The sequence below is a fragment of the Stenotrophomonas sp. GD03819 genome, assembly GCF_029841665.1.
Classification (GTDB): domain Bacteria; phylum Pseudomonadota; class Gammaproteobacteria; order Xanthomonadales; family Xanthomonadaceae; genus Stenotrophomonas; species Stenotrophomonas geniculata.
In genome coordinates, this window is record NZ_JAOCEW010000035.1 from 1 (window position 1) to 49,494 (window position 49,494).

Genomic DNA, 49,494 nt, shown 5'->3' on the forward strand with positions numbered 1-49,494 from the left:
CGCCGTTGGCCGTATCCCCGCCGGAGGCGCGATAATGACCGGATGGAAACCGTCCGCATCGCCACCCGCAAGAGCCCGCTCGCCCTCTGGCAGAGCGAACACGTCGCCGACCGCCTGCGCCAGGCCCACCCCGGCCTGCATGTGGAACTGGTGCCGATGAGCACCCGCGGCGACGAGGTGCTCGACCGTTCGCTGGCCGCGATTGGTGGCAAGGGCCTGTTCCTGAAGGAACTGGAGCTGGCCATGCTGCGTGGCGAGGCCGACTGCGCCGTGCATTCGCTGAAGGATGTGCCGATGGAACTGGACGCGCCGTTCGCGTTGCCGGCAATGCTGACCCGCCACGATCCCGCCGATGGCTTCGTCTCCAATCTGTACGCCTCGCTGGACGCGCTGCCGATCGGCGCGCGGGTCGGTACCTCGTCGCTGCGTCGTCAGGCCCAGCTGCGCGCGCTGCGCCCGGACCTGGAGCTGCTGGACCTGCGCGGCAACGTCAACACCCGCCTGGCCAAGCTCGACAACGGCGGCTACGACGCCATCGTGCTGGCCGTGGCCGGCCTGGAGCGTCTGGGCCTGGGCGGGCGCATCGTCGCGCGCCTGCAACCGCCGCAGTGGCTGCCGGCCCCGGCGCAGGGCGCGGTGGCAGTGGAGTGCGATGGCGGCGATGCGCGCCTGATGGCGTTGTTCGCCCCGCTTGATGACACGGCCACGCGTGCCTGCGTGGAAGCCGAGCGGGCGATGAACCGTGCGTTGCATGGCAGTTGCCATGTACCGGTTGCGGCCATCGCGCAGTGGCAGGGCGACGACCTGCACCTGCAGGGGCTGGTTGGCAGCGCCAGCGATGGCCGTGCGGTGCGTGCCGAGGCGGTGGGCCCGGCCAATGCCCCGGAAGCGCTGGGCCGGCGCGTGGCGAACATGCTGCTGGATGCCGGTGCCGGCGAACTGCTGAACGTCTAAACCATCGCAGGTAGTGCCGGCCGCTGGCCGGCAACCTCTTGCCCTGATTGAATGCGGTTGCCGGCCAGCGGCCGGCACTACCGAAAGAGAACGGGCGCCCTCGGCGCCCGTTCTGCTTATTTGAACTTGTAGACCACGTTCATCGTGGTCAGCGTATCGGTCTTGCGCTTGTCCTCGGCCACGTCACTGTTGTAACGCGCCTGCCAGCCGGCCTTCAGCGCCAGATGCTCGTTCATGCTCACCGAAACCCCGAAGTCGTTCTGGCCGAAGGTGTTGTAGGAACCCGATTCGACCAGCAGGGTGTTGACCAGGTCGGTGTTGTCGGTCAGTGAGTACTTCATGTCGAACAGGCCGCGGCCGATCATGCCGGTGCGGGTGCGGTCGTCCTCGGTGCTGTGGGTGCGGCGCACACCGGGGCCGATCTGTGCGTCGAACGAGAAACGCTCGGTGTTCCACAGGCGGGTGCCGTAACCCAGACCGAACGAGCTCTGGCGGTCGTAGGTGGCGAAGTCATCGCGCTCGGTACGCACCGTGGCCGTCAGCTGGCGGTGCTCGCCCAGCTGCAGCGCGCTGCCGGCACTGCCGGTGTAGCGGTTGGCGGTGGTGTTGTTGCGGCGGCTGGTGGAGCCGTCGTCGCGGGTCTCGATCACCTTGGAGCTGGAACGCAGGCCGGCCAGGTCCATGCTGTGCACCCAGTCGCCATCGGTGTAGCGCAGGCGCAGGCGGCCGTTGAAGCTCTCGGTGCTGCTGTTGCCGCGTGCCGAAGCGAAGCCGAGCTCGCCGCCACTGCCGCTCCACGGCGAGGACATCGCCGCCAGTTCGGAGGCATCCTGCGCATACGCAAGCGGTGCGCACAGCAGCAGGGGGATCAGCAGGGACACGCGCAGGGACATCGGGGCTTCTCCGAAGCGGTTGACAGCCGGTGATGATACTGGAAGCGTGATGGCGGTCCGAATCGATCCAAACGGTTTCTTCAGCAGACGTTGCCGCGATCGCCTATTCAGGGCAGATCGACGCGCAATGCCGGGTCGTTGAAGCGCGAATAGCGCAGGCGCAGCTGGAAGCTGCGGCCATTGCTGCTGCCGCTGCGGACGATCTGCCGCGGCAGGCCCTGCGCGTCCACCCAGTACTCCAGGCGTTCGCCGGGCTGCGCGCCACGCAGGCGGTAGTTACGCGTCTCGACCCCGTCCAGCGACTGGCTGCCCAGGTCTTCGGCCTGCAGATCGGCGGGCAGGGCATCGGCCGGCAGCGGGTTGCGCCATTGCTCGAGCAGGCCCGGTGGGGTCGGCACCTGCCGGATCGCGTCGTCGGCCTGCAGGAACATGGTGTCGCCGATGATCGTCTGCGGACCGGCCGGGGTCTGCACCCGGAAGCGGTCGGGGGCGACGAAGTCCATGGCGCTGCGCACCGGCTGCGGTGCACCCAGCACCTCCAGTTCGGCGTGGAAGCTGCGCAGGGCCGAGAAGCGCTGGCTGGCGCCCAGTACCGCCTGCGCCGGATCCGCCGCAGGCACGGGCGCGTCGGTGCTGGCCGGCGCGGGCGCGCGATCACAGGCGGCCAGCAGCAGGCAGGCCAGCAGGGACAGGGCAGGCAACCGGCGCATCGGGTGTTCCAGAGGGGTGGGGGCGACCACGATAGCCCAAACGTCCCACACAAGACCCGCGACTCGGACATAATCGGGGGTATGGACCGATACGAACGCATCACCGCCCTGCATCGTCTGCTCAAGTCCGCACGCTATCCGGTGACGGTGGCGACCCTGCAGGACAAGCTCGGTTGCTCCCGTGCCACCGTCTACCGCGATCTGGCCTTCCTGCGCGACGCGCTGATGGCACCGATCGAGGGCGACGGCGAGGCCGGCTTCCGTTACCAGGCCGACGAGAGCGACCGCTTCGAGCTGCCCGGCCTGTGGCTGAGCTCGGAGGAACTGCATGCCCTGCTGGCCTCGCAGCACCTGCTGGCGCGGACCGGCGGCGGCGTGCTGTCCTCGGTGCTGGCACCTCTGCAGCAGCGCATCGAGAGCCTGCTGGCAGCCCAGGCTGGTGTTTCCAGCTGGCCGGTGGACCGCGTGCGGGTAATTCCGCACCGTGGCCGCAAGTTCGATGAAGGCAGCTTCCGCAGCGTGGCTTCGGCGGTGCTGGAGCGCCGCCAGCTGGCGTTCGAGTACCGCGCCCGCTCCACCGACGAGCCGACCAAGCGCACCGTTTCGCCGCAGCGCCTGACCCACTACCGCGACAACTGGTACCTGGATGCCTGGGACCATGACCGCGAGGCGCTGCGCAGCTTTGCCGTGGATCGCATCCACAAGGCGCGGGTGATCGACAGCACCGCCCGCGACGTGGCCGACAGCGAACTGGACGAGCAGCTGGGGGCCAGCTACGGCATCTTCTCCGGCGCGCCGAAGGGCTGGGCGACCATCCTGTTCAGCGCCAAGGCCGCGCGCTGGGTGGCCGACGAGCACTGGCATTCCAAGCAGCAGGGCCGCTTCCTGGCCGACGGCCGCTATGAACTGAAGGTGCCGTACAGTGTCTCGCGCGAGCTGCTGATGGACGTGCTGCACTACGGCTCGGATGCCGAGATCGTCGAACCGGTGATGCTGCGCGAGCAGGCCAAGGCGCTGCTTGAGCTCGCCCTGAGCAACTACGACAACTCCTGACACTCCCCCCGAGAACCCTCCCGCCCATGAAGAAGACCCTGTTGCTGCCCCTGCTCGCCGCTGCGCTGGCCCTGACCGCCTGCGGCACGTCCGGCGAGCCCTCGCAGAAGCTGGTGGTGGCCGCCACGGCCGTGCCGCATGCCGAGATCCTTGAAGTGGTCAAGCCGATCCTCAAGCAGGAAGGCGTGGATCTGGACGTGCGCGTATTCAACGACTACGTGCAGCCCAACGACCAGCTGGTGCAGAAGCAGGTGGACGCCAACTACTTCCAGACCGAGCCTTACCTGGACGCCTACAACCGCGACCGCAAGACCGATCTGGTGAAGGTGATCGGCGTGCACATCGAGCCGTTCGGTGCGTACTCGCGCAAGATCAAGTCGCTGGCCGAGCTGCGCGAAGGCGCCGACGTGGTGATCCCGAACGACCCGAGCAACAACAGCCGTGCGCTGATCCTGCTGCACAAGGCCGGCGTGATCGAGCTGAAGGATCCGACCAACGCGCTGTCGACCCTGCGTGACATCACCGCCAATCCGAAGAACCTGAAGTTCCGCGAGCTGGACTCGGCGATGCTGCCGCGCGTGCTGGACCAGGTCGACCTGGCCCTGATCAACACCAACTACGCGCTGGACGCCGGCCTCAACCCGACCAAGGATGCACTGGCGATCGAAAGCAAGGACTCGCCGTACGTGAACTTCCTGGTCGCGCGCCCGGACAACAAGGACGACGCCCGCGTGCAGAAGCTGGCCAAGGCCCTGACCAGCCCGCAGGTGAAGGCCTTCATCGAGACCAAGTACAAGGGCGCGGTGCTGCCGGCGTTCTGATTGCCGGCGCCAATGTCCCTGTAGAGCCGAGCCCATGCTCGGCTCTGCTTTTTTGCGGCGCCCCACCAACGGCAGCCGAGCATGGCTCGGCTCTACAAAGTCAGTCGACGTGGAAGGCGAGGGTGGCGGCAACGGCCTGCTGCCATCCTGCATACAGTTTTTCACGCCGGGCCACGTCCATCTGTGGCTCGAAGCGCCGGTCCAGGCCCCATTGCGCGGCGATCTGTTCGCGGCTGGACCAGAAGCCCACTGCCAGACCGGCCAGGTAGGCCGCGCCCAGCGCGGTGGTCTCGGTCAACCGCGGCCGCAGCAGTGGCACGCCGAGGATGTCGGCCTGGAAGCCGGCCAGGAAGTCGTTGCCGATCGCGCCGCCATCGGCGCGCAGTTCGGTCAGCGCGATACCGGCATCGGACTGCATCGCATCGAGCACGTCGCGGGTCTGGTAGGCCATCGCTTCCAGCGCCGCGCGCACGAAGTGCGCCTTGCGGGTGCCACGGGTCAGGCCGAACATCGCACCGCGCACATCACTGCGCCAGTACGGCGCCCCCAGGCCGACGAAGGCGGGAACCAGATAGACGCCGCTGCTGTCGGGCACCTGCGCGGCCAGCGCCTGGCTGTCACTGGCGCGCTCGATCATCCGCAGGCCGTCGCGCAGCCACTGCACCACCGAGCCGGCGATGAAGATCGAACCTTCCAGCGCATATTCCACGCGGCCATCCAGGCCCCAGGCGATGGTGGTCAGCAGGCCGTTGCGCGAACGCACCGCCTGCGTGCCGGTGTGCATCAGCATGAAGCAGCCGGTGCCATAGGTGTTCTTGACCATGCCCGGCTGGAAGCAGGCCTGGCCGAACAACGCCGCCTGCTGGTCACCGGCGATGCCGGCGATCGGGATCGGGTGGTCGAAGAAGAACTGCGGCCGGGTGTGCGCATACACCGAACTGGAATCGCGCACCTGAGGCAGCATCGCGCGCGGGATGTCCAGCAGCGCCAGCAGGTCGTCATCCCAGTCCAGCGTGTGGATGTTGAACAGCAGGGTGCGCGCGGCATTGCTGTAATCGGTCACGTGCGCCTGGCCGCCACTGAGGTTCCACACCAGCCAGCTGTCGATGGTGCCGAACAGCAGCTCGCCGCGTTCGGCGCGCTGCTGCGCGCCCTCCACATGGTCAAGTATCCAACGCACCTTGGTGGCGGAGAAATAGGCGTCGATCAGTAGACCGGTACGCTCGCGGATCAGCGCTTCATGCCCGTCGGACTTCAGCCGCTCGCAGATGGCGTGGCTCTGCCGCGACTGCCAGACGATGGCATTGTGGATCGGCTGGCCGGTGGCACGGTCCCAGACCACGGTGGTTTCGCGCTGGTTGGTGATGCCCAGTGCGGCGATATGGCGCGGGTCGATCTGCCCGCGGCTGAGCAGTTCGGTCAGCGTGGCATAGACGCTCGTGAGGATCTCGCGCGGGTCATGCTCGACCCAGCCGGGCTGCGGGAAGATCTGCGCGAACTCGCGCTGCGCACTGCCGACGATGTCGCCGGCACGGTCGAACAGGATCGCGCGCGAACTGGTGGTGCCCTGGTCGATGGCCAGCACGTAGCGGGGCGTCATGCAGCGTCTCCGGTAGCGATGGGGAGATCCTAATGCATCGATCGCGTCGCGCGCGGACGCCCTGGTAGCTGCCAACCCTGGTTGGCACACGTGGCAACACGGGGGGTCAGAGCCCGTTCCGTGGGAAAGGGATCCGCCCCCCCATCCACGCCTGCAGCCGCGCCGCCTGCGCCGCATCCAGCCGCAACCCCAGCTTGCTCCGCCGCCACAGCACGTCCTCGGCATCCAGGGCCCATTCGTGCTCACGCAGGAAGGCGACTTCCCGCGCATGCAGGCCGCCGCCAAAGTCCTCGCCAAGATCGTTCACACCCTGCAGGCCATGCAGCAGCTCCGCGCTGCGGCTGCCGTAGGCGCCGGCCCAGCGGCGTGCGATTTCCTCGGGCAACCACGGTGCCAGCGCCTGCAGGCGGGAGCGCGCCTGTGCGGCGTCACCCCAGTCGCTGCCCGGCAGCGGGTCTCCACCTGCCGTCCAGGCCGGTCCCATCTGTGGCAGAGCTGGCCGCAGCAGGTTCAGCGCTTCTTCGGCCAGCACCCGGTAGGTGGTCAGCTTGCCGCCCAGCACATGCAGCGCCGGCGCCGGGTCGGACTGCAGCTGAAGGCGGTAGTCTCGGCTCAGCTTTGTCGCACGCGGGTCCGGGTCGGCCAGTAGTGGGCGCACACCGGCGAACTGCCAGACCACGTCTTGCGCAGTGATCGGCTCGCGCAGATAACGGTTGGCGGCCGCGCACAGGTAGCTCACCTCGGAGGGCAGTACGCCGCAGCGCGCCGGGTCACCGCGGTAGTCGGTGTCGGTGGTGCCGACCAGCAGATGATCGTGGGCGAACGGCAGCAGGAACACCACGCGGCCATCGGGCTGCTGCAGCAGGCAGGCACTGTCATCGGGCCAGGGACGGCGCAGCACGATGTGGCTGCCTTGTACCAGCCGCAGTGACGGGCCGCCGCTGCGTGCCTCCATCTGCTCCAGCAGGCCGCCGGCCCATGGACCGGCCGCATTGGCGACGGCGCGCGCGGTCACATGATGCTGTCCATCGGCGGATTCCAGCATGGCCTGCCAATGGCCCTGTACAGGGCGCAGCTCGATGCAGCGGCTGCGCACATGTACCTGCGCGCCACGTTGGGCAGCGTCCAGGGCGTTGAGCAGCACCAGGCGCGCGTCATCGACCTGCGCGTCGGCGTAGCTGAAGGCCTGCCGCAGGTCCGGAGAGAGCCAAGGGCCGAGCGGATCACGCTGAAGGTCCAGGACGTGCGAGGCGGGAAATGCCGGGCTGCGCCGGCCCAGGTGGTCGTACAGCCACAGTCCCATGCGCAGCATCCAGCGTGGGCGCAGGTGGGGTTCCCACGGCAGTACGAAGCGCAATGGATGGACCAGATGGGGCGCCTGCCGGCGTACCACCTCGCGTTCGCCCAGCGCCTTGCGCACCAGGCCCAGCTCGCCCTGTTCCAGGTAACGCAGGCCGCCGTGGACCAGTTTGCTGCTGGCACTGGAGGTATGCGCGGCCAGGTCGTGCTGTTCGCACAGCAGCACGCGCAGGCCGCGGCCGCTGGCATCACGGGCGATGCCGGCGCCGTTGATGCCGCCACCGATCACCAGCAGGTCGACGTCGTGCATCGTGCCTCCGCATCCTGTTTATGTAGAGCCGAGCCGCGCCACCATTTACCGTGGGCGCCATTGAACGTAACGCATCGCAATGCGCGCGGAGCCCGCCGCTCGACTCGGGATAGGGGCTTGGCTCGACTCTACATAAAAGCAGCCGAGCATGGGCTCGGCTCTACAGGTGGAACGCGGGTGACAGAAACGACGACGGGCCCCGAAGGGCCCGTCGCGTTACATCAGTGAAGCAGGTGCAGCCTGGATCAGAAGCGGGCGCCGATGCCGAAGCCGACGGTCCACGGATCCATCTTGGCTTCGCCGATCTTCTCGCCGCCCACCTTTACGTCCGGGCGCGAACGCATGTAGCGGGCGTCAGCACGGGCGAACCAGGTGGAGTTGATGTTCATGTCCACACCGACGGTGCCGATCACGCCCTTGGCATCCTTGAAGCGGATGTCGGTGTCAGCGCCGTTGCCCAGCTTCTCGTTGCTGAAGCTCGACTGGTAGTAGCCCACGCCCACGAACGGGCGGAACACGTTGTCAGCCTGGCCGAAGTGGTACTGGCCGCTCAGCGCGATCGGCTGCTGCTCGACCGAGCCCAGGCGGGCGTTGTCCGGGCCCTTGAACTTGTTGTCGAACTTGTCGGCAGCGCCCCACAGCTCAACGGCCCAGTTGTCGTTGATGTAGTAGCTGAAGCTGACGGTCGGCGCCGGGCCACCATCGGTCTTCTTCACGCCGGTGATCGGGTCGTTCTTCGGTTCCAGCAGCGAGATGCCGCCGACAACGGCAAAATGCTTGCCCGAAGCGGTGTCGGTGCTGCTGCTGTCCTGGGCGAAAGCGGCCGGCGCGAAGGCGGCGGAGGTCAGCAGGGCGAGACTCAGGATACGGATGGAGCGCATGGGGGTATCTCCTAATGTTTCTTGTTTTGGGCCCCCGGTTGTGGGGCGAGCACACCGTAGTCGCCCCAACATGAATCGAATCCGACGCACGTTAAAAAATAGTTTTCCTTGTTCAGCGACCGGAGCGAAAAGCCTGTTTTCATGGGCTTTTCGGCCTTCGGCGACATTCATGCAGTTGGAGAAGATGTGAGCGAAGCAACGGTGTGCGTCGGCCTGCAAGCGCAGGTGAACATGAAGTGCCGGGTGCTGCTGCTGGGTTCGATGCCCGGCGTTGCGTCATTGCAGGAGCAGCGCTACTACGCGCATCCGCGCAATCGCTTCTGGCCTGTGCTGGCCGATATCTGTGGCTTCGACGCGGGTCTGCCCTATGCGCAGCGACTGCAGGCACTACAGGCGGCAGGTATCGGCCTGTGGGATGTGATCGGCCAGTGCGAGCGGCGTGGCAGTCTGGATGCCGACATCGTGCGTGGCACGGAAGTGCCCAATGCGCTGCCGGCATTGATCGCTTCGCTTCCTGAGCTGGAGCTGATCGGCTGCAACGGTGCCGCTTCGCTGAAGGCATTCCAGCGTTGGGTGCTGCCCTGCCTGGAGACTCCGCCAAGGCTGCTGGCACTGCCGTCCACCAGCCCGGCCAACGCGGCCTGGTCGCTGCCGCGGCTGCGCCAGGCCTGGCAGCCGGTAGCCGACGCACTGGCGACATGAAGCGGACATCGTCCGGACAATACGCTACCGACTGGTCGCGGCCGCAACCCATGAGCAACAGCGTGTCCCGGCTGCGTGAGTACTGAAAACACCTGTAACGGTTGGCGCTGGCCCCCGCTGGCCGCACAATAGACGTTTCCCTACACCAGATTGCCGGAGTTATCCCCATGGCCGAAATCAAGGAAGCACTTGTCCCCGATATCGGTGACTACAGCGATATCCCGGTAATCGAGGTGCTTGTCGCCGTCGGCGACACGGTCAAGAAGGACCAGGGCCTGGTGACGCTGGAAAGTGACAAGGCGACCATGGAAGTGCCGTCGTCGGTGGCTGGCGTGGTCAAGGAACTGAAGGTCAAGGTCGGCGACAGCCTGTCCGAAGGCAAGGTCGTGGCGCTGATCGAAGTGGCCGAAGGCGAAGCCGCCAAGCCGGCCGCTGCTGCTCCGGCACCGGCCAAGGCCGCTGCCCCGGCTGCCGCTACCCAGAGCGCGCCGGCTCCGGCCGCTGCTGCCCCGGCTGCCCCGGCCGCCAGCGGTGGCGCGGTGGAGGCGCTGGTGCCGGATATCGGCGATTACTCCGGCATCCCGGTCATCGAAGTGCTGGTCGCCGTCGGCGACACGGTCAAGAAGGACCAGGGCCTGGTCACGCTGGAAAGCGACAAGGCCACCATGGAAGTGCCGTCGTCGGTGGCCGGTGTGGTCAAGGAGATCAAGGTCAAGGTTGGCGACAATCTGTCGCAGGGCAATGTGGTCGCCATCATCGAAGCCGAGGGCGCTGGCGCACCGGCGCCGACCAAGGCTGCCGCAGCCGCCGCTCCGGCTGCCGCCGAGACCGCCACCAAGGTCGAGCCGGTCGCTGTGCCGGCGCAGCCGGACAAGCTGGCGGCCCGCGAGATCGCCTCGGCCGGTACCCCGTCCAGCCCGCCGGTGCAGTTCAACGCCGATGGCGTGCTGCCGGCCAAGGTGCCGTATGCCACCCCGGCGGTGCGTGTGTTCGCCCGCGAACTGGGCGTGGACCTGCTGCAGATCAACGGCACTGAGAAGGGTGGCCGCATCACCAAGGGTGACGTGCAGAAGTTCGTCAAGGCCGCACTCAGCGGTGGCGTGCCGGCTGCCGGCGGTGCTGCTGTCGCTGCCGGTGGTGGCCTGAACCTGCTGCCGTGGCCGAAGGTCGACTTCAGCAAGTTCGGCGAGACCGAAGTCCAGCCGCTGTCGCGCATCAAGAAGATCTCGGGTGCGAACCTGGCCCGCAACTGGGCCATGATCCCGCACGTCACACAGTTCGAGCAGGCTGACATCACCGATCTGGAAGGCCTGCGCGTGGCGCTGAACAAGGAAAACGAGAAGGCCGGCATCAAGCTGACCATGCTCGCCTTCCTGATCAAGGCCAGCGCCGCGGCGCTGAAGAAGTTCCCGGAGTTCAACGCCTCGCTCGATGCCAGCGGTGAAAACCTGACCCTGAAGAAGTACTTCCACATCGGCTTTGCCGCCGATACGCCGAACGGCCTGGTCGTGCCGGTCATCCGCGACGTGGACAAGAAGGGCGTGGTGCAGATCGCGCAGGAAACCGGCGAACTGGCCAAGAAGGCGCGCGACGGCAAGCTGGGCCCGGCCGACATGAGCGGCGGCTGCTTCTCGATCAGCTCGCTGGGTGGCATCGGTGGCACCGCGTTCACCCCGATCGTCAATGCACCGGAAGTGGCCATCCTGGGCGTGTCCAAGTCGTCCATCCAGCCGGTCTGGAACGGCAAGGAGTTCGCACCGAAGCTGATGCTGCCGCTGTCGCTGAGCTACGACCACCGCGTCATCGACGGCGCTCTGGCCGCACGCTTCACCACGTACCTGTCGCAGGTACTGGCCGACATGCGCCGCGTGCTGCTGTAAGGCACCGCTTCGCCCCCACCGTGCGGCCGCAGCCCCTGGCGCGGCCGCGTGAACAGATGCAGTGACAGCCCGCCGGCCATGCCGGGCGGGCACGAGGAAAACCACCATGGCCACGATTGAAGTCAAGGTTCCCGACATCGGCGATTACAGCGATGTGCCGGTGATCGAAGTATTGGTCGCCGTTGGCGACACGGTGAAGAAGGATCAGGGTCTGGTGACCCTGGAATCGGACAAGGCCACTCTGGAAGTGCCGTCCTCGGCTGCTGGCGTGGTCAAGGAAATCAAGGTCAAGCTGGGCGACACCCTGTCCGAGGGTGCCGTGGTCGTGGTGCTGGACGCTGAAGGCGCCGCCGAAGCCCCGGCCAAGGCCGCTGCGCCGGCTCCGGCAGCAGCTGCTCCGGCCAGCAAGCCGCCGGTGACCCCGTCGCACCGCGCCCCGGCCGAACCGGCCGCACCGAAGCCGGCGTTGTCCAGTGGCAAGCCGGCCGACATCGAATGCGAGATGGTTGTGCTGGGCTCCGGTCCGGGCGGCTACACGGCGGCGTTCCGCGCCGCAGACGTCGGCCTGGATACGGTGCTGGTCGAGCGCTACGCCAGCCTCGGCGGCGTCTGCCTCAATGTTGGCTGCATTCCGTCCAAGGCACTGCTGCATGCTGCTGCGGTGATCGACGAGGTCGCCCACGCCGGTGATTTCGGCGTCGAGTTCGGCAAGCCGACCATCACCCTGGACAAGCTGCGCCAGTACAAGGAAAAGGTCGTCAACCAGCTGACCAAGGGCCTGGCCGGCATGGCCAAGCAGCGCAAGGTCCGCAACGTGCAGGGCGTCGGCAAGTTCGTTTCCGCCAACGAACTGGAAATCACCGCAGCTGACGGCAGCACCCAGCTGCTGCGCTTCCAGAAGTGCATCATCGCCGCCGGTTCGCAGGCAGTGAAGCTGCCGAACTTCCCGTGGGACGACAAGCGCGTGATGGATTCCACCGACGCGCTGGAGCTGGCCGAAGTGCCGGGCTCGCTGCTGGTCGTCGGCGGCGGCATCATCGGCCTGGAAATGGCCACCGTGTACGGTGCGCTGGGCAGCAAGGTCACCGTGGTCGAGTTCATGGACCAGCTGATGCCGGGCGCCGACAAGGATCTGGTCAAGCCGCTGGCCGACCGCCTGAAGAAGCAGGGCATCGAAGTGCACCTGAAGACCAAGGCCTCGGGCGTCACCGCCGATGCCAAGGGCATCACCGTGACCTTCGAAGCTGCCGAGGAAGGCCAGGCGCCTGCGCTGGCGCAGGGCACCTTCGACCGCGTGCTGGTGGCCGTGGGCCGCTCGCCGAACGGCAGGAAGATCGATGCCGAGAAGGCCGGCGTGCAGGTCACCGAGCGTGGCTTCATCCCGGTGGATCGCCAGATGCGCACCAACGTGCCGCACATCTTTGCCATCGGCGACATCGTCGGCAACCCGATGCTGGCCCACAAGGCCACGCACGAAGGCAAGCTGGCCGCCGAAGTGGCTGCCGGCCACAAGAAGGAGTGGGTGGCCCGCGTGATTCCGTCGGTGGCCTACACCAATCCGGAAATCGCCTGGGTCGGCGTGACCGAGACCGAAGCCAAGGCCAAGGGCCTGAAGGTGGGCGTGGCCAAGTTCCCGTGGGCCGCCAGTGGCCGCGCGATCGGCATCGGCCGTACCGAGGGCTTCACCAAGCTGATCTTCGACGAAGAGACCCACCGCATCATCGGTGGTGCGATCGTTGGCGTGCATGCCGGTGACCTGCTGGCCGAGATCGGCCTGGCCATCGAGATGGGTGCGGAAGCCGAAGATATCGGCCACACCATCCACGCGCACCCGACGCTGAGCGAGTCGGTGGCGATGGCCTCGGAAATCTACGACGGCACGATCACCGATCTGTACATGCCGAAGAAGAAGTAAGGCGTCAGCGCCGCTCCACACGAAAAGCCCCGGTTTCTGCCGGGGTTTTTTGTTGGCTGCAGGAATATCTTCGGCTGTTGTCATCGCGAGGGTCCGGGCCACTGCGCGGGTGGCAGGCATTTCGACAAATGTCCCCCGTCGCCCGCCTGCGGCGGTCGCCTCCTCCTTTACTTTGTCCAAACGCCTGCCACCCGCGCAGCGGCTCGGCTTGCGGATAGTCGAGAGCCAAGCCTGGCCCGCCTGGATGCCTGACACGCGGGGGAAGAGGGGCTTGTGTGCGAAGTAAAGGAGGAGGTGACGGCCGTAGGCCGGCGCCGGGGGACATTCGCACGCAAGCCCCTCTTCCCTCAGCGCTCGACCAGCCTGCGTCTACGGGAACTGCCACCCACGCAGCGGCTCGGCTTGCGGACAGTCGAGAGCCACTGCCTGGGCCGCCTGGATGCCTGATACGCGGAGGGAGAGGGGGCTGGGTGCGAAGTAAAGGAGGAGGTGACGGCCGCAGGCCGGCGCCGGGGGACATTCGCACCCAGCCCCCTCTCCCTCAAGCGCTCCACCCAGCTGCTCTTGCTCCTGCACGCAGGGAAAAACAGCACAAAAAAGCGCGGCCCCGATGTTCCGGAGGCCGCGCCAGGAGAGAGAGCGTGTGGAAGGAGCGGGGGATCAGAACACGAAGCTGACGCCGGCCACCGGGCCCTTGAATTCCTGCTTCAGGCCGATGGTGCCGTCGCTGCCCTTCTTGTCCGCGTCCAGCTTGAACCAGTCATAACCGGCGAACACGCCGAAGTTCTTCGTGAAGCGGTAATCGACGATGGCGTTGGCGCGGCTCAGGTCGCCCTTGTAGTCATCAAAGCTGCCCCAGCGCGTGTTGAGGTACTGGCCCTGCAGCGTGATCATCCACTTCTCGGACGGGGTGAAACTCAGCCGCGCACCGACCACCGGCGCCACGCCGTCGGTCTTCTCGTTGAGGAACTGGCCTTCGTAGACGGTGCCCAGATCGGCGTAGGCCTTGGTGCTCACCTTGGCGTACTCGGCACCCAGCTGCAGGCCGAGGTCGAAGGTGTCGGTGTCCACCACCGAGTAGTCATAGACCAGGCTGGCGACCTGGTACTTCAGCTCGCCCTTGACGAAACTGCCCGACGGCACGTTGACGTCACCGAAGGAAATGTCCTGGCCGAGAGTCTCGCGGCGGTCCTTGTCGTACTTGAAGTAGTTGAACAGCAGGCGCTGGCGGTTGCTGATGCGGAACATGCCGTCGATGCGCGGCTCCCACTCCTTGCCACCCAGCTTGAAGTCCTCGGAGAAACCGATGTCCTGGCCGGCCACGTTGGTCTTGCCGCGGAGGGTATTGTCCGAGTCGATGTTCATCGCACCCAGGCGCAGGGCGAAGCGGTCGTCGCCTTCAGCGGCGTGGGCGGCAGTGGCGAACGAGGCGCCGGCGGCGAGCAGGGAGAGGGCGAGCAGGGTGGGTACAGGGCGCATCGAAGAGTCCTTGCAGTGGTTCATCAGAATGAAGACCACTGTGCCGGACAGGCCCGTCCACCATCCGTGAACGTATGGTCCACGGCGTGTGCACGGTTCAGCGCTGTCGCGACGATGCAAAAAGATGGCCCCGGAGCCGGGCTTCGGGGCCATCGTGGGACCTGCGGGGCGGAGCGTCGACGAGGTTGCTGCAGGCAGGTCGAAAGATCGGACCGGCGCATTCGGCGAAAGTTCCGCCGGATGCGACCAAAGTTCAATATTGCGCCGCAGCATCATACGGACGTCATTGTCCCCCGGGTGGCACGCAAAAATGTAACCGTTACCGCAACTTGCGGCTTCCCGGGATGAACAGGCAGCGGTTGTCTCGCAAATTGTCCCATTGCTATAATTTGGCGGCTCGATGAGGCCCCCCTGCTGTAGCCGCCTCAGCCCTCCACTTGCAACCACGCGGGACGTCCTGTGCTGAACTCCGTTGATGCGGGTCGGCGACTGATGCTGCGCGCCGCGGTCTACCCGCTGGCCGCAGTGGCTGTCCTGGCCCTGGCCTTCCTGCTGGTAGGTCCGAAATATGCCCTCGGCGCGCTGGCGTCCGGTGTGGCCATTTCGGCCGGTGGCTGGGTGGCGGCACGGATGGCACTGGGTGGTGGGGCACTGGCCGCAGGATCGGCGATGGCTCGCCTGATCATTGCGATCGTGGCCAAGTGGGTGGTGGTTTTCGGCGTCCTGCTGGTGGGGTTCCTGGTCTTCAAGCTGCCTGCATTGGCGCTGTTGGCCGGTATCGCCGTCGGCTTGATGTTCCAGGTCCTGGCCATGGCCAGGCGTTGACAGAATTCAATTAACTGAAGGTTCCGGACACATGGCGGGCGAGGCTCTAACCCCTACCAGCTACATCCAGCATCACCTGCACAACCTGACCGCACCGGTCGGCAAGGGTGAGGGTATGTTCTGGCATATCCACGTCGATACCTTCCTCACTGCGGTCCTGATGGGCCTGGTGATCGTTGTCGCGTTCTGGCTGGGGACCCGCAAGGCCACCGCCGGCGTGCCGGGCAAGTGGCAGGCCTTCGTCGAGATCTGCCTGGAGTTCGTCGACCGCCAGGCCAAGGACACCTACCACGGCAAGAGCAAGCTGGTCACGCCGATCGCCATCACCATCTTCTTCTGGATTCTGCTGATGAATCTGCTGAAGATGATCCCGGCCGATTTCATCGCCAAGCCGCTGGAGTGGGTGGGCGTGCACTACTGGAAGCCGGTCCCGACCGCTGACGTCAATGCCACCCTGGGCATGGCCATCAGCGTGTTCTTCCTGATGCTGTTCTTCGCACTGAAGTCGAAGGGCCTGGGTGGCTTCATCAAGGAATTCCTGACGGCGCCGTTCGGCAAGTGGATGATGCCGTTCAACCTGATCCTCAACATCGTCGAGTGGCTGAGCAAGCCGATCTCGCTGGCGATGCGACTGTTCGGCAACATGTTCGGCGGCGAAATCGTGTTCCTGCTGATCTGGGTGCTGGGTGGTGCCGGTTTCTTCGGTGCCATTGCCGGTGGTGTGTTCGGCCTCGGCTGGATGCTGTTCCACCTGCTGGTGATCCCGCTGCAGGCCTTCATCTTCATGATGCTGTCGATCGTGTACCTGAGCCTGTCGGAAGACGCTCACTGAGTTTCAAGCTTCAACGCGTTTCAACCTTCATCCGTTTCATCACCCTTAGCAACTTAAGTTCCTGGAGATAACCATGTACTTCGCCGTCCTGACCAACTTCGCGCAGATTCAGAGCTCCACCGCCCTTGCCGTCGGCATCATGATCGGCCTGGCCGCGCTGGGCGCCGGTCTGGGTCTGGCCATCATGGCTGGTAAGTTCCTGGAGTCGGCCGCCCGCCAGCCGGAACTGATCCCGGTCCTGCAGGTCCGTATGTTCATCACCGCCGGCCTGATCGACGCCGCGTTCATCATCTCGGTCGCCGTCGGCCTGCTGCTGGCCTTCGCCAACCCGCTGTCGGCTGCCTTCGCTGGCGCCGTCACCAAGGCTCTGGCCGGCTGATACAGCGGTTTGAGACGACCGGGTGCTGATGCACCCGGTTTCGGATGAAGGCCGGATGCGCCGCTACGGCGGCGCGTCCACCCCGAAACCAGCGATCGAGCTAACCATGAATATCAATTTCACCCTTCTTGCGCAGGCGCTGGCCTTCGCTGGTCTGATCTGGATCATCGCGACCAAGATCTGGCCGCCGCTGATGAACGCGATCGAAGAGCGCCAGCAGAAGATTGCTGAAGGCCTCGCTGCTGCCGACCGCAGCCAGAAAGATCTGGCCCAGGCGCAGGAGAAGGTCAACGAAGCGCTGAAGGAAGCACGCACCAAGGCCAACGAGATCATCGATCAGGCCCACGCACGTGCCAACCAGATCGTTGATGCTGCCCGTAACGAAGCGATCACCGAAGCCACCCGTCAGAAGGAACTGGCCCAGGCTGAAATCGACGCCGCCGCCAACCGTGCCCGTGAAGATCTGCGCAAGCAGGTGTCCGCGCTGGCCGTGACCGGTGCCGAAAAGCTGCTCAAGCGCGAAATCGACGCCAACGCCCACAAGGCGCTGCTCGACGAGCTGGCCTCGGAGATCTAAGGATGAGCCAGGCCCTCACGCTTGCCCGCCCGTACGCCCGCGCCGCGTTCGCGACCGCGCGCGACGAAGGCGCGTTCGCGCCGTGGTCGGACGCCCTGGCGTTCTCCGCCCACGTCGCCGCCGACCCGCGCGTGGCGGCCCTGCTCGCCAACCCGGAGCTGGGTCGTGACGACGCCGTCGCCCTGCTGGCGCCGGTGTCGCACGGCGAGACCTACTCGCGCTTCCTGGCCATCCTGGCCGAATCGCATCGTCTGCCGCTGCTGCCGGAAATCTCCGGCATGTTCGACGCCCTGCGCGCCGAAGCCGAGCACGTGGTCAAGGCCACCGTCACCTCGGCCGCCGAACTGTCGGCCAGTGAGCTGGACGCGATCAAGGTCGCGCTGCGCAAGCGCTTCAACCGCGAGGTCGATGTGACCACCGCGGTCGATGCCTCGCTGATCGGCGGCGCCGTGATCGACGCCGGCGACGTGGTCATCGATGGTTCGCTGAAGGGCAAGCTGGCCCGTCTGCAGACCGCGCTCGCTAACTGAATTCATTTAACGTCCGGCCCCGCTGCCGGCACTAGGACTTGACGATGGCAACCACGCTCAACCCCTCCGAAATCAGCGAACTGATCAAGAACCGCATCGAGAAGGTCAAGCTGGCCGCGGAATCGCGCAACGAAGGCACCGTGACCAGCGTGTCCGACGGCATCGTGCGCATCTTCGGTCTGGCCGACGTGATGCAGGGCGAAATGATCGAACTGCCGAACAACACCTTCGCCCTGGCCCTGAACCTGGAGCGCGACTCGGTCGGCGCCGTGGTGCTGGGTGACTACGAGCACCTGCGCGAAGGCGACGTCGCCAAGACCACCGGCCGCATCCTGGAAGTGCCGGTTGGTCCGGAGCTGCTGGGCCGCGTCGTGAACGCGCTGGGCGAACCGATCGACGGCAAGGGCCCGCTGGGCACCGACCTGACCGCTCCGGTGGAGCGTGTTGCTCCGGGCGTGATCTGGCGCAAGTCGGTCGACCAGCCGGTGCAGACCGGTTACAAGTCGGTCGACTCGATGATCCCGATCGGCCGTGGCCAGCGCGAGCTGATCATCGGTGACCGCCAGACCGGCAAGACCGCGATGGCGATCGATGCGGTGATCAACCAGAAGGGCACCGGCATCAAGTGCGTGTACGTTGCGATCGGCCAGAAGGCTTCGACCATCGCCAACATCGTGCGCAAGCTGGAAGAGAACGGCGCGCTGGCCCACACCATCGTGGTGGCCGCGACCGCTTCCGAATCGGCTGCCATGCAGTACATCAGCGCCTACTCGGGCTGCACCATGGGTGAGTACTTCATGGACCGCGGCGAAGACGCGCTGATCGTGTACGACGATCTGTCCAAGCAGGCCGTTGCCTACCGCCAGATCTCGCTGCTGCTGAAGCGCCCGCCGGGCCGTGAAGCCTACCCGGGTGACGTGTTCTACCTGCACTCCCGCCTGCTCGAGCGCGCTGCCCGCGTGTCCGAGGAATACGTCGAGAAGTTCACCGAAGGCAAGGTCACCGGCAAGACCGGTTCGCTGACCGCGCTGCCGATCATCGAAACCCAGGCCGGCGACGTGTCCGCCTTCGTTCCGACCAACGTGATCTCGATCACCGACGGCCAGATCTTCCTGGAAACCGACCTGTTCAACGCCGGCATCCGCCCGGCCGTGAACGCCGGTATCTCGGTGTCGCGCGTCGGTGGCTCGGCCCAGACCAAGATCATCAAGAAGCTGTCGGGCGGCATCCGTATCTCGCTGGCCCAGTACCGCGAGCTGGCTGCGTTCGCGCAGTTCGCCTCGGATCTGGACGAGGCGACCCGCAAGCAGCTGGAGCGTGGCCAGCGCGTCACCGAGCTGATGAAGCAGAAGCAGTACGCGCCGATGTCGATCGCCAACCAGGCGCTGTCGATCTACGCCGTCAACGAGGGTTACCTCGACGACGTGCCGGTCAACAAGCTGCTGGCGTTCGAAGAAGGCCTGCACGCCCACTTCGCCAACACCCAGGGCGAACTGGTCAGCAAGGTCAACGCCACCGGCGGTTGGGACAACGACATCGAAGGTGCCTTCAAGAAGGGCATCGCCGAGTTCAAGACCACCGGCAGCTGGTAATCCAGCGCTCGTAGAGCGGGGCTCGCCCCGCTCAAACGGTTGAACAACGCGGGGCATCAGCCCCGCGCCACGGGAAACAAGAGATGGCAAGCGGACGCGAAATCAAAACCAAGATCAAGAGCGTGCAGAACACCCGCAAGGTGACGCGCGCCCTGGAAATGGTCTCGGCCTCCAAGATCCGCAAGGCGCAGGATCGGATGAAGACCTCGCGTCCGTACGCGCAGGCGATGAAGCAGGTGATCGGCCACCTGGCCCAGGCCAGCACCGACTACCAGCATCCGTTCCTGGTCGAGCGCGAGCAGGTCAAGCGGGTCGGGTTCATCGTGATCTCCTCCGATCGCGGCCTGGCCGGCGGCCTGAACAACAACCTGTTCCGCAAGATGCTGGGCGAAGCCAAGGCATGGCAGGACAAGGGTGCGGAAGTGGACCTGGTGACCATCGGCCAGAAGGCATCGACCTTCTTCCGCCGCGTGAAGGTCAACATGGTCGGCAGCGTGACCCACATCGGCGACGTGCCGAAGCTGGAATCGCTGATCGGTGTGATCAAGGTCATGCTCGACGCCTTCACCGAAGGCAAGGTCGACCGCGTGTACCTGGTCTACAACCGCTTCGTGAATACCATGGTGCAGAAGGCCAGCTTCGATCAGCTGCTGCCGCTGCCGCCGGCTGAGAAGCAGGTCGCTCACCACGACTGGGATTACCTGTACGAACCCGATGCCGCGACCGTGCTGGAGCACGTGATGACGCGTTACATCGAGTCGCTGGTGTACCAGGCACTGCTGGAAAACGTCGCCTCCGAGCATGCCGCACGCATGGTTGCGATGAAGGCGGCGAGCGACAACGCCAACAAGCTGATCGGCACCCTCCAGCTCGTCTACAACAAGGCGCGCCAGGCAGCGATCACCCAGGAAATCTCCGAAATCGTCGGCGGCGCGGCAGCAGTCTGACCGCGTTCGTTCAAAGCACACATTTAGAGGATGCAGCAATGAGTCAGGGCAAGATCGTTCAGATCATCGGCGCGGTCGTCGACGTCGAATTCCCGCGTGAGTCGGTGCCGAAGGTGTACGACGCACTGAAGGTCGACAACACCGAAATCACCCTCGAAGTCCAGCAGCAGCTGGGTGACGGCGTGGTGCGTACCATCGCCCTCGGTTCCACCGACGGCCTGAAGCGCAACCTGGTTGCCACCAACACCAACCGCGGCATCTCCGTGCCGGTCGGCGCCGGCACCCTGGGCCGCATCATGGACGTGCTCGGCCGTCCGATTGACGAAGCCGGCCCGGTGGCCGCCAGCGACAGCTGGGAAATCCACCGTGCGGCCCCGTCGTACGAAGACCAGTCCCCGGCCACCGAACTGCTGGAAACCGGCATCAAGGTCATTGACCTGATGTGCCCGTTCGCCAAGGGCGGCAAGGTCGGCCTGTTCGGCGGCGCCGGCGTCGGCAAGACCGTCAACATGATGGAACTGATCAACAACATCGCCAAGGCGCACAGCGGTCTGTCCGTGTTCGCCGGCGTGGGTGAGCGTACCCGTGAGGGCAACGACTTCTACCACGAAATGAAGGACTCCAACGTCCTCGACAAGGTGGCGATGGTGTACGGCCAGATGAACGAGCCGCCGGGCAACCGTCTGCGCGTCGCCCTGACCGGCCTGACCATGGCCGAGTACTTCCGCGACGAGAAGGACGAAAACGGCAAGGGTAAGGACGTCCTGCTGTTCGTCGACAACATCTACCGCTACACCCTGGCTGGTACCGAAGTGTCGGCACTGCTGGGCCGTATGCCGTCGGCCGTGGGTTACCAGCCGACCCTGGCCGAGGAAATGGGCGTCCTGCAGGAGCGCATCACCTCGACCAAGAACGGTTCGATCACTTCGATCCAGGCCGTCTACGTTCCCGCGGACGACCTGACCGACCCGTCGCCGGCGACCACCTTCGCCCACCTGGACTCGACTGTCACCCTGTCGCGTTCGATCGCCTCGCTGGGTATCTACCCGGCCGTCGATCCGCTGGACTCCACCAGCCGCCAGATGGACCCGCTGGTCATCGGCCACGAGCATTACGACACCGCCCAGCGCGTCCAGCAGACCCTGCAGAAGTACAAGGAACTGAAGGACATCATCGCGATCCTGGGCATGGACGAGCTGTCCGAAGAGGACAAGCAGGCCGTGTCGCGCGCCCGTAAGATCGAGCGCTTCTTCAGCCAGCCGTTCCACGTGGCCGAAGTGTTCACCGGTTCGCCGGGCAAGTACGTGCCGCTGAAGGACACCATCCGTGGCTTCAAGGCCATCGTCGATGGCGAGTACGACCACCTGCCGGAGCAGGCGTTCTACATGGTCGGCGGCATCGAAGAAGCGGTCGAGAAGGCCAAGAAGATGGCCGAGAAGGCCTGATCCGGGACGGGCGGGAGCGATCCTGCCCGACCTGACGCCGGCGCCGGGCAACCGCCCGCGCCGGTGGACCCCCACGGTGGCATTGCGCCGCCGCGAACAGCGAAGAGATTTGCATGAGCACGATCCGTTGCGACATCGTCAGCGCCGAGCAGGAAATCTTCCGTGGCGAAGCGACCCTGGTCGTGGCCACCGGTGAGCTGGGCGAACTGGGCATCGCGCCCAAGCACGCGCCGCTGATCACCCGCCTGAAGCCGGGCAAGGTGGTGGTGACCACGCCGAACGGCGAGCAGCTGGATTTCGCCATTTCCGGCGGCATCCTGGAAGTGCAGCCGCAGGTGGTGACCGTGCTGGCCGACACCGCGATCCGCGCGCAGGACATCGACGAAGCCTCGGTCCGCAAGGCCAAGGAAGAAGCCGAGCGCATCCTGGCCAACCGCGGCGAGGCGATGGAAGTGGCTGAGGCCCAGCAGAAGCTGGCTGAAGCCGTTGTCCAGCTGCAGGCGCTGGAGCGCCTGCGCAAGAACCTCAAGCACTGAGGTTCGCGCTGCACCCACGAGAACGCCGGCCCTGTGCCGGCGTTTTTGTTTGGGCGGCGGGTCGAGTCGACTGTCGCGCGCAGCGAGGGATTTCCGCGGTCTGATGGAAGGGCAGTCGATTGACCGTCGACGCTACCGATCCCGATCCTGACGTCGTATCAGCGGTACACCACGTGCCGCAGCAGCAGGAAGGAAATCACGGCCAGGCCGCCCTCCACCAGTGGCTTGGCCAACCAGGCGTACTGCAGGCCCAATGCATGGTCGGCGCTCGAGACCAGCAGCGTGCTGGCGGTGGTGAGCAGCAACCACAGCGGCAGGAAGCGTGCGAAGCGTCGCCAGCCCAGCCGTTGCTCGCCGTCGGCAGTGGCGAAGGTGATTCGCCCGTTCAACCAGAACCCCAGCAGCATGCCGGCCACACGCCCGGCCAGGTTGCCCTGCACCACGGGCAGGCCGGCGGCCGTGACCAGCACGAACACCGCCCAGTCGAGCAGCAGTTGCAGCACGCCGATGATGAGGTAGGCGCTTCCCTGGCGGAGCAGGCTCATGGTCGGAGTGTGGGCGGGCAGATCCCCATGTTAACGGCCCACGCTCTAGAATCACCGGCAACGAACTACGGACTGCTGCTTCCATGACCCAAGCCCTGCACGTCATCATCCTCGCCGCTGGCGCGGGCAAGCGCATGAAGTCGGTGCTGCCGAAGGTGCTGCAGCCGATCGCTGGGCAGCCGATGCTGGCGCATGTGATCGATGCCGCCCGCGAGCTGCAGCCGGCCGCGATCCACGTGGTCTACGGCCATGGTGGTGAAGCGGTGCGCCAGCACTTTGCCGACCAGCCCGATCTACAATGGGCCGAGCAGGCACAGCAACTCGGTACCGGGCACGCCGTCGCGCAGGCGATGCCGCAGGTGCCCGACGCCGCGCAGGTGCTGGTGCTGTACGGCGACGTGCCGCTGATCCGCGCGCAGACCCTGCGCGACCTGCTGGCACAGCCGGGTCGACTGGCGGTGCTGGTCGCCGATGTCGATGACCCGACCGGTTACGGCCGCGTGCTGCGCGATGCCGAAGGCAAGGTCGGCTCGATTGTCGAACAGAAGGACGCCACCGACGACCAGCTGCGTGTGCGCACGATCAACACCGGCATCATTGCCGCCGAGTCGACCGCGCTGCGGCGCTGGCTGTCGCAGCTGTCCAACAGCAACGCGCAGGGCGAGTACTACCTGACCGACGTGTTCGCCTTTGCCGCGCACGAGTACACCCCGGCCGAGATGGCGCTGGTGGCCGACGCGCAGGAAGCCGAAGGGGCAAATGATCCCTGGCAGCTTTCGCAGCTGGAGCGTGCCTGGCAGCGCCGTGCGGTTCGGGCCCTGTGCGCGCAGGGCGCGCGCGTGCGTGACCCGGCACGCCTGGATATCCGTGGCACCGTCACCGTGGGCAGCGACGTGCTGATCGATGTCGACGTCGTTCTGGAAGGCAATATCGTGCTCGGCGACGGCGTCACCGTGGGCCCGTTCAACCGGCTGAAGGACGTCAATCTTGGCCCGGGCACCGAAGTGCGCGCGCATTGTGACCTGGAAGGCGTGGTCACCGAAGGTGCTGCATTGGTGGGGCCGTTCGCACGGCTGCGCCCGGGTACAGTGCTCGCCGATGGCGTGCATGTCGGCAACTTCGTCGAGACCAAGAAGGTCACCCTCGGTGTTGGCAGCAAGGCCAATCACCTGACCTACTTGGGCGACGCGGTGATCGGCAGCAAGGTGAACATCGGTGCCGGCACCATCACCTGCAACTACGACGGCGTGAACAAGTCGACCACCACCATCGGCGACAACGCCTTCATCGGTTCCAACAGCGCATTGGTGGCACCGGTGCTGATCGGTGAGGGCGCCACCATCGCTGCCGGTTCGGTCATCACCCGCAACGCCCCGGATGGCAAGCTGACGCTGGCACGTGCACGACAGGAAACCATCGATGGCTGGAAGCGCCCGCTCAAGAAGTCCTGAGCCACGCATCCCGCACGCCGACGAACTCGGCATGCTGCCGGCAATTGAGCAACGTGCCGGTGAACTGCTGAAGGGGCACCAGGCCCACCCGGTATTTGCCGGGCATGGCCTGGACCTGCCGACGCTGCAGGATGGCCTTCAACGTGGCCAGTTGTGGGTGCTGGATGCGGCTGACGGTGGCATCGCGGGCTACCTGCTGGCCGGTGAGCTGTGCGGTGACTTCCATGTGCTGCAGATGGACGTGGATCCCGCGCACGCGCGCCGCGGTCATGGTCGCGTGTTGTTACGCCATGCGTTGGCACAGGCCAGGGCTGGCGGCTACGCGGCAGCGGTGCTGACCACGTTGTCCGACGTGCCCTGGAATGCGGCCTTCTATGCCAGTGAAGGGTTCGAGATAGTGCCCGAGGCGCAGTGGAACGATGGCCTGCGTGCGGTGATGGCCGAAGAAGCCGCGCTTGGGTTCCCGATGCACCTGCGGGTGGCGATGCGGCAGGCCTGGTAGGTGCAGACCTTGGTCGGCACGTCCACGCATGGCGTGGATCTGCCCGCTCAGCCCACCGGCAACAGAATCGACACGCACAGCCCGCCATCGCCGCGGTTCTGCAACGACACCCGACCACCGTGGGCCTCCACGATCTCGCGGGTCAGGGCCAGCCCCAGCCCGGTGCCATTGCGCTTGGTCGAATAGAACGGCATCAGTGCGTTCTGCAGCACCTGCTCGTTCATGCCCTTGCCACGATCCAGCACGTCCAGCCGCAGCCACTGCGGCAGCCGCGTCAGCTGCACCTGCACGTCATCGTTTGGGGGCTCTGCTTCGGCGCAGGCTTCGTGCGCGTTCTTCAACAGGTTCAGCAGCGCCTGCCCGAACTGCGCGATGTCGATGCGGCTGCTCAGTTCTTCGTCCGGCTCGCGCTCCATGGTAAACGGGATCTGCTGACGCAGGCTGGACAGGAAGGGGGCCCAGTGCACGGTCTGCAGTTGCGGCTGCGGCAACTTGGCAAAGCGTGCGTAGCCACGGATGAAGCCTTCCAGGTGACGCGCCCGGTCCTCGATGGTGGTGAAGATCTCGGGCAGCCGGTCAAAGCGCTCACGCTGCACCAGCACGCCGCCGGAATGGGCGAGCGAAGCGATCGGCGCCAGCGAGTTGTTGAGCTCGTGGCTGATCACCCGGATCACCTTCTTCCAGGTCTGCACTTCCTGGCGGCGCAGTTCGGCGGTCAGCAGCCGCACCAGCAACAGGTCGTGCGGGCGGCCGTTGAGCTGGAACGCGCGGCGCGAGAGGTGGTAGACCTGCTCGTCATCCTCGTCGCCGTCCTCGCCCTCGGCATGCACCGCGAACAGGCTGTCACCGCCACGGGCGATGGCATCGCGCAGTTCCACCGGCACCTGTTCCAGCACGTCCTCCAGGCGCTGGCCTTCCAGCTTCCAGCCGCCATGCAGCAGCTTGCGTGCCGCCAGATTGGAGAACACCACGCGGGCGATGCCATCACCGCCCGAGGCGATCAGCAGCATCGCCACCGGCGTGTTCTGCACCATCGTGTCCAGCAGCAGTTCACGCTGCACCAGGCCCTGCCGCTGCTCACGCAGTACATCGCCCAGTTCGCGGTGGGCCTGCACCAGGTCGCCCAGCTCGTCGCTCCCCGGCCAGTGCACGCCGAAGTTGTACTCGCCGTCGCGATAGCTGCTGGTGGTACCCGCCAGGGCCCGCATCAGAGATCGCACCGGGGCGGTCGCCCGGCGCAGGGTCCACCACATCAATGACAGCAGGATCAACGCCGACACCGTGGTCACCACCCAGCCATGGTCCATCCAGTAGGCCAGCAGCCACGGCAGTGCCGCCGCCAGTGCCAATACCGGCAGCAGGCGCAGGAACAGGCGGAAAGTGAACGAGCGCCGTTTCATTCGCGGGGAATACCGTGGCGGTCCATGCGCCGGTACAGCGCCTGGCGGCTCAGGCCGAGTTCTGCGGCGGCCTGGGCGATGACGCCATGGTTGCGCGCCAGCACATCCTCGATGCGTGCACGGTCGGGATCATTGCCCGCACTGGGGGCCGGGCGCGGTGTGGCGGCTGCGCGCGGCAGGTTGAGATCGGCCACTTCGATGCGGTTGCCGGTGGCCAGCAGCTCGGCGCGCTGGATCACGTTGCGCAGCTCGCGCACGTTGCCCGGCCAGGGGTGCCGCTGCAAGGCCGCGGTGGCCGCAGTGGACAACGGCTTGCCAGCGGTCAGGAAGCGCTCGGCCAGCGGCACGATGTCGCCCGGTCGTTCGGCCAGCGGCGGCAGCACCAGTTCTACCGTGTTGAGGCGGTAATAGAGGTCTTCGCGGAAGGTACCGTCGCGGATCATCGCCGGCAGGTCGGCATTGGTCGCGCTGACCACGCGGACCTTGACCTGGCGCTCGCGGTTGGAGCCCAGGCGCTCGAAGCGGCCGGTTTCCAGCACGCGCAGCAGCTTCATCTGCCCGCCCAGTGACAGGTTGCCGATCTCATCCAGGAACAGGGTGCCGCCATCGGCGGCCTCGAACTTGCCTTCGCGGGCCTTGTTGGCGCCGGTATACGCACCGGCTTCGGCACCGAACAGTTCGGCTTCGATCAGTTCCGAGGGCAGCGCGCCGCAGTTGACTGCCACGAACGGCCCTTTGGCCACCAGGGAATTGGCCTGGATGATCTGCGCGATCTTTTCCTTGCCGGCACCGTTCGCGCCGGTGATCAGTACCGGCAGTTCCGAGCGTGCGACCTGGCAGGCCAGCGCGATCACGCGCTCGCTGGCGGGGTCGGCGAAGACCGCACCGCACAGGTCGTACTTCTCTTCCAGTGCGTTGCGCTGGTGCAGTTCACGGCTGCGGCGCCGGTCCAGTTCGCGGCGCGCCTCGGACAGTTCCAGCAGGTTGTTGACCGTGGTCATCAGCTTGCGGTCGTCCCAGGGCTTGGCCAGGTAGTCGGCGGCGCCGGCCTTGACCAGGTCCACGGCGCTGCTCAGATGGGTCCACGCCGTGAGCAGGATCACCGGCAGGTCCGGATGGCGCGCGCGGATCTGCGCGAACAGGGCCTCGCCTTCCTCGCCGGAGGTGGTGTCCTCGCTGAAGTTCATGTCCTGGATGACCAGGTCGACCGGCTGAGATTCGAGCAGCGCCAGCCCGTCGGCGGGCGTCTGCGCCTGCAGGGTGTCGATGTCGTGCAGGGAGAACAGTACGTCCAGCGCGGTACCCACGCTGGCGTTGTCGTCGATGATCAGGATCGCAGGCATCAAACGGTTCTGCAGAAAGGGATGGGCGGCGCCGTTGGAGCCGTTCGTGTCCACGCACCGGGAGAGCCCGGCGCCACCCATCAAGCATAGCCAAACCCGTGGCTGTGCAGGAGCGGCCCCTGCTCAGCGCCGGGGAGGCGCCGGGGGCGCTGGCGGCGCAGGTGGCGGCGGCACTTCCAGTGCCTGGCGCCAGGCTGCGGCGTCGACCGCCACCGTCAGTTCGCGTCTGTCGCGGCGCAGCAACAGATAGGCGGTGGCGGCGTGGGAATGGCGCAGTGCCTCGGCCAGATGTTCGACCCGGCGCACCGCCGTGTCGTCCACGCGGAGGATGCGATCACCGCTGCGCACGCCGAATCGTGCTTCCGGGCTGGCAGCCTCCACGCGCACCTGGCCCTCGGTCGAGCGCAGTGACAGCCGCGCGGCATCCTGGCGCCATTCCAGTGTCTGCGCGTTGCCACCGCCGGCCAGCGCCGGCAGCGGCAGGAGCAGCATCAGGCACATCGCGCAGGCACGCATCTCAGGCGCCCCGCGTGGCGACCGCAGGCGGTACCGCCGCCGCACGCCGTGCCGGACCGAACACCGCGATCTGGCCCAGCACCCACAGCAGCAGCGCACCCAGCGGCAGGTAGTACAGCGGCATGCGCGGCAGCTCGTACAGGTTCATCAGCGCCAGGTTGATCGCGTAGGCCGCCAGCATGCCCAGCACGATGCCCAGCGAGGCCAGCAGGAAGTTCTCGGTCTGGAAGTAGCGCAGGATCTGCCCGCGGGTCGCGCCCAGCGCACGGCGGATGCCGATCTGCTTGCTGCGCTGCTGCACCCAGAAGCTGGCCAGGCCGATGATGCCCAGCGCAGTGACCACCAGCAGCGAGATGCTGACGGTGATCAGCAGGCCGACCATCGCGCGGTCGTTCTTGAAGAAGTCCTTGCGCTGGTCTTCATAGGTCAGCTTGTCGCGCATCAGCCGGTTGGGATCGTTGCGTTCCAGCGCGGCGGCACCGGCATCGAGGACCTCCTGGCGGCGCTCTGGCGAAGTGCGCAGCACATAGGTGCCACCTTCATCGAAGGTGCGCCGCATGGGCAGCAGCATCGAGTTGGTCCAGTTGTCATTCCAGCCATTGGGCGTGCTGAGCGTGTCGACGATGCCGACCACATGCAGCGGCTGCTTGCCCATGTAGTAGGTCTTGCCCAGCGCACTGCCGTTGGGTTCCATCTTGGCGGCGGTGGCCTGGGTGAAGATCACCGGAATCGCCTTTTCCTTGGCGCCGCCCTTGCTGGCGTCTTCGAAGTTCTGGTACTCGTCGGGCAGGAAATCGCGGCCTGCGATGAGATTCATGCCCATCGTGACCAGCCCGTTCTCGGACAGGGTGTACATCGAGGCGTTGGTGGTCGGCCGTTCCTGGTCGACCTCGCGCGAGATGCTGCTGCTGGAGGAGCCGTGGCGGAAGGGAACCTGGTTGATGATGGTGACGTTGCTGACGCCGGGAATCGCGCGCAGCGATGCCAGGTCCTCGCGGGTGCGGGCCATGGCGTCGGTCTGCTTGCCGATGCCACTGACGCGCAGCATCACCAGTTCGCTCTCGGCGATGCCGCTGGGCATGCTGATCTTCTCCACGCGCTGGCTGACCAGGAACAGCGCGTTGCAGACGATGGCGCAGGTCAGTGCGACTTCCAGCACGATCAGGGCAGCGGCAGTCTTGTGCCGGCGCAGCGTGCTGAGGATGGGGCGGATGTCCATGGGAGTCCTCGTTCGGGTGCTTACTGCGACTTGAGCTGGATGGCCGGGGTGACCTGCATCGCACGCCAGGCTGGCAGGAAACCGGCGGCGACGCTGGCGAGCAGGGTCAGGCCCAGTGCGAGCAGCAGCATGTTGCCGTCCAGGTGGGCCAGCTTGGCGTATTCCACCGGTTGCTGGCGCACCGCGAACAGGCCGAGCAGGGCCAGGCCGATACCCAGCACGCCACCGACCACGCCGACCGCACCTGCTTCCACCAGGCATTGCAGGAAGATCTGGCCGCGGCTGGCACCGAGCGCGCGGCGTACGCCGATCTCACCGCTGCGACGCAGGAACTTGGCCAGCAGCAGGCCCACCGTGTTGACCAGGCAGACACCGAGGAAGCCCAGTGCCAGCCACAGCTGCAGGCGCACGTCGCTGGGCACTGCGCCATTGAAGTCCAGCCACTCCATCACGGTGCGCAGGCGCACGTTCGGCGGGTGTTTGAAGCGGCCGGCCTCGCGCTGCTGGGTCGAATAGTTCTCCAGGTAGCGGCGGTAGTCGCCAGCCTTGGCCGGGTCCATCTCCACCCAGTACTGCAGCCACGCGCACGGTGCGTTGAGCGAATAGCTGTTGCCGTCGGGATTCTCGCCGAAGCAGTTCATGTTGCCGTTGCTGCCCAGCTTCAGGTCGAAGGAGGTGGAGATCGGCAGCAGCAGGTCTTCGTTCTTGCCGTAGCTGCCAGTGGTCAGGTCGTAGAAGTGCGGCTCTGGGCTCCATTCCTTCATCACGCCGACGATGCGGTAGCTCTGGCCTTCCATGCGCAGGTCGCGGCCCACGCTGTTGGCGCCCTGGTACAGCTTGTCATTGAGCGCCTTGGAGATGACCACCACGCGCGCACGGCCTTCATCGTCCTCGCGCGTCCAGGGGCGGCCGTACTGCATGGGCACCTCGAACATCGGGAAGAAGTCGGCCGAGGTCCAGCGGGTGTCGATGCTGAAGGGCTTGAGGGTGCTGTTGTCCGGTTCGATGGTGCCGCCGCCGCCGCTCATCAGCGCCTGGCGCTCGCCCTTGGCTTCGCGCAGCAGGGCTTCACCGTCGAAGCGGGTCAGCTGGGTTTCCGGCTCCTCGCCGGCGACGTAGGCGCCGGTCGCGGCGTCAAGCTGGACGTAGAACAGGCGGTCGCTCTTGCCGGGAATCGGGTCACCGGACAGCACGTGGAACACGGTCAGGGTGGTCATCGAGGCGCCGATGCCGAGCGCGATGGCAACCACCATCAGCGCGGTCAGGACCTTGTTGCGGCGGAAGCTGCGCACCGCCAGTCGGGCGTAGTAGGCGAACATGGTGGGGCCCTCACTCGTTGACGGCGACGATGTGGCGCGGCGGCGTGACCAGCACCGGCTCGCGCACCAGATCGGTGACCTGGCCATCAACGATGTGCACGTTGCGCTGCGCGCGCGCGGCCAGTTCCGGATCGTGGGTGACCATCACGATGGTGGTGCCGGCAGCGTTGATCTCCTCCAGCAGCTCCATCACGCCGCGGGCCATCTGCGTGTCCAGGTTGCCGGTCGGTTCGTCGGCCAGCAGCAGGCGCGGGCTGCCTGCCAGGGCACGTGCGATCGCCGCGCGCTGCTGCTGGCCGCCGGACAGCTCGTTCGGGTAGTGCTTCATGCGCGAGCCGAGGCCGACCTGGGTCAGCGCCTTCTCGATGCGTTCGCGGCGCTCGTTGGCGCTCATCTTGCGATAGCGCAGCGGCACGTCGACGTTGTCGAACAGGTTCAGGTCGGGGATCAGGTTGAAGCCCTGGAAGATGAAGCCGATCTTCTGGTTGCGCAGGCGGCTGCGGGCGTCGTCGCCCAGCGTGCTCACGTCCTGGCCGTCCAGCATGTAGGTGCCACTGGTGAAGGTTTCCAGCAGGCCGGCGATGTTGAGGAAGGTGGTCTTGCCGGAGCCTGACGGGCCGGTGACCGCGACGAACTCACCTTCCTTGACCTGCAGTTCCAGTGAGCGCAGTGCGTGGGTTTCCACCTGTTCGGTGCGGAAGACCTTGGCGACCGAACGCATTTCGAGCATGTACATGGGGTGTCCTCTCTCCAGGATTCAGGGTTCAGGTATCAGTTGACGGAGACGCGTTCGGCGTCCTTGAACAGGTCGCTGCCGGAGACCACGATGCGGTCGCCCGGCTGCACACCCGACTTGATTTCCACTTCGCCCAGGCTGCTGACGCCCAGTTCGACCGGACGGCGCACGGCGGTGCGGCCATCCATCACGTAGGCCACGCCGTTGCCCTGTTCGACGAACGGACCGCGCTCGACCTTCAGCACGTTCTTGCGGGTATCGAGCAGCACGCGCACCGACATCCGCTGGCTCTGGCGCAGGCCTTCCGGCTGCGCGCTGGCGAAGCGCACGCGGGCATTGACCTCGCCATTGACCACTTCCGGCGACACCGCGCTGATCTCACCCGGGAACGGCTGGCCATTGCCGCCGGTCAGCTGTGCCGGCATGCCGATCGCCAGGTCGCGGGCGAAGCTTTCCGGCACCTTGATCTCGACCTCGAACTTGGACAGATCGACCACGCCCAGCACCGGCGCATTGGCGGCCAGGTTGGTGGACTGGACGGCCTGCACCTGGCCGACCTGGCCATCGAACGGGGCGCGCAGGGTCAGCGCATCGACCTGGCGCTGCACCTCGGCCACCACGGCCTTCTGGCGGTCGGCCAGCAGGCGCTTGTTGCGGGCATCCAGGTCGGCGCCCTGGCTTTGCAGGCGTGCGTCGGTGGTGGCGTTGGCCAGGGTGATGTCGGCCTTCTTCAGCGAGTCCTTGGCTTTGGCCAGATCGATCTGCGGCACCGCACCGCCGTCGTAACCGCGCTGGTAGCGCTGCAGGTCGCGGTCGGCGGCCTGCCGCTCGATGGTGGCCTGGTCGGTTTCCTTGCGCGACTTGGCGCGGGCCAGGGTGGCGTCCAGCGCGGCGCGGCTGGCCTCGGCTTCCAGGCCGGCCAGGGTGGCCTGTTCCTGGGCCAGCTTGCTGCGCAGTTCCGGGCTGTCGATGATGGCCAGCTCCTGGCCCTTCTTCACCACATCGCCGGCGACCACCTTCAGGTCCACGGTACCGGCCGAGATGGCGTACAGGATCGGGCTGTTGGCGGCGATCACGCGGCCGTCGGCGGCGATGTCGCGGACCAGGTCGCCGCGCTTCACTTCGGCGATGCGCACGCGGCTGCTGTCGAAGGAGCGGCTGGCGTTGGACCAGGCGTGCACGGCCCAGCCGATGCCGGCGAGCAGCACGATGGCGCCCAGTGCCGGCCAGCGGTAGCGCTGCCAGTTGGCGCGGGTGGTGCCGGCCGGGGCGGAGGAAACGATCTGGTCCTGTGCGGAAGTGTCGCGGATCATCGGGTGCGTGCCTGACGGTGGTAGCCAGTACCAAGCACGTAGCGTGCCAAGTTTATTTCCTTTCAGGTCAATGAGTTGGGCGGCGTGCTGAAGTGTCCGGGTGTCCGCGGACACCTTTCCGGACACTTTCATTAAGCGGACAGGAGGGGGAGTGCGGGCCCGCAGGCTAGAATGCGCTGATCGTCTTCAAGGAAACGCGTGACATGTGTGGAATCGTGGGTGCGATCGCTGATCGCGACGTAGTGCCGGTGCTGATCGAGGGTCTGAAGCGCCTTGAGTACCGTGGCTACGATTCCTCGGGCATCGCGGTGATCGACCAGGGTGAGCGCCGCGATGTGCGTCGTGTGCGTCGTACCGGTCGTGTGTCGGAAATGGCCACTGCGGCCGAGGCCGAGGGCTTCAACGCGGTGCTGGGCATCGGCCACACCCGCTGGGCCACCCATGGCGGTGTCACCGAGGCCAACGCGCATCCGCACATCAGCCACGGCGTGGCGCTGGTGCACAACGGCATCATCGAGAACCACGAAGAGCAGCGCGAGAAACTGCGCGCGCTGGGCTACACCTTCGAGTCGCAGACCGACACCGAAGTCATCGCGCACCTGATCCACCATCACCTGAAGGACGGCGACGACCTGCTGGTGGCGCTGCAGCACACGGTGAAGGAACTGACCGGCGCCTACGCGCTGGCCGTGGTCAGCCGTGCCGAGCCGGAGCGCTTCGTCTGTGCGCGCATGGGCTGCCCGCTGCTGGTCGGCCTGGGCGAGGGTGAGAACTTCGTCGCCTCCGACGTCTCGGCGGTTATCTCGGCCACGCGCAAGGTGATCTTCCTGGAGGAAGGCGACACCGCCGAAATCCGCCGTGACGGCGTGCGCATCTTCGATGAGCATGACCAGCCCATCGAGCGCGACGTGCATCTGTCCGATGTGTCGTTGGCTTCGCTGGAGCTGGGCCCGTACCGCCACTTCATGCAGAAGGAAATCCACGAGCAGCCGCGCGCGCTGGGCGACACCATCGAAGCGGCGATCGACGCCGGTGGTTTCCCGGCCGAGCTGTTCGGCAAGAACGCCGAAGCCGTGCTGTCGGGCATTGAAGGCGTGCAGATCATCGCCTGCGGTACCAGCTATTACTCCGGCCTGACCGCGCGCTACTGGATCGAGGCCATCGCCGGCCTGCCGTGCAGCGTGGAAATCGCCAGCGAATACCGCTATCGCGCGGCCTATGCGAACCCCAAGCATCTGATCGTGACCATCTCGCAGTCCGGCGAAACGCTGGATACGATGGAAGCGCTGAAGTACGCCAAGTCGCTGGGCCACACGCACACGCTGTCGATCTGCAACGTGCCGGAAAGTGCGATTCCGCGCGCCAGCGAACTGGTCTGCTACACCCGCGCCGGCGCCGAGATCGGCGTGGCCTCGACCAAGGCCTTCACCACCCAGCTGGCCGCGCTGTTCCAGCTGACCGTGGTGCTGGGCAAGCTGCATGGCCGCATCGACGCCGCGCAGGAAGCGGACTACCTGGAGCAGCTGCGCTTCCTGCCGGGCAGCGTGCAGCACGCGCTGAACATGGAGCCGCAGATCGCTGCCTGGGCCGAGCGTTTCGCGCGCAAGAGCAGCGCATTGTTCCTGGGCCGCGGCCTGCATTACCCGATCGCGCTGGAAGGCGCGCTCAAGCTCAAGGAAATCTCCTACATCCATGCCGAGGCCTACCCGGCGGGTGAGCTGAAGCACGGCCCGCTGGCGCTGGTGGATGAGGACATGCCGGTGGTGGTGATCGCCCCCAACGACAGCCTGCTGGAGAAGGTGAAGTCGAACATGCAGGAAGTGCGCGCCCGTGGTGGCGAGCTGTTCGTGTTCGCTGACCAGGACAGCAACTTCAATGAGTCCGAAGGCGTGCACGTGATCCGCACGCCGCGCCATGCCGGCGTGCTCAGCCCGATCGTGCACACCATCCCGGTGCAGCTGCTGGCCTACCACACCGCGCTGGCACGCGGCACCGACGTGGACAAGCCGCGCAACCTGGCCAAGAGCGTGACGGTGGAGTAAAGCACTCCCGGCGCTTTTGGATGCTGTATGCGAAAGGGGCCTGCGTGGCCCCTTTCGTTTGCGTCGGTAGCCGTGGAAAGTGGGACAGCCGCCGCGCGCTTTGTCCGCCTTCGGCAGGGCGCACTCAATCTTTAACGCGTGGCACCGCCAGTATTCAGCGGCGGTTTCAGCCGCGGTGCCATTCTCTGGATCGTCAGTTGGTTCCCACGACGAACTGTCCCATCGATGCCGGTAGTGACCGATGGTCGCAGTCGTAGAATCACTTTGACCGAGGGCCGGGTTGCGCCGTTGAGCCCACCTCGTTCGCGTTGCAGCACATCGTCTGCCGATCCATTCCAAGTGGCAGCCGGGTGCGCCAGACGTGCGCTGAAAGGTCTGTTCCCGGGGAGGGGGCGTATCGGAAGAGCACACTTTTTGACTTAGTGACCTGCACCAGGAAACAAGAATGAACGTCCGCGAACTCCTGCAATCCAAGAAAGAAGCTGTCATCACCATCGACGCCGAAGACACCATCGGTGCCGCCGCCCACAAGATGAGCGCGAACAGGATCGCTGCGCTGGTGGTGATGAAGGACGATGCCCCGGTCGGCATCATTTCCGAAAAGGACATCGTGCGTACCCTGGCCGACGACGGCCCGCAGGCCGGCCGCCGGGTGATTTCCAGCGTGCCGACCACCGGCCTGGAAGGTATCGCGCCGGAGGCCACCCTGAAGCAGGCCATGTCGTTGATGACGTACTCGCGGCGCCGTCATCTGATGGTCACTGAAGGCGCCCGACTGGTCGGCATCCTCAGCCTGGGCGATATCGTGAAGAACCTGTTGGGCGAGCTGGAACTGGAAAAGGCCGTGCTGCAGGACATCTACATGGCGGCGCACTGAGGGCTGGATCCTTGGACGCAGAGAAGCCGGGCATTGCCCGGCTTCTTCGTTCACGGCATCGGTGAAATCAGAAAGTGACCTTCACCGAGTCGGCGCTGTAGTTGGCTGGGCCGTGGTAGACCACTTCAATGTTGTTGCCATCGGGGTCGAGCACGAACGCGCCGTAGTAGCCCGGATGGTAGGGGCGTTCGCCCGGTGCACCGTTGTCGGTGCCGCCGGCGGCGATGGCTGCAGTGTGGAAGGCATCAACGGTGGCGCTGTCGCGCGCTTGGAACGCCAGGTGGTGGCGGCCGGTCAGCTGGCCGGCGGCAGCCTCGCTGCTGGCGCTGGAAATGAACAGCTCATCGGCCCAGAAGTAATCATCGCCTTCGCCGGCGATTGGAATGCCGATCGTATCGAACACCGCCTGATAGAAGCGGCGGCTGGCGGCCAGGTCACGCACCACCAGCTGGATGTGGTCGATCAATCGCCCACGGTGCAGTTCCATCGTTTCCATACGAACCTCGTAAAAAAGGGGACGGAGTCGGTAGCGCCGGGCCGTGCCCGGCGAGCGCGCAGCGCGGCCTGCTCAAGGCCGCCGGGCATGGCCCGGCGCTACCGGAATTGTGCCCCTTTCCGGGTCAGACGTTGGCGATGATCTCGACCCAGTAGCCGTCCGGGTCCTTGATGAAGGCCAGGTTCTTCATGCGGCCGTCGGTCAGGCGCTTCTGGAAGGTCACGCCCAGGTCCTCGAAGCGCTGGCAGGCGGCCTCGATGTCCGGCACCGACACGCAGATGTGGCCGAAGCCGCGCGGGTCGCTGTTGCCGTCGTGGTAGACCGCACCGTCCTGGGTCTCGGTGCCGTGGTTGTGGGTCAGCTCCAGCACGCCCGGCAGGCCGGCCATCCACAGGCGGCGCTGGGCATCGTCTTCCGGCACCACCGTACCGGCCGGTACGTAGGCCAGGAAGTACAGGCTGAACTGCGCGTCCGGGAAGTCGCGCTTGTCGATCAGCTGGTAGCCGAGCACGCGGGTGTAGAAGTCCAGCGAGGCGGTGATGTCCTTGACCCGCAGCATGGTGTGGTTGAACACGAAGCCGGTGGTTTCGGCCGGGGCCTGGGCGGCGACGCCGGGGACATCGCGCAGGGCGGGAATGGTCATGGGGGAGGTCCTTCAGACAGGGCCGTTGCAGGCCGGATGGGGTCATTCTACCGGCCGTCACCTGACGGCACCGCGACGTACAATGGGCGGATCGCACCGTTCCGTCCTGACAACGATTGCCCGCCATGTCGCAGCGTGAATGGGTGGCCGCCGCCATCCGCAAGATTGAAGCCGATTTCAACCGCTCCGCCGATACCCACCTGATCCCGCTGGCGCTGCCCGGGTTCGAGGGCATCGATGTGTACCTGAAGGATGAGTCGAGCCATCCCACCGGCAGCCTCAAGCACCGGCTGGCGCGCTCGCTGTTCCTGTATGCGCTGGCCAATGGCTGGCTGCGCGAAGGGCGACCGGTGATCGAAGCGTCCAGCGGCTCGACGGCGGTGTCCGAAGCCTATTTCGCGCGCCTGCTCGGCCTGCCGTTCATTGCAGTGATCCCGGCCACCACCTCGCCTGAAAAGATCGCCGCGATCGAGTTCCAAGGCGGCCGCTGCCACCTGGTCGAACGTGCCTGTGACCTCAACTGTGATTCGGAAAAGCTGGCCCGTGAAACCGGTGGCCACTTCATGGACCAGTTCACCTACGCTGAGCGCGCGACCGACTGGCGTGCCAACAACAACATCGCCGAGTCCATCTTCAAGCAGATGGCCGAAGAGCCCAGCCCGGTTCCGGAATGGATCGTGTGCAGCCCCGGCACCGGCGGTACCGCCGCCACCCTGGGCCGCTATGTCAGCTACCGCCGCCACGATACCCGCATCCTGTGCGCGGACCCGGAAGTGTCGGTGTTCTTCGACGGCTACCGGGCCGCCGTGGCCGGTGGACAGGACTGGCGCGACCTGACCTGCAGTGGTGGTTCGCGCGTGGAGGGCATCGGCCGGCCACGGGTGGAGCCGAGCTTCATCCCGACCAGCGTCGATGCGATGGTCAAGATACCCGACGCGCTGAGCCTGGCTGCAATGCGCCATGTCAGCCGCCAGCTCGGCCGCCGCGTCGGTGGCTCCACCGGCACCAACTTCATCGGCGTGCTGCAGGCCGCGCAATGGATGCGCGAGGCGGGCCACCAGGGCAGCATCGTCAGCATCCTGTGCGACAGCGGCGAACGCTACGCGCAGAGCTATTACGACCCGGCGTGGTACCTGCGCCAGGGCATCGATGTCGACGGCGCCGATGCACAGCTGGCCGCGGCGGTGGCCGGGCAGGGGTTGCCCGAGCTGCCGTGGTGCAGCCTGGAAGCGCTGTAGCATGGACGACGCTCTCGCCGGGCCACGCCCGGCGATCACGAGGGCGTCTCAATACCCCGCCGCGGTGAACGCATCCAGCACCGCATCACGCAGCGCATCGGGCAAGGCCTCGATGTCCATCGCGCGATCATCCAGGTGCAGGCTCGGGTCCAGCATGCTGGCGCGGCCTTGGGCCAGCGCCTGCAGCCACAGCAGCACGCAGATCACGAACTCGCGCTCATGGCCCAGCCGCAGCTGGCTGGCGCCGCGTTCGATCACTTCGAACGGGTACCACTCCTGGGCATCGCTGAACGTGCCGCCCTGCTGCAGCACAGCCTGCAATTGCTGCAGGTGACGCGGGGCGTCGTCGTCGGCATCGCACAATGCGGCGATCCAGGTCAGTTCGGCCGGGCTGGCGGACAATGCCAGTGACCGGGCCGGTGAGGCGGATGCAACTGCAGCCAGACCTTCCATGTAGGGCCTCGTTCGGTGCGTACCGCTGCGGACTCCCCCGCAGCCAGAGCTTCGAACCGCGACCGTAAGGCCGACGTGAATACCGGGCCGCGCCCCCTTGTCAGCCCCGCCTGCCAGCGCCATATCTACTGGGTTGCCCGCCTGCCGGGCCCGTACCCTGGAGATCTGCCGTGACCGTTGCCAACCCCCTGCTCGATTTTTCCGGCCTGCCGCGCTTCGAGGCCATCCGCCCCGAGCACGTGGCGCCGGCGCTGGACGTGCTGCTGGCCGCGGCCGAAGCCGCCGTCAGCGCGGCCGAGCAGGTGCAGCCGGTCACCTGGCAGACCTTCGTTGCCCCGCTGGACGATGCCACCGAGCGGCTGTGGCGTGCCTGGGGCCTGGTCGGCCACCTGCAGGGCGTGGTCAACACCCCGGAACTGCGTGAGGCCTACAACAGCAACCTGCCACGGGTGACCCGCTTCGCCAGCGCGCTGGGCCAGAACCTGGCGTTGTACCGGCAGTACCAGACACTGGCCGACAGCCCGGAAGCCGCAGGCTTTGACGAATCCCAGCGCAAGGTGCTGGACAACACCCTGCGCGATTTCCGCCTCGGTGGTGCCGAGCTGGCGCCGGAGGCGCAGCAGCGCTTCGCGGCGATCAAGGAGGAGCTGTCGGCACTGTCGGCGAAGTTCTCGCAGAACGTGCTGGACGCTACCGATGCGTGGTCGCTGATCATCGAGGACGAAGCGCGACTGAAGGGCCTGCCGGAAGATGTGAAGGCCGCCGCGCATGCCGCAGCACAGAAGGATGGCAAGGCCGGCTGGAAACTGACCCTGCAGATGCCGTGCTACCTGCCGGTGCAGACCTGGGGCGAGGACCGCGACCTGCGCGAGATCCTGTACCGCGCCAGTGCGCAGCGTGCGTCCGAATTCGGCGACGACGCGCTGGACAACAGCGGCAACATCGACCGCATCCTGGCCCTGCGCGCGGAACTGGCCGCGCTGCTCGGCTTCGGTTCGTATGGTGATTATTCGGTGGCGACCAAGATGGCGCAGGACCCGGCCGAAGTGCTCGGTTTCCTGCGTGACCTCGCCGCGCGCGCCAAACCGTTCGCGGCCAAGGACCGTGCCGAGCTGGAGCAGTTCGCGCGCGAGCAACTGGGTATCGGGCAGCTGCAGGCCTGGGACCTGGCGTTCGCCGCCGATCGCCTGAAGCAGGCGCGTTACAGCTATTCCGAGCAGGAAGTGAAGCAGTATTTCACCGAACCGAAGGTGCTGGGCGGCCTGTTCTCGGTGATCGAGCAGCTGTACGGCCTGCGTGTGCAGGAGGACAGCGCGCCAGTGTGGCACGAGGATGTGCGCTTCTTCCGTCTGGTCGATGCGCAGGGCGCACTGGTTGGCCAGTTCTACCTGGACCTGTACGCGCGCGAAGGCAAGCGCGGTGGCGCGTGGATGGATGATTGCCGCAACCGCCGCGTGCGCGCGGACGGCAGTGTGCAGACGCCGCTGGTCTACCTGGTGTGCAACTTCGGTCGCGGTGCCAATGGCAAGCCGGCTACCTTCAGCCACAACGAAGTGACCACGCTGTTCCATGAGATGGGCCATGGCCTGCACCAGCTGCTGACCCGCATCGGCGAGCTGGGCGTGGCCGGCATCAACGGCGTGGAGTGGGACGCGGTCGAGCTGCCGAGCCAGTTCATGGAGAACTTCTGCTGGGAATGGGAGCACCTTCAGGCGATGACCGCGCATGTGGACAGTGGCGAGCCGCTGCCACGCGCGCTGTACGAACGCATGCTGGCTGCACGCAACTTCCATAGCGGCATGGCGACCGTGCGCCAGCTGGAGTTCGGCCTGTTCGACATGCTGCTGCACAGCCAGTTCGAACCGGCGCAGGACAGCGTGCTGGCGCTGCTTGATCGGGTGCGCGCGGAGGTAGCGGTGAACCATCCGCCGGCCTGGAACCGCTTCCCGCACCAGTTCAGCCACATCTTCGCGGGGGGCTATGCGGCCGGCTACTACAGCTACAAGTGGGCCGAGGTGCTGAGCGCCGATGCCTACGCCGCGTTCGAGGAAGCGCCGCAGGCGCTCGCGGAAACCGGTGCACGCTTCCGCGATGAGATCCTGTCGCGGGGTGGCAGCCGCCCGGCGGCGGAGAACTTCAAGGCCTTCCGCGGCCGCGCACCGCAGATCGACGCGCTGCTGCGCCATTCGGGCATGGCGTAAACCGCTCTGGTAGGTGCCAACCTTGGTTGGCACTTCCTGGCAATGGTGCGGACCAAGGTCCGCGCCCACCGGAAAGCGGTGCTTATTCGGCGTAGATCATCTTCCGGGTCATGCCGCCGTCGACGACGAAGTCCTGGCCGGTGGTGAAGCCGGACAGTGACGACAGCAGGTACACCGCCAGCGCGCCGATGTCCTCGGGCTGGCCGACCCGGCCGACCGGGTGCTGCGCATGGTCGATGGCCGAGTACTCAGGCTCATGGCGCCGTGAGGGTGCCTGCCACGCAGTGGTGCCGATCCAGCCAGGGCTGATGCTGTTCACCCGCACCGCCGGGCCGCTGCTGATCGCCAGCGCATGGGTAAAGGCCACCAGTCCGCCCTTGGCCGCGGCATAGGCTTCGCTATGTGCTTCGGATTGCCAGGCGCGGGTGGAGGCGATGTTGATGATCGCACCGGCAGCGCTGGCGGTCAGCGCGGGCAATGCATGCTTGCTGCACAGGAACGCGCCGTGCAGCGAGGACAGCCGGCGCTGCCACTCATCCCACGCCATGTCCTGCAGCCGCGTGCCGTGCGGGCCGGCGATGCCCGCGTTGTTGACCAGTCCGTCGATGCGGCCGAAACGCTGCAGCGCCACGGCGATGAAGTCGCGCACGCTGGCTTCGTCGGTGATGTCCAGGTGCTGGAACGCGGCGTCATCACCGCGCTGCCATTCCGCCAGGCACGCCTCGCCGGCCTCCATGTCCAGGTCGCCGATCAGCACGCGGCCCCCGGCACCGAGCACGGCCTGGGCGATGCCGCGGCCGATGCCGTTGGCGCCGCCGGTGATCAGCGCCACCTTGCCCGACAGCGGCGCGACCGGCCATGCGGCAATCGGCGGCACGCGGCTCATGACAGGTCGTCGCCACGCAGGCGGCGATGCCAGCCGTCCACGCCGATGCGGTCCAGGGTCTGGATGTTGCGCTCGACGATCACGTCCGGGTCCGGATAGACGTCCACCGCGCGTGCCACGCTGTCCTCGCGCAGCAGGTGCAGGGTGGGGAAGGGCGCACGGTTGGTGTAGTTGCTGGCGTCGTTGGCGGCCACGCCTTCAAACTGGTAGTCCGGATGGAAGCTCGCCACCTGCAGGATGCCCTGCAGGTCCAGCGCTTCGATTGCCGCGTCGGCGTTGTCGAGGAAATCGTTGTAGTCGAGGAAGTCGGTCAGCACCTGCGGATGCACGATCAGCGTCGTGTCGATCTGCTCGGCCGGCGTATCGCGCAGCAGCACCAGCTCCTCGGCCAGCTGTTCGACCAGCGCTTCGGGCGTGGTCGCATCACTGAGCACGAAACGGACCTGGTCCTTCACGTACACCGCCTTGGCGAACGGGCACAGGTTCAGGCCGATGACGATGCGCTCCAGCCACAGGCGGGTGGCGGCGATCGGGTCATCGGTGGGCAGGTGGGTGTCGGTCATGGCGGGCACGTCGGCTGGCGGGGCGGACATTGTAGGCAGTGTGCCGCTGCCGCGCTGTTCACTGTGCAGGAACTGGACAGTCGCCATGCTGGAAATTCCCGCCGATTCAAGCCCTTGCGGGCGACCGCTGGATGGCCGATTGCCTGTCGCGGACGGCGGGCGTGGAATGGACGCACGACACAGGAGGACACCCATGACTGCATCTTCTCCGTGGCTGCCGGATGCCCTTTGGGCCGGCGCCTTCTTCGATGGTCACTGGCAGGCGGCCGAGCAACGGCAGCCGGTGATCGAGCCGGCCACTGGCAACACCCTCGGCGAAATCGGCCTGGCCGACCCGGCGCAGGTAGCGCGTTCGGCGGCGGCCGCTGCACAGGCGCAACAGGCGTGGGCGTCAGCGCCTTACGAGCAGCGCGCGGAGGTGCTGCGCAACGCGGCACGCCTGGCCGAGGAACACATCGACACCCTTGTGGAGTGGCTGGTGCGCGAAAGCGGCTCGACACGGCTCAAGGCCGGCTTCGAAGCGAAGGTGACGATCAAGGCGCTGCACGAAGCTGCGGCGCTACCGTCGCGCAGCACCGGCGAGATCCTGCCCTCCGAGCCGGGTCGGCTGAACCTGGCGCGACGCCGGCCGCTGGGCGTGGTCGGCGTCATCTCGCCCTTCAACTTCCCGCTTTACCTGGCCATGCGCGCGGCGGCGCCGGCCATCGCGCTGGGCAATGCCGTGGTGCTCAAGCCGGACCCGCGCACGGCGGTGTGTGGTGGCGCGGTCATCGCACGCCTGTTCGAACTGGCCGGGCTGCCGGCGGGGGTGCTGCACATGCTGCCCGGCGATGGCGCGGCCGGGGCCGCACTGACCAGTGACCCGCACGTGGCGATGATCCAGTTCACCGGTTCCACCGCCGCTGGACGCAAGGTCGGCGAAGCGGCGGGCAGGCACCTGAAGAAGGTCTCGCTGGAGCTGGGCGGCAAGAACTCGCTGATCATTCTCGACGATGCCGACCTCGACCTGGCGGTGGCCAACACCGCGTGGGGTGTCTATCTGCACCAGGGCCAGATCTGCATGGCGACTGGCCGCGTGCTGGTGCATCGGAAGATCCATGCTGCGTTCCTGCAGAAGCTGGTGGCCAAGGCCAATTCGCTGAAGGTGGGCGACCCGGCGCGCGAAGACGTGGCGATCGGCCCGCTGATCAATGCTGGCCAGCGTGACCACGCCACGCGCGTGGTCGAACTGGCGGTGCAGGCCGGTGCCTCGCTGGAGGCGGGCGGTACCCATCGCGATCTGTTCTTCGCACCGACCGTGCTTGGCAACGTCTCTGCCGACAATCCGGCGTTCAACGAGGAGATCTTCGCACCGGTGGCGGTGGTGGTGCCGTTCGACGATGACGAGGATGCCGTGCGCCTGGCCAACGACAGCGAGTACGGGCTGTCGATGGCCATCGTGTCCAGCAATGTCGGGCGCGCGCTGAAACTCGGTGAGCGCCTGCGCACCGGCCTGCTGCATATCAACGACCAGACCGTGAACGACGAAGTGATCAACCCGTTCGGCGGCGTCGGTGCGTCCGGCAACGGCACCAGCATCGGTGGCCCCGCCAACGGGGAAGAGTTCACCCAGTGGCAGTGGTTGACCGTCAAGGGCGAAGCGCCCGCTTACCCGATCTGATTGAAGGAGCCATCACGATGAACGACAAGACCACAACCCACGAGATCACCGCCGCCGTGGTCCGCGGCAAAGAACAGCCCTTCGTCATCGAGCAGGCCCGGCTGCGTGGCCCACAGGACGACGAGGTATTGGTGAAGGTGGTGGCGACGGGCCTGTGCCACACCGACCTGATCGTGCGCGACCAGTACTACCCGGTGCCGCTGCCGGCAGTGCTCGGCCATGAGGGGGCTGGCATCGTTGAGGCGGTGGGCCCGAACGTGCGCGACCTCAAGGTGGGCGACCATGTGGTGCTGACCTATGGCGCCTGCGGTCACTGCAATCCCTGCCGGGGCGGCCACGGTGCCTACTGCAAGGACTTCTTTGCGCTGAACTTTGGTGGCGACGATGGCCACGGCCATACCGCGATCACCGATGCGCAGGGGCAGCCGCTGCACGACCATTTCTTCGCGCAGTCTTCGTTTGCCACCTTCGCCATCGCGCGCGAGATCAACGCGATCAAGGTACCCGACGATGCGCCGCTGGAACTGCTGGGCCCGCTGGGCTGCGGCATCCAGACCGGTGCCGGTGCGGTGCTCAATTCGCTGCAGGTGCGCTCGGGCAGCAGTTTCGCCAGCTACGGTGCCGGCGCGGTGGGCCTGAGTGCGGTGATGGCGGCGAAGGTGGCCGGTGCCACCACCATCATCGCCATCGACGTAGTGCCCTCGCGGCTGGAGCTCGCGCTGGAACTGGGCGCCACCCACGTGGTGAACAGCCGCGAGACCGACGTGATCGAGGCCGTACGCGCGATCACCGGCGGTGGTGCGGACTTCGCGCTGGAATCGACCGGTCGCCCCGAGGTGCTGTCGGCGGGTATCGAGGCGCTGGGCGGCTTGGGCATGATGGGCGTGGTCGGCGCACCGAAGCTGGGCACCACCGCCAGTTTCGATGTGAACAACCTGCTGCTCGGTGGTCGCAGCATCCGCGGCATCGTGGAAGGCGACAGCGTGCCGCAGGTGTTCATTCCGCAGCTGGTCACGCTGTTCCTGCAGGGCCGCTTCCCGTTCGACAAGCTGGTGAAGTTCTACCCGCTGGAACAGATCAACCAGGCGGCGGAGGACAGTACGAAGGGAATCACGCTCAAGCCGATCCTGCGCATCGCAGCGTAAGGGTGGGGAGGGTTTGCAGGGCTGCGCCCTGCACCCGCCGAAGCAACGTCCACGGCAACGGCAAAAGCGGGCATTCCGTGGGATGGCGGGGTGGGCCCGGTTGCGGGGGACGCCGTAAACCCTTCCCTGGGGGCTTGGCAGCCGCATCCATGCGGCTGACACCCCCGCAACCGGACCCACCCCGCCTTCGACAGGTTCCCGCCGCTGTTGGTCGGCACGGGGTCGGATCCGTTTTCCAAAGGAAAACGCCTCTGACCCCGTGTTTGAACCGTTGGCGGAAACATTCCGTTGTCGGAACGTAACGTGGCGTTGCCGCTGGCGGGTGTACGCTGCGTCCATGATGGCCACGACAGTCGGGCAACAGCAGTTGGTGGCGGCACGTGCCGCTTTTGCCGAGGGCGATGCGGGTTCACTGGGCGTGTTGCCGCTCCCACTGCAGCAGTCATGGCTGCGTTCACGCGCGGCAGGCCTGTTGCCCGGGCAGGAGCCGGACTACCGTCCGTTGCTCGGCGATGGCCGGCATCTTTCCGATCCCGGCGACCGCCGGCTGGCGCGCTGCGTGCGGCCGGAGCTGGAACAGTTGTGGGCCGCCTTTGGTGGGCGTGGCTGGACGATGTTCTGCGCCAATCGCGAAGGCGTGGTGATCGCGCAACAGGCCCATGGCCTGGAAGATGCGCCCCTGCTGCGACCGATCCAGGTCGGTCGGCGACTGGGGGAGACGGAGATCGGTACTACCGCCCCGGCGGTGAGCCTGGCTGACGATGTGCCGGCGCTGGTACGCGGCAACGAGCACTACCTGCAGCGCTTTGCGCCGGTGTTCTGCCTCAGCGAGCCGCTGCATGATCTTGAGGGGCAGGTATGCGGGGTGATCGATATCACCGGCCTGGGTGAGCGCGATCCCTCGTTGCTGCAGGGCTACTTCCGGCAGGCCGCGCTGGCCAGCGAGAACCGGTTGTTCCACGCGCTTGCCGACGTGCACCTGCTGGCGCTGCAGCATGATCCGCGCTGGCTGGCGTCGCCATTGCAGGGGCTGCTGGCGGTGCAGGAGGATGGCCAGCTGCGCGCGGCCAACCGTGTTGCGCGGCGCCTGCTGGGCCTGCCGCGTCGGGGGCCATTGCCGTTGTTGAACCTGGAAAGCGTGTTTGCCGGCGCCAGTGCCGCGCAGCGGCGGCGCCTGCTGCAACCCGGGGCGCCGCATCGGGTGCGGGTAGGCGAGGGCAGTGCGGTTTACCTGCAGCACCTGCAGGCGCCGCGCAAGGTCGCTGGCCGCAGCGCGCAAAGCCCTCCAGCGGCGACGATGAATACACCGCTGCTGCGTGATCAGCAGCGTGAAGCGGCGCGCCGTGCGGCGCAGGCGGCGGACGGCAATCTGAGCCTGGCCGCTCGCCAGCTGGGCATCTCGCGCACTACGCTGTACAAGCTGCTGCGCGGTTGACGTTGCAGTCCGCCGGGCCATGCCCGGCGGGCAGATCAATCGCGGAAATTGTTGAACTGCAGCGGCAGCTCGAACTTGCCTGCCTTGAGTACGGCAATGGCGTCCTGCAGGTCGTCGCGCTTCTTGCCCTGCACGCGCAGCTTGTCGCCGTTGATCTGGCTTTCGACCTTCAGCTTGGCTTCCTTCAGCGCGGCAGCGATCTTCTTGGCGATCTTCTGCTCGATGCCCTGCTTGACGGTGATCTTCTGCCGGGCCTGGGCCAGGTTGGTCTCGATGTCGCCGAACTCCAGGCTGAGCACATCGATACCGCGCGCGGCCAGGCGGGCACGCAGGATGTCGTTCATCTGCTTGAGCTGGAACTCGGTCGGCGCAGTCTGGTTGATGACATCGCCATCGCGCTCGAACTTGGCGTCCACGCCCTTGAAGTCGAAGCGGGTGGCCAGTTCGCGGTTGGCCTGGTCGATGGCGTTGGTCAGCTCGTGGGTGTCGACTTCGGACACGACGTCGAAGGAAGGCATGGGCGGGCTCCGCGGAATTCAGTGGCTGCCATTCTATCGCGGCGCCCATGCCCGGCGCCCGGCGGGGCGCGCGGTCGGCGATAATGGGCCATGAACGTGCAACGCTCCCCTTCGCGCGCGGTGGCCTGGATGGTCGCGGCGGTCGCCTGTTTCTCGCTGATGGACGCTGGCATGAAGCAGCTGTCGGCCAGCTATCCCACGCTGGAAGTGACTTTCCTGCGTGGTGCGGCCTCGTTGCCGTTCGTGCTGGTGTGGGTGCTGGTCAGCGCCGGCCCGCGCTCGCTGATCCCGCGCCGCTGGGGCCTGCACCTGCTGCGTGGCGGGCTGGGCATGGCGATGATCGGCTGCTTCGTGTTCGCCCTGCGCGACCTGCCGCTGTCCACCGCCTACACCATCTATTTCGTCGCCCCGTTGTTGATCGCTGCACTCTCGGTGCCGCTGCTCGGTGAACGGGTCGGGCCGCGGCGCTGGGTTGCCATCGGCATCGGCCTGGTGGGCGTGCTGGTGGTGCTGCGGCCGGGCGTGGATGGCTTCATCTCGGTACCGGGGCTGATGGTGCTTGCTGCGGCCACCGCCTATGCCGTGGCAGCGATCACGGTCAGCCTGCTGACCCGCACCGATACCTCGCAGTCGATGGTGGTCTGGTTCCTGGTGATCATGGCCATCGGTGCCGGGCTGCTGTCCATTCCCGGTTGGGTGCCGCTGCAGCTGGCACATGCCCCGCTGATCGCCGGCATGGGACTGGCCGGGGCACTGGGCCAGATCGCCCTGACCAAGGCCTTCCAGCTGGGCGAGGCCTCGATGATCGCGCCGCTGGAGTACAGCGGGCTGGTCTGGGTGATTGGCTGGGACCTGGCCTTCTGGGGCCAGCTGCCTGATGGCTATACCTGGGTGGGCGCGGCGATCATCGTGGCTTCGGGGCTGTACCTGCTGCACCGCGAGCGGGTGAACCGGCAGGAGCCGCCGAAGCCGCTGGATCACCCCTGAGCCGGTTGGGCCAGGATCCGACCCCGGGGTCGGGTCCTCACAGGGGCCCTAACCCCAGCCAATGCGTCGGCGCGGGCGACTTAGAACCAAAAGGAATAACATTCTGGCCCATGGCGCGGGCGCGCGACCGCCTGCGCTGGTAGGCTGCACGCCCCCTTCCGTCACCCAGCCGGTGAGCCACGCCCGTGATCGAGTTCCAGCGCCTGCACAAATCCTATGCCGTTGCCGGCCGCGAAGTCAGCGCGCTGCAACCGTTGGACCTGACCATCGAGGCCGGTGAGGTCTTCGGCATCATCGGCCATTCCGGCGCCGGCAAGTCGACCCTGATCCGCATGATCAACCGCCTGGAAGAGCCCAGCGGTGGTCGCCTGCTGATCGGTGGCGAGGATGTCACCGCACTGGATGCGGACGGCCTGCGCGCACTGCGCCGGCGCATCGGCATGATCTTCCAGCACTTCAACCTGCTGTCCTCGCGCACGGTGGCCGGCAATGTCGCCTTCCCGCTGGAGCTGGCCGGCACGCCGAAGGCGGAGATCGACGCGCGCGTGGCCGAGTTGCTGCAGACCGTGGGCCTGGAGGCGCACGCGCAGAAGTACCCGGCGCAGCTGTCCGGTGGCCAGAAGCAGCGCGTCGGCATCGCCCGCGCGCTGGCGACCCGCCCGCAGATCCTGCTGTGCGATGAGGCGACCAGTGCGCTCGACCCGCAGACCACGGCCTCGGTGCTGTCGCTGCTGTCGAAGATCAATCGCGAGCTGGGCCTGACCATCGTGCTGATCACCCACGAGATGGATGTGATCCGCCGTGTGTGCGACCGCGTGGCCGTGCTCGACGCCGGCCAGATGGTCGAGACCGGGCCGGTCACCCGCGTGTTCCTGCACCCGCAGCACCCGACCACGCGCCGTTTCGTCAGTGAATCGGAGCATGTGGACGAGGGCGCGCTGCACCGCGATTTCGACGTGGTCGGCGGCCGCATCGTGCGCCTGACCTTCCTCGGCGGCGACACCTACGAACCCCTGCTTGGCAGCGTCGCGCGCCAGACCGGGGTCGACTACAACATCCTGTCCGGCCGTATCGACCGGATCAAGGACACCCCGTATGGCCAGCTGGTGGTCGCCCTGGTGGGCGGCGACCAGTCCGCCGCGCAGGCCGCGTTCGTGGCCGCCGGCGTGCATGTTGAGGAGCTGCGTCGATGATCATCGCTACTGCCGGCGGCTTCTTCCGTCACCTGGATGCGGGCAAGTGGGCCGACATCGGCCAGGCCACCATCGACACCCTGCTGATGCTGCTCGGTTCGCTGCCGCTGACCCTGGCCATCGGCCTGCCCCTGGGCGTGCTGCTGTATCTGTTCGGCGCGCCGCAGATGAAGCGCCGGCCGTTCGCCTATGGCGTGCTGGCGCTGGTGGTGAACCTGCTGCGCTCGGTGCCTTTCATCATCCTGATGATCGTGCTGATTCCGGTCACGCTGTTCCTGATGGGGACGTCGCTGGGTGTACGCGGTGCGATCGTGCCGCTGGTGATCGGTGCTGCACCGTTCTATGCGCGCCTGGTCGAGACCGCGCTGCGTGAAGTCGACCGGGGCGTGATCGAGGCGACCCAGGCGATGGGTGCCACCACCTGGCAGCTGGTCACCCGCGTGCTGCTGCCCGAAGCGCGCCCCGGCCTGATTGCCGGTGCGACGGTCACCACGGTAGCGCTGATTGGTTTCACCGCGATGGGCGGTGCGATCGGCTCCGGTGGCCTTGGCGACCTGGCCTTCCGCGACGGCTACCAGCGCTCGCACACCGATGTGGCCCTGGTCACCGTGGTCCTGCTGCTGATCCTGGTGCAGCTGCTGCAGATGCTCGGC

The 49,494-nt window shown here is 66.5% G+C and carries 46 protein-coding genes and 1 pseudogene; 27 read left to right on the top strand and 20 right to left on the bottom strand.

From position 1 onward, the window contains the following. Positions 1–42: 42 nt before the first annotated feature. Positions 43–954, top strand: a complete 912-nt coding sequence (hemC, locus tag N5D45_RS18100; protein WP_164194521.1) for a hydroxymethylbilane synthase — start codon at positions 43–45, stop codon at positions 952–954. 116 nt (positions 955–1,070) lie between these two features. Here hemC and N5D45_RS18105 read toward each other — a convergent pair whose 3' ends face one another. Together N5D45_RS18105 and N5D45_RS18110 are read right to left on the bottom strand one after the other, a co-directional pair. Continuing rightward, a complete protein-coding gene (locus N5D45_RS18105; RefSeq protein WP_010481298.1) occupies positions 1,071–1,847 on the bottom strand; it encodes a DUF481 domain-containing protein in 777 nt (258 codons plus the stop codon). 107 nt (positions 1,848–1,954) lie between these two features. Further along, positions 1,955–2,557 carry a hypothetical protein gene (locus N5D45_RS18110; RefSeq protein ID WP_228354819.1) on the bottom strand — a complete coding sequence of 201 codons (603 nt, stop codon included), beginning with the start codon at positions 2,555–2,557 and terminating at the stop codon, positions 1,955–1,957. Positions 2,558–2,638: 81 nt separating this feature from the next. Between N5D45_RS18110 and N5D45_RS18115 the strand changes: the two genes are divergently transcribed. Both N5D45_RS18115 and N5D45_RS18120 read left to right on the top strand, forming a co-directional pair. Next, positions 2,639–3,610, top strand: coding sequence for a YafY family protein (locus N5D45_RS18115; protein WP_010481302.1), 972 nt, complete (start codon positions 2,639–2,641; stop codon positions 3,608–3,610). A 26-nt stretch (positions 3,611–3,636) separates the two neighbouring features. After that, a complete protein-coding gene (locus tag N5D45_RS18120) occupies positions 3,637–4,431 on the top strand; it encodes a MetQ/NlpA family ABC transporter substrate-binding protein (protein ID WP_010481303.1) in 795 nt (264 codons plus the stop codon). A 100-nt stretch (positions 4,432–4,531) separates the two neighbouring features. On the opposite strand, the gene glpK is transcribed toward N5D45_RS18120, so the two are convergent. The 3 genes from glpK to N5D45_RS18135 all read right to left on the bottom strand — a co-directional run bounded on the left by glpK (position 4,532) and on the right by N5D45_RS18135 (position 8,521). Beyond that, the gene (gene glpK, locus N5D45_RS18125; RefSeq protein ID WP_049411058.1) at positions 4,532–6,031 is read right to left on the bottom strand and encodes a glycerol kinase GlpK; all 1,500 of its coding nucleotides are present in this window, start codon (positions 6,029–6,031) and stop codon (positions 4,532–4,534) included. Between the two features lie 106 nt (positions 6,032–6,137). After that, positions 6,138–7,640 (bottom strand): glycerol-3-phosphate dehydrogenase, encoded by a 1,503-nt coding sequence (glpD, locus tag N5D45_RS18130; protein WP_228354818.1) that lies wholly within the window; start codon positions 7,638–7,640, stop codon positions 6,138–6,140. 245 nt (positions 7,641–7,885) lie between these two features. Continuing rightward, positions 7,886–8,521, bottom strand: coding sequence for an OmpW family outer membrane protein (locus tag N5D45_RS18135; protein ID WP_010481310.1), 636 nt, complete (start codon positions 8,519–8,521; stop codon positions 7,886–7,888). 186 nt (positions 8,522–8,707) lie between these two features. On the opposite strand from N5D45_RS18135, the gene N5D45_RS18140 reads away from it, so the two are divergent. The 3 genes from N5D45_RS18140 to lpdA all read left to right on the top strand — a co-directional run bounded on the left by N5D45_RS18140 (position 8,708) and on the right by lpdA (position 13,018). Further along, complete coding sequence (locus N5D45_RS18140) at positions 8,708–9,223, top strand: DNA-deoxyinosine glycosylase (RefSeq protein ID WP_134959351.1); 516 nt, start codon at positions 8,708–8,710, stop codon at positions 9,221–9,223. A 167-nt stretch (positions 9,224–9,390) separates the two neighbouring features. Further along, positions 9,391–11,103 carry a dihydrolipoyllysine-residue acetyltransferase gene (aceF, locus tag N5D45_RS18145; protein ID WP_279939415.1) on the top strand — a complete coding sequence of 571 codons (1,713 nt, stop codon included), beginning with the start codon at positions 9,391–9,393 and terminating at the stop codon, positions 11,101–11,103. Positions 11,104–11,209: 106 nt separating this feature from the next. Then, positions 11,210–13,018 (top strand): dihydrolipoyl dehydrogenase, encoded by a 1,809-nt coding sequence (gene lpdA / locus N5D45_RS18150; protein WP_279939417.1) that lies wholly within the window; start codon positions 11,210–11,212, stop codon positions 13,016–13,018. A gap of 660 nt (positions 13,019–13,678) precedes the next feature. Here lpdA and N5D45_RS18155 read toward each other — a convergent pair. Next, positions 13,679–14,497 (bottom strand): hypothetical protein, encoded by an 819-nt coding sequence (locus N5D45_RS18155; protein WP_010481314.1) that lies wholly within the window; start codon positions 14,495–14,497, stop codon positions 13,679–13,681. A 459-nt stretch (positions 14,498–14,956) separates the two neighbouring features. On the opposite strand from N5D45_RS18155, the gene N5D45_RS18160 reads away from it, so the two are divergent. The 9 genes from N5D45_RS18160 (at position 14,957) to N5D45_RS18200 (ending at position 22,160) form a co-directional block, all read left to right on the top strand. Further along, entirely contained in the window at positions 14,957–15,322 is a 366-nt protein-coding gene (locus N5D45_RS18160; RefSeq protein ID WP_006394654.1) for a hypothetical protein, read from the top strand. A 31-nt stretch (positions 15,323–15,353) separates the two neighbouring features. Beyond that, positions 15,354–16,154 (top strand): F0F1 ATP synthase subunit A, encoded by an 801-nt coding sequence (gene atpB / locus N5D45_RS18165; RefSeq protein WP_010481316.1) that lies wholly within the window; start codon positions 15,354–15,356, stop codon positions 16,152–16,154. 73 nt (positions 16,155–16,227) lie between these two features. Next, positions 16,228–16,533 (top strand): F0F1 ATP synthase subunit C, encoded by a 306-nt coding sequence (gene atpE, locus N5D45_RS18170; RefSeq protein ID WP_005411133.1) that lies wholly within the window; start codon positions 16,228–16,230, stop codon positions 16,531–16,533. Between the two features lie 106 nt (positions 16,534–16,639). After that, a complete protein-coding gene (locus N5D45_RS18175) occupies positions 16,640–17,110 on the top strand; it encodes a F0F1 ATP synthase subunit B (protein ID WP_005419512.1) in 471 nt (156 codons plus the stop codon). 2 nt (positions 17,111–17,112) lie between these two features. Further along, positions 17,113–17,640 (top strand): F0F1 ATP synthase subunit delta, encoded by a 528-nt coding sequence (locus N5D45_RS18180; protein ID WP_010481321.1) that lies wholly within the window; start codon positions 17,113–17,115, stop codon positions 17,638–17,640. Positions 17,641–17,684: 44 nt separating this feature from the next. Continuing rightward, positions 17,685–19,232 (top strand): F0F1 ATP synthase subunit alpha, encoded by a 1,548-nt coding sequence (gene atpA, locus N5D45_RS18185; RefSeq protein WP_005411130.1) that lies wholly within the window; start codon positions 17,685–17,687, stop codon positions 19,230–19,232. Positions 19,233–19,315: 83 nt separating this feature from the next. Next, complete coding sequence (gene atpG, locus N5D45_RS18190; protein ID WP_010481324.1) at positions 19,316–20,179, top strand: F0F1 ATP synthase subunit gamma; 864 nt, start codon at positions 19,316–19,318, stop codon at positions 20,177–20,179. Between the two features lie 38 nt (positions 20,180–20,217). Next, on the top strand, positions 20,218–21,624 hold the full coding sequence (gene atpD / locus N5D45_RS18195; RefSeq protein WP_010481327.1) for a F0F1 ATP synthase subunit beta: 1,407 nt from the start codon (positions 20,218–20,220) through the stop codon (positions 21,622–21,624). A 113-nt stretch (positions 21,625–21,737) separates the two neighbouring features. Beyond that, positions 21,738–22,160 carry a F0F1 ATP synthase subunit epsilon gene (locus N5D45_RS18200; RefSeq protein ID WP_005419509.1) on the top strand — a complete coding sequence of 141 codons (423 nt, stop codon included), beginning with the start codon at positions 21,738–21,740 and terminating at the stop codon, positions 22,158–22,160. A 158-nt stretch (positions 22,161–22,318) separates the two neighbouring features. On the opposite strand, the gene N5D45_RS18205 is transcribed toward N5D45_RS18200, so the two are convergent. Beyond that, positions 22,319–22,705, bottom strand: a complete 387-nt coding sequence (locus tag N5D45_RS18205; protein ID WP_010481329.1) for a GtrA family protein — start codon at positions 22,703–22,705, stop codon at positions 22,319–22,321. 83 nt (positions 22,706–22,788) lie between these two features. Between N5D45_RS18205 and glmU the strand changes: the two genes are divergently transcribed. Both glmU and N5D45_RS18215 read left to right on the top strand, forming a co-directional pair. After that, positions 22,789–24,156, top strand: coding sequence for a bifunctional UDP-N-acetylglucosamine diphosphorylase/glucosamine-1-phosphate N-acetyltransferase GlmU (gene glmU, locus N5D45_RS18210; protein ID WP_010481330.1), 1,368 nt, complete (start codon positions 22,789–22,791; stop codon positions 24,154–24,156). Continuing rightward, positions 24,125–24,658 (top strand): GNAT family N-acetyltransferase, encoded by a 534-nt coding sequence (locus N5D45_RS18215; protein ID WP_279939418.1) that lies wholly within the window; start codon positions 24,125–24,127, stop codon positions 24,656–24,658. The genes glmU and N5D45_RS18215 overlap by 32 nt, the downstream gene beginning before the upstream one ends. Before the next feature lie 47 nt (positions 24,659–24,705). Here N5D45_RS18215 and N5D45_RS18220 read toward each other — a convergent pair. From N5D45_RS18220 to N5D45_RS18250, 7 genes and pseudogenes are all read right to left on the bottom strand, one after another. Continuing rightward, positions 24,706–26,130, bottom strand: a pseudogene (locus tag N5D45_RS18220) (HAMP domain-containing sensor histidine kinase); the annotation flags it as partial. Next, positions 26,055–27,401: a sigma-54 dependent transcriptional regulator gene (locus N5D45_RS18225; protein ID WP_010481334.1), complete on the bottom strand. Its 1,347-nt coding sequence runs from the start codon at positions 27,399–27,401 to the stop codon at positions 26,055–26,057. The pseudogene N5D45_RS18220 and the gene N5D45_RS18225, both read right to left, overlap by 76 nt. Positions 27,402–27,524: 123 nt before the next feature. Further along, a complete protein-coding gene (locus N5D45_RS18230) occupies positions 27,525–27,902 on the bottom strand; it encodes a PDZ domain-containing protein (protein ID WP_019338856.1) in 378 nt (125 codons plus the stop codon). 16 nt (positions 27,903–27,918) lie between these two features. After that, positions 27,919–29,136 (bottom strand): FtsX-like permease family protein, encoded by a 1,218-nt coding sequence (locus tag N5D45_RS18235; RefSeq protein WP_279939419.1) that lies wholly within the window; start codon positions 29,134–29,136, stop codon positions 27,919–27,921. Positions 29,137–29,156: 20 nt separating this feature from the next. Further along, positions 29,157–30,455 carry an ABC transporter permease gene (locus tag N5D45_RS18240; protein ID WP_279939421.1) on the bottom strand — a complete coding sequence of 433 codons (1,299 nt, stop codon included), beginning with the start codon at positions 30,453–30,455 and terminating at the stop codon, positions 29,157–29,159. Positions 30,456–30,465: 10 nt separating this feature from the next. After that, positions 30,466–31,191, bottom strand: a complete 726-nt coding sequence (locus N5D45_RS18245) for an ATP-binding cassette domain-containing protein (protein WP_010481339.1) — start codon at positions 31,189–31,191, stop codon at positions 30,466–30,468. Positions 31,192–31,226: 35 nt separating this feature from the next. Continuing rightward, positions 31,227–32,504 (bottom strand): efflux RND transporter periplasmic adaptor subunit, encoded by a 1,278-nt coding sequence (locus N5D45_RS18250; RefSeq protein ID WP_019338855.1) that lies wholly within the window; start codon positions 32,502–32,504, stop codon positions 31,227–31,229. Between the two features lie 203 nt (positions 32,505–32,707). Here N5D45_RS18250 and glmS point away from each other — a divergent pair, with 203 nt between their 5' ends. Next, positions 32,708–34,546, top strand: a complete 1,839-nt coding sequence (gene glmS / locus N5D45_RS18255; protein ID WP_279939422.1) for a glutamine--fructose-6-phosphate transaminase (isomerizing) — start codon at positions 32,708–32,710, stop codon at positions 34,544–34,546. A 445-nt stretch (positions 34,547–34,991) separates the two neighbouring features. Continuing rightward, positions 34,992–35,423 carry a CBS domain-containing protein gene (locus N5D45_RS18260; protein ID WP_279939423.1) on the top strand — a complete coding sequence of 144 codons (432 nt, stop codon included), beginning with the start codon at positions 34,992–34,994 and terminating at the stop codon, positions 35,421–35,423. A 67-nt stretch (positions 35,424–35,490) separates the two neighbouring features. Here N5D45_RS18260 and N5D45_RS18265 read toward each other — a convergent pair whose 3' ends face one another. Both N5D45_RS18265 and gloA read right to left on the bottom strand, forming a co-directional pair. Continuing rightward, on the bottom strand, positions 35,491–35,919 hold the full coding sequence (locus N5D45_RS18265) for a VOC family protein (RefSeq protein ID WP_049404183.1): 429 nt from the start codon (positions 35,917–35,919) through the stop codon (positions 35,491–35,493). A 124-nt stretch (positions 35,920–36,043) separates the two neighbouring features. After that, positions 36,044–36,562, bottom strand: a complete 519-nt coding sequence (gene gloA / locus N5D45_RS18270) for a lactoylglutathione lyase (RefSeq protein ID WP_057503091.1) — start codon at positions 36,560–36,562, stop codon at positions 36,044–36,046. Positions 36,563–36,687: 125 nt separating this feature from the next. Here gloA and N5D45_RS18275 point away from each other — a divergent pair, with 125 nt between their 5' ends. After that, positions 36,688–37,800 carry a PLP-dependent cysteine synthase family protein gene (locus tag N5D45_RS18275; RefSeq protein ID WP_279939424.1) on the top strand — a complete coding sequence of 371 codons (1,113 nt, stop codon included), beginning with the start codon at positions 36,688–36,690 and terminating at the stop codon, positions 37,798–37,800. Between the two features lie 48 nt (positions 37,801–37,848). On the opposite strand, the gene N5D45_RS18280 is transcribed toward N5D45_RS18275, so the two are convergent. Further along, on the bottom strand, positions 37,849–38,253 hold the full coding sequence (locus N5D45_RS18280) for a hypothetical protein (RefSeq protein WP_010481352.1): 405 nt from the start codon (positions 38,251–38,253) through the stop codon (positions 37,849–37,851). A 170-nt stretch (positions 38,254–38,423) separates the two neighbouring features. On the opposite strand from N5D45_RS18280, the gene N5D45_RS18285 reads away from it, so the two are divergent. Beyond that, positions 38,424–40,454 (top strand): M3 family metallopeptidase, encoded by a 2,031-nt coding sequence (locus N5D45_RS18285; RefSeq protein ID WP_279939425.1) that lies wholly within the window; start codon positions 38,424–38,426, stop codon positions 40,452–40,454. Positions 40,455–40,536: 82 nt separating this feature from the next. Here the strand turns inward: N5D45_RS18285 and N5D45_RS18290 are convergent, their stop codons facing one another. Together N5D45_RS18290 and N5D45_RS18295 are read right to left on the bottom strand one after the other, a co-directional pair. After that, positions 40,537–41,340 (bottom strand): SDR family oxidoreductase, encoded by an 804-nt coding sequence (locus N5D45_RS18290; protein WP_279939426.1) that lies wholly within the window; start codon positions 41,338–41,340, stop codon positions 40,537–40,539. Continuing rightward, on the bottom strand, positions 41,337–41,903 hold the full coding sequence (locus tag N5D45_RS18295) for a DUF1415 domain-containing protein (RefSeq protein ID WP_029379749.1): 567 nt from the start codon (positions 41,901–41,903) through the stop codon (positions 41,337–41,339). Before N5D45_RS18295 ends, N5D45_RS18290 begins: the two co-directional genes overlap by 4 nt. Positions 41,904–42,096: 193 nt before the next feature. On the opposite strand from N5D45_RS18295, the gene N5D45_RS18300 reads away from it, so the two are divergent. The 3 genes from N5D45_RS18300 to N5D45_RS18310 all read left to right on the top strand — a co-directional run bounded on the left by N5D45_RS18300 (position 42,097) and on the right by N5D45_RS18310 (position 46,143). After that, the gene (locus tag N5D45_RS18300; RefSeq protein ID WP_279939427.1) at positions 42,097–43,563 is read left to right on the top strand and encodes a benzaldehyde dehydrogenase; all 1,467 of its coding nucleotides are present in this window, start codon (positions 42,097–42,099) and stop codon (positions 43,561–43,563) included. A 17-nt stretch (positions 43,564–43,580) separates the two neighbouring features. Beyond that, on the top strand, positions 43,581–44,708 hold the full coding sequence (locus N5D45_RS18305; RefSeq protein WP_043401040.1) for an NAD(P)-dependent alcohol dehydrogenase: 1,128 nt from the start codon (positions 43,581–43,583) through the stop codon (positions 44,706–44,708). A 340-nt stretch (positions 44,709–45,048) separates the two neighbouring features. Beyond that, positions 45,049–46,143, top strand: a complete 1,095-nt coding sequence (locus N5D45_RS18310) for a helix-turn-helix domain-containing protein (protein ID WP_231298678.1) — start codon at positions 45,049–45,051, stop codon at positions 46,141–46,143. Positions 46,144–46,178: 35 nt separating this feature from the next. Here N5D45_RS18310 and N5D45_RS18315 read toward each other — a convergent pair whose 3' ends face one another. Further along, positions 46,179–46,661 carry a YajQ family cyclic di-GMP-binding protein gene (locus tag N5D45_RS18315; protein WP_010481366.1) on the bottom strand — a complete coding sequence of 161 codons (483 nt, stop codon included), beginning with the start codon at positions 46,659–46,661 and terminating at the stop codon, positions 46,179–46,181. 90 nt (positions 46,662–46,751) lie between these two features. Between N5D45_RS18315 and N5D45_RS18320 the strand changes: the two genes are divergently transcribed. From N5D45_RS18320 to N5D45_RS18330, 3 genes are all read left to right on the top strand, one after another. After that, positions 46,752–47,648 (top strand): DMT family transporter, encoded by an 897-nt coding sequence (locus N5D45_RS18320; protein ID WP_010481368.1) that lies wholly within the window; start codon positions 46,752–46,754, stop codon positions 47,646–47,648. A 185-nt stretch (positions 47,649–47,833) separates the two neighbouring features. Further along, complete coding sequence (locus N5D45_RS18325; RefSeq protein ID WP_010481369.1) at positions 47,834–48,841, top strand: methionine ABC transporter ATP-binding protein; 1,008 nt, start codon at positions 47,834–47,836, stop codon at positions 48,839–48,841. Then, positions 48,838–49,494, top strand: a 657-nt coding sequence (locus tag N5D45_RS18330) for an ABC transporter permease (protein ID WP_279939429.1), incomplete at its 3' end; no start/stop codon positions are given. The genes N5D45_RS18325 and N5D45_RS18330, both read left to right, overlap by 4 nt.

Bases quoted from the DNA above. Each gene is read 5' to 3' on its own strand.
- hemC (WP_164194521.1), top strand. From the start codon at position 43: ATGGAAACCGTCCGCATCGCCACCCGCAAGAGCCCGCTCGCCCTCTGG.
- N5D45_RS18105 (WP_010481298.1), bottom strand. From the start codon at position 1,847: ATGTCCCTGCGCGTGTCCCTGCTGATCCCCCTGCTGCTGTGCGCACCG.
- N5D45_RS18110 (WP_228354819.1), bottom strand. From the start codon at position 2,557: ATGCGCCGGTTGCCTGCCCTGTCCCTGCTGGCCTGCCTGCTGCTGGCC.
- N5D45_RS18115 (WP_010481302.1), top strand. From the start codon at position 2,639: ATGGACCGATACGAACGCATCACCGCCCTGCATCGTCTGCTCAAGTCC.
- N5D45_RS18120 (WP_010481303.1), top strand. From the start codon at position 3,637: ATGAAGAAGACCCTGTTGCTGCCCCTGCTCGCCGCTGCGCTGGCCCTG.
- glpK (WP_049411058.1), bottom strand. From the start codon at position 6,031: ATGACGCCCCGCTACGTGCTGGCCATCGACCAGGGCACCACCAGTTCG.
- glpD (WP_228354818.1), bottom strand. From the start codon at position 7,640: ATGCACGACGTCGACCTGCTGGTGATCGGTGGCGGCATCAACGGCGCC.
- N5D45_RS18135 (WP_010481310.1), bottom strand. From the start codon at position 8,521: ATGCGCTCCATCCGTATCCTGAGTCTCGCCCTGCTGACCTCCGCCGCC.
- aceF (WP_279939415.1), top strand. From the start codon at position 9,391: ATGGCCGAAATCAAGGAAGCACTTGTCCCCGATATCGGTGACTACAGC.
- lpdA (WP_279939417.1), top strand. From the start codon at position 11,210: ATGGCCACGATTGAAGTCAAGGTTCCCGACATCGGCGATTACAGCGAT.
- N5D45_RS18155 (WP_010481314.1), bottom strand. From the start codon at position 14,497: ATGCGCCCTGTACCCACCCTGCTCGCCCTCTCCCTGCTCGCCGCCGGC.
- atpB (WP_010481316.1), top strand. From the start codon at position 15,354: ATGGCGGGCGAGGCTCTAACCCCTACCAGCTACATCCAGCATCACCTG.
- atpE (WP_005411133.1), top strand. From the start codon at position 16,228: ATGTACTTCGCCGTCCTGACCAACTTCGCGCAGATTCAGAGCTCCACC.
- N5D45_RS18175 (WP_005419512.1), top strand. From the start codon at position 16,640: ATGAATATCAATTTCACCCTTCTTGCGCAGGCGCTGGCCTTCGCTGGT.
- N5D45_RS18180 (WP_010481321.1), top strand. From the start codon at position 17,113: ATGAGCCAGGCCCTCACGCTTGCCCGCCCGTACGCCCGCGCCGCGTTC.
- atpA (WP_005411130.1), top strand. From the start codon at position 17,685: ATGGCAACCACGCTCAACCCCTCCGAAATCAGCGAACTGATCAAGAAC.
- atpG (WP_010481324.1), top strand. From the start codon at position 19,316: ATGGCAAGCGGACGCGAAATCAAAACCAAGATCAAGAGCGTGCAGAAC.
- atpD (WP_010481327.1), top strand. From the start codon at position 20,218: ATGAGTCAGGGCAAGATCGTTCAGATCATCGGCGCGGTCGTCGACGTC.
- N5D45_RS18200 (WP_005419509.1), top strand. From the start codon at position 21,738: ATGAGCACGATCCGTTGCGACATCGTCAGCGCCGAGCAGGAAATCTTC.
- N5D45_RS18205 (WP_010481329.1), bottom strand. From the start codon at position 22,705: ATGAGCCTGCTCCGCCAGGGAAGCGCCTACCTCATCATCGGCGTGCTG.
- glmU (WP_010481330.1), top strand. From the start codon at position 22,789: ATGACCCAAGCCCTGCACGTCATCATCCTCGCCGCTGGCGCGGGCAAG.
- N5D45_RS18215 (WP_279939418.1), top strand. From the start codon at position 24,125: ATGGCTGGAAGCGCCCGCTCAAGAAGTCCTGAGCCACGCATCCCGCAC.
- N5D45_RS18225 (WP_010481334.1), bottom strand. From the start codon at position 27,401: ATGCCTGCGATCCTGATCATCGACGACAACGCCAGCGTGGGTACCGCG.
- N5D45_RS18230 (WP_019338856.1), bottom strand. From the start codon at position 27,902: ATGTGCCTGATGCTGCTCCTGCCGCTGCCGGCGCTGGCCGGCGGTGGC.
- N5D45_RS18235 (WP_279939419.1), bottom strand. From the start codon at position 29,136: ATGGACATCCGCCCCATCCTCAGCACGCTGCGCCGGCACAAGACTGCC.
- N5D45_RS18240 (WP_279939421.1), bottom strand. From the start codon at position 30,455: ATGTTCGCCTACTACGCCCGACTGGCGGTGCGCAGCTTCCGCCGCAAC.
- N5D45_RS18245 (WP_010481339.1), bottom strand. From the start codon at position 31,191: ATGTACATGCTCGAAATGCGTTCGGTCGCCAAGGTCTTCCGCACCGAA.
- N5D45_RS18250 (WP_019338855.1), bottom strand. From the start codon at position 32,504: ATGATCCGCGACACTTCCGCACAGGACCAGATCGTTTCCTCCGCCCCG.
- glmS (WP_279939422.1), top strand. From the start codon at position 32,708: ATGTGTGGAATCGTGGGTGCGATCGCTGATCGCGACGTAGTGCCGGTG.
- N5D45_RS18260 (WP_279939423.1), top strand. From the start codon at position 34,992: ATGAACGTCCGCGAACTCCTGCAATCCAAGAAAGAAGCTGTCATCACC.
- N5D45_RS18265 (WP_049404183.1), bottom strand. From the start codon at position 35,919: ATGGAAACGATGGAACTGCACCGTGGGCGATTGATCGACCACATCCAG.
- gloA (WP_057503091.1), bottom strand. From the start codon at position 36,562: ATGACCATTCCCGCCCTGCGCGATGTCCCCGGCGTCGCCGCCCAGGCC.
- N5D45_RS18275 (WP_279939424.1), top strand. From the start codon at position 36,688: ATGTCGCAGCGTGAATGGGTGGCCGCCGCCATCCGCAAGATTGAAGCC.
- N5D45_RS18280 (WP_010481352.1), bottom strand. From the start codon at position 38,253: ATGGAAGGTCTGGCTGCAGTTGCATCCGCCTCACCGGCCCGGTCACTG.
- N5D45_RS18290 (WP_279939426.1), bottom strand. From the start codon at position 41,340: ATGAGCCGCGTGCCGCCGATTGCCGCATGGCCGGTCGCGCCGCTGTCG.
- N5D45_RS18295 (WP_029379749.1), bottom strand. From the start codon at position 41,903: ATGACCGACACCCACCTGCCCACCGATGACCCGATCGCCGCCACCCGC.
- N5D45_RS18300 (WP_279939427.1), top strand. From the start codon at position 42,097: ATGACTGCATCTTCTCCGTGGCTGCCGGATGCCCTTTGGGCCGGCGCC.
- N5D45_RS18305 (WP_043401040.1), top strand. From the start codon at position 43,581: ATGAACGACAAGACCACAACCCACGAGATCACCGCCGCCGTGGTCCGC.
- N5D45_RS18310 (WP_231298678.1), top strand. From the start codon at position 45,049: ATGGCCACGACAGTCGGGCAACAGCAGTTGGTGGCGGCACGTGCCGCT.
- N5D45_RS18315 (WP_010481366.1), bottom strand. From the start codon at position 46,661: ATGCCTTCCTTCGACGTCGTGTCCGAAGTCGACACCCACGAGCTGACC.
- N5D45_RS18320 (WP_010481368.1), top strand. From the start codon at position 46,752: ATGAACGTGCAACGCTCCCCTTCGCGCGCGGTGGCCTGGATGGTCGCG.